This is a genomic window from Microbacterium sp. Y832, assembly GCF_057669765.1.
On sequence record NZ_JBYHFM010000002.1, the window covers coordinates 452,703 to 510,373 of the forward strand.

Sequence of the window (57,671 nt, forward strand, 5' to 3'; positions counted from 1 at the left end):
GCTCGCGGGCGAGGCCGAACAGCTCGGTCAGCGTGCGACCTGCCGAGGCGACCGCGTCACGCGGGGCGATCGACGGCTTGGCCTCGACGTCCAAGACGAGCTTGTCGAAGTCCGTGCGCTCCCCGGCACGCGTCGCGTCGACGCGGTACGAGACCTTCAGCACGGGCGAGTAGATCGAGTCGACCGGAATCTGGCCGGCCTCGGCGTACTCGTTGCGGTTCTGCGTCGCCGAAACGTATCCACGGCCGCGCTCGATCGTGAGCTCGAGCTCGAACTTGGCCGTGTCGTTGAGCGTCGCGATGACCAGCTCGGGGTTGTGCACCTCGACACCTGCAGGGGCGGAGATGTCGGCGGCCGTGACCTCACCGGCACCCGTCTTGCGCAGGTAAGCGGTGATGGGCTCGTCGCGCTCGCTCGAGACGACGAGCTGCTTGATGTTGAGGATGATCTCGGTGACATCCTCCTTGACCCCGGGGATGGTGCTGAACTCGTGCAGCACGCCGTCGATGCGGATCGACGTGACGGCGGCGCCGGGAATCGACGAGAGGAGGCTGCGACGCAGCGCGTTGCCGATCGTGTAACCGAAGCCGGGCTCCAACGGCTCGATGATGAAGCGGCTGCGGAACTCCCCGATCTTCTCCTCGGTCAGGGTGGGACGCTGTGCAATAAGCACTATGTGTTCCTTTCGATCACGTGCCCGCTATATGACACGTGCGGTGTGTGAGGTGTTGAGTTCTACTCTGGGGATGTCTGGGGCCCAGGCATCCGATGACTCGAAGCGGCCAACGCGCGGCCTACTCGACAACGGGCACGGTGCGAGCAGACCACGCGCGGGGCGCGAAGCTGATCAGACGCGGCGGCGCTTGGGCGGGCGGCAGCCGTTGTGCGCCTGGGGCGTGACGTCCTGAATCGAACCGACCTCGAGGCCTGCGGCGGTGAGCGAACGGATAGCCGTCTCGCGACCTGAGCCGGGGCCCTTCACGAAGACGTCGACCTTCTTGACGCCGTGCTCCTGCGCCTGGCGGGCAGCAGCCTCTGCGGCCATGCCGGCGGCGTAGGGGGTCGACTTGCGCGAGCCCTTGAAGCCCACGCCACCCGAGGACGCCCAGCTGATGACGGCGCCCGAGGGGTCGGTGATCGAGACGATCGTGTTGTTGAACGTCGACTTGATGTGGGCGTGGCCCAGCGCGATGTTCTTCTTCTCCTTGCGGCGCGGCTTGCGCGCGGCGGACTTGGCCTGTGCCATGTGCGTGTTCTCCTGAACCTAGGGGCCGCGCGCTTAGCGCGCCTTCTTCTTGCCGGCGACGGTGCGCTTGGGGCCCTTGCGGGTACGCGCGTTGGTCTTCGTGCGCTGACCGCGCACCGGGAGGCCGCGGCGGTGACGCAGACCCTCGTAGGAGCCGATCTCGACCTTGCGGCGGATGTCGGCGGCCACCTCACGGCGGAGGTCACCCTCGACCTTGTAGGTGCCCTCGATGTAGTCGCGGAGGGCGACGAGCTGCTCGTCACTCAGGTCCTTGACGCGGATGTTCTCGTCGATACCCGTCGCAGCGAGGATCTCGTTCGAGCGGGTACGGCCGACACCGTAGATGTATGTAAGGGCGATCACCACGCGCTTATCGCGCGGAATGTCAACGCCGGCAAGACGTGCCATGCGGCTCTCCTAAGGAGTAAGTGGAGGTGTGGAGCAGGATCGGTGCCCGGGCCTCCGCCCGAGGTGTCCCCCTTGCGGGTTCTGATCCTGCCGTTTGTGTGTTCCTGCGCTCGAGCAGCCGGCAGAGCGACGTCTCGGGACCAGGGGTCCTACGTATTGAGTTGTCAGCCCTGGCGCTGCTTGTGGCGCGGGTTGGACTTGCAGATGACCATGACGCGGCCGTGGCGACGGATGACCTTGCAGTGCTCGCAGATGGGCTTGACGGAGGGATTGACCTTCATGATTTCCTGTTTCGCTGTCTTCGAGACAGATGTGCGGCACAAAGCCGCGGCACCCGCTCGTTACTTCTCGACCGGTCTAGCGGTAGCGGTAGACGATCCGACCACGCGTGAGGTCGTAGGGCGAAAGCTCCACGACGACACGGTCCTCCGGGATGATGCGGATGTAGTTCTGCCGCATCTTGCCCGAGATCGTTGCGAGCACCTTGTGTCCGTTGCTCAGCTCAACGCGAAACATCGCATTGGGCAGGGCCTCGGAGATGACGCCCTCGATCTCGATGACACCGTCTTTCTTCGCCATACGCTCGCTAACACTCGCTGCAGACCGGTCGGTCTGCGGATGGATGGGATTGTGGTTACCGACACGCCAATGGCGGCGCAAGGCACCAACACTCAAGCATACGTGATAGAGGACCTCGCGGCAAACCCGGCGAGGCGACTCCGATCAACGCAGCGGTGCGACCAGGTCGGCCTCGGGGTCGCCAGACAGGGTGACGTAGTCGCCGTTGAGGACGACCGTCGGGGTACCGGCGCCGCCGGTCGGGCTCTCGGGGATCTCGTTCGTCTGCTCCGCGACGAAGTCGACGTACTCGCGCTCCTGGACGCACGTGTCGATGCCGGTCGCGCCGACCTTCTCGGCCGTCGCGATGAGCTCCTCGTCGGTGAGCCCGGCGCCCGAGGGCCGCGCGTCGAAGATGGCCTGCATGAACGGGTAGGACGCCTCGGGGGCGGCTTCTGCGACGCAGTACATCGCGTTGGCGGAGCGCTCCGAGAAGTCGGTGCCCGACGCAGCGTTGAGGTTCGGGAGGGCGACGGGGAAGAGGTTCGCGGTGATCGTGCCCTCTTCGAGCAGGTCGTCGATCGTCGATCCGTAGGCCTTCTCGAAGCTCTGGCAGTGCGAGCAGTAGAAGTCGAACCACACGTCGAGCTCGTCCGATCCGGAGCCGACCTGGATCGCACCGGTCTCGGAGTTGACTCCCGAGCTCTCGGGGCGGGGCCCGGGGGCGGTGGCGGTGTTGTTCATCCAGACCACGAGCACCGTCACGAGGATGAGCGCCACGACGACGCCGATGCTGATCCAGATCGCGAACGGGTTGACCTTGCGTGCCTGTGCCATGACTTCCTCTCCGGCCTCAGCCGATGGGTCGGGGGACGATGCCGAACGGCGCGAGACCCTCCGCGCCGCCGTCGGGTGCGGTGAGCACCCAGATGCCGCCATCGTGGACGGCGACGCTGTGTTCCCAGTGCGAGCCGGCGGTGCCGTCGCTTGTCGAAACGGTCCAGCCATCGTCTTCGATGAAGGTCTCCTGGTCGCCGATGACGACCATTGGTTCGATGGCGAGCACGAGCCCGGGGCGCACCTCGGGCCCGGGGTCGGCGACGCGGTAGTTGAAGACCGATGGCGACTCATGCATCTTTCGGCCGATTCCGTGACCGACGTAGTCGCGCAGGATCCCGTACCCGCCCTCGGGGGCGTTCGCCTCGATGTACTCCTCGATCGCTGCGCCGATCTCGGCGAGGTGCTTCGCCGTCGCCAGCGTGGCGATGCCGGCCCAGAGCGAGCCCTGCGTCACGTCGGACAGCCGCTGCCGTTCGGCGACGACGTCGGGTCGGGAGGGGTCGGGCAGCACGACGCTGAACGCCGAATCGCCGTTCCAGCCTCGGAACTGTGCGCCGGCGTCGACCGAGAGGATATCCCCCGGTTCGAGCACGCGCTCGCCCGGGATGCCGTGCACGACCTCTTCGTTGACCGAGGCGCAGATCGTGTGGCGGTAGCCGCGCACCATCTGGAAGTTCGATTCCGCGCCACGCTGCGTGATAACAGCGGATGCCGCGGCGTCGAGCTCTGCCGTCGTGACGCCGGGCGCAACCAGGCCGCGCACGGCCTCAAGCGCGGCAGCGGTGATGCGACCGGGCTCGATCATCGCCCGCAGCTGGGCGGGGGTCTTGTAAATGGAGCGGCGGAGCACGTCAGGAAGCAGCGGGGACGATACCGCGGGCGCGGAGCGCGCGGATGACGCGCTCGGTCACCTCGTCGAGAGAGCCGACGCCGTCGATCGAGTCGACGATCCCCCGGTCGCGGTAGACCTCGAGGATCGGCGCCGTCTCGCGCTCGTAGATCGCCAGACGGTTCTCGATGACCTCTTCGGTGTCGTCGGTGCGGCCCTGCTCGAGAGCGCGCCGGCGCAGGCGATCGACGCTCACCGCACGTGGCACACCGAGCTCGAGGACGGCGGTGAGGGGCTCATCGCGGGTCTCGAGGTACTCATCGAGCATGCCGAGCTGACCGAGGTTGCGCGGGAACCCGTCGAGCAGGAATCCGGTCGCGGCGTCGTGCTGGCCGAGCCGGTCGCGCACGACCTCGAAGGTGAGGGCGTCCGAGACCAGGTCGCCTGCCTCGATGACCGTCTTGACCTGACGACCCAGCTCGGTCTCATTCTTGATGTTCTCGCGGAAGACGTCGCCGGTCGAGATGGCGGCGATGCCGAACATCTCGGCGATGCGCGCGGCCTGCGTGCCTTTGCCGGAACCCTGCGGCCCGACCAGCACGAGGCGCGCGGGCTGGACCGGCGCCTCTTCGGCGGGGTCGTGCTGGCGGTGCTGCGTCGCGCCGCTCAACGGAGGAGCCCTTCGTAGTGCCGCTGCTGGAGCTGCGCGTCGATGTCCTTGACCGTAGCCAGACCCACACCGACGATGATGAGGATCGAGGCGCCGCCGAACGGGAAGTTCTGGTTCGCTCCGACCGTCGACAGCGCGACAAGCGGGATGAGCGCGATGAGACCCAGGTAGATCGAGCCCGGAGCAGTGATGCGGGTGAGCACGAAGTCGAGGTACTCGGCGGTGGGACGACCCGCGCGGATGCCCGGGATGAAGCCGCCGTACTTCTTCATGTTGTCGGCGACCTCGACGGGGTTGAACGTGATCGCGACGTAGAAGTAGGTGAACCCGACGATGAGCAGGAAGTACAGCGCCATGTAGAGCGGGTGGTCGCCCGTGACGAGGTACTGCTGGATCCAGGTGACCCACGCCGGAACGTCCTGGCCCGGCTGCGGCTGGTTGAACTGCGCGATGAGCGCAGGGATGTACAGCAGCGACGAGGCGAAGATGACGGGGACGACACCGGCCTGGTTGACCTTGATCGGGATGTACGTGTTGGTGCCGCCGTACGTGCGACGACCGACCATGCGCTTGGCGTACTGCACCGGGATGCGTCGCTGGGACTGCTCGACGTAGACGACGAGCGCCATGACGAGGATGCCGACGGCGAGTACGAGCAGGAAGACCTCGAAGCCGCGGGCCTGGGCGATGGCCCAGAGCGAGCCGGGGAAGGTCGCCGCGATCGAGACGAAGATCAGCAGCGACATGCCGTTGCCGATGCCTCGCTCGGTGACGAGCTCGGCGAACCACATGATGAGTCCGGTGCCGGCCGTCATCGTGATGATCATGAGCAGCTGTGCCCACCACACATCGTTCGTGAGCAGCTGCTCGCACTCGGGGATGCCGGTGAACCCGAACAGCTGACCGCTGCGGGCGACCGTGACCAGCGTCGTGGACTGCAGCAGTGCGAGCGCGATCGTGAGGTAGCGCGTGTACTGCGTCAGCTTCGTCTGGCCGGCCTGGCCCTCCTTGTGGAGAGCCTCGAAGTGCGGGATGACCACGCGCAGCAGCTGGGTGATGATCGTCGCGGTGATGTAGGGCATGACGCCCAGCGCGAAGATCGACAGCTGCAGCAGCGCACCGCCGGAGAAGAGGTTGACCAGCGAGAGGAGGCCCTCGGTCCCCGCCGAATCTCTCAGACATGACTGCACGTTCGGGAAGTCCACGAACGGCGTCGGCACATGCGCGCCGAGTCGATAGATGGCGATGATCATGAGCGTGAAGGCGATCTTCCGCCGCAGGTCGGGTGTACGGAAGATCCGCGCGATGGCGCTGAACAAGACGATGCCTCCAGGGGGGATGCCGATGCGCTCTCAGCGCATTCGAAATCCAGGTTAGCCCAGTGAGGGCCGGAGATTGTTCTCCGGCCCTCACTACGCGTGTTACTTGACGGTGCCGCCTGCTGCGACGATCTTCTGCTCGGCGGATCCCGAGACCTTGTCGACCGACACAGTGAGCTTCACCGAGATGTCTCCGGTGCCGAGCACCTTTACCTTCTCGTTCTTACGGACGGCGCCCTTTGCGACCAGGTCGCTCACGGTGACGTCACCACCCGACGGGTACAGCTCAGCGAGCTTGTCGAGGTTGACGACCTGGTACTCGACGCGGAACGGGTTCTTGAACCCGCGCAGCTTCGGCGTACGCATGTGCAGCGGCATCTGGCCGCCCTCGAACCCGATCCGGACCTTGTTGCGGGCCTTCGTGCCCTTCGTTCCGCGACCGGCGGTCTTACCCTTCGAGCCCTCACCGCGACCGACGCGGGTCTTGGCGGTGTGGGCACCCGGAACGGGACGCAGGTGGTGCACCTTGAGAACGCCCGGGCGCGAGGCCGGGGCATCCTTCTTCGGAGCAGCCTTGGTAGCCGACGACTTCTTCGCGGCAGCCTTCTTGGGCGCGACAGCCGTGGCGGTCTCGTCCTTCTTTTCGGCCTTGTCAGCCATTAGTCGATCTCCTCAACCTTCACGAGGTGTGCGACGGTCTTGACGTAGCCGCGCGTCTGCGCGTCGTCGGGACGGACGACCGAGTCGCCGATCCGCTTCAGACCGAGGGAACGCAGCGTGTCGCGCTGGTTCTGCTTCTCGCTCACCTTGGACTTGACCTGTGTGACCTTCAGACGGTCGGCCATCATGAACCTGCCTTCGCTGCCTCAGCGGCCTTGGCCTCGTTGCGGAGCAGGATCGCCGGTGCCACCTGGTCGTAGTCCAGGCCGCGACGAGCAGCAACCGCGCGGGGCTCCTCGAGCATCTTGAGCGCGGTGACCGTCGCGTGCACGATGTTGATCGTGTTCGACGAACCGAGCGACTTCGACAGAATGTCGTGGATACCAGCGCACTCGAGCACGGCGCGCACGGGGCCACCGGCGATAACACCGGTACCCGCGGCGGCGGGACGAAGCAGCACGACGCCTGCGGCGGTCTCACCCTGCACGGGGTGCGGGATGGTCTTGCCGACGCGGGGCACGCGGAAGAAGTTGCGCTTGGCCTCTTCGACACCCTTGGAGATGGCCAGGGGCACCTCGCGGGCCTTGCCGTAGCCGACGCCGACCATGCCGTTGCCGTCACCCACGACGACGAGCGCCGTGAAGCTGAAGCGACGGCCGCCCTTGACGACCTTCGACACGCGGTTGATCGTGACGACGCGCTCGAGGAACTGGCTCTCGTTGCGGTCGCGGCCACGGTCACGCTGGTTCTGGTTGCGCTCACGTCCGCCGCGGCGCGGTTCGCGCTCGGCGGGCGCCTCAGTGGCAGGCGCCTCGGTGGCCGCAGCCGGCTCAGCGGTCGTGGTCACTTCGTTCTCCTTGTTCTCACTCACAGGTTCAGACCTCCCTCGCGGGCGCCGTCGGCGATTGCCGCGACCCGGCCCGCGTAGCGGTTGCCACCGCGGTCGAACACGGCGTCTGCGACGCCGGCGGCCTTCGCGCGCTCGGCGACGAGCTCGCCGACCTTGCGCGCCTTGGCGGTCTTGTCACCTTCGAACGAACGCAGGTCAGTCTCGAGCGTCGAGGCCGAGGCGACGGTGTGTCCCTGGGCGTCGTCGACGAGCTGAACGAACACGTGACGCGACGAGCGCGTGACGACGAGGCGGGGACGCTCGGCGGTGCCGATGACCTTCTTGCGAAGGCGGGCGTGACGACGCGCGCGGGCGTCTGACTTCGACTTGACAGCCATGCTTACTTACCAGCCTTTCCGGCCTTGCGGCGGACGACCTCGCCCGCGTAACGCACACCCTTGCCCTTGTAAGGCTCGGGCTTGCGGATCTTGCGGATGTTCGCGGCAGCCTCACCGACGGCCTGCTTGTCGATGCCGGTCACGATGACCTTGTTGTTGCCCTCGACGGCGAAGGTGATCCCGGCGGGCGGGTCGACGTTCACGGGGTGCGAGAAGCCGAGAGCGAACTCGAGCGAGCTGCCCTTCTGCACGACACGGTAACCCGTGCCGACGACTTCGAGGCCCTTCGAGTAGCCCTGCGTGACACCGATGATGTTGTTGCTGATCAGGGTGCGGGTGAGACCGTGCAGCGAGCGCGATTCGCGCTCGTCGTCGGGACGGGTCACGATGACCTGGTTGTCCTCGACCTTGACCTCGAGCGGGCGGGCCACGGTGAGAGCGAGCTCACCCTTGGGGCCCGTGACGGTGACGTCCTGACCGGCGACCGAGATGGTCACGCCGGCGGGGATGTCGATGGGAAGGCGTCCAATACGCGACATGTCAGATCACCACACGTAGGCGAGAACTTCTCCGCCCACGCCCTTCTGCTCGGCCTGGCGGTCCGTGAGGAGACCGGAGGAGGTGGACAGGATCGCGACGCCGAGGCCACCGAGGACGGTGGGCAGCTCGGTCGAGCGTGCGTAGACGCGCAGACCGGGCTTGGACACGCGCTTGATGCCGGCGATCGACCGCTCGCGGTTGGGGCCGTACTTCAGCGAAATGGTGAGGGTCTGGCCGACGCGTGCGTCGCTGACCTCCCACCCCGCGATGTAGCCCTCTTTTGTGAGGATCTCGGCGATGTTCGTCTTGAGCTTCGAGTTGGGCATAGCCACGGAGTCGTGGTGTGCCGAGTTCGCGTTGCGCAGACGGGTCAGCATGTCTGCGACCGGGTCTGTCATCGTCATGGTTGTTTTCCTTTGTTCATGAGGTTTCGACACAGCGTTACACGCGGGCCGACCTTCGATGATTCAGCAGTATTCAGTTGTGGGAACGGATGCCGCGGGCAGGCGCGGCGCGCTAGCCCGCGGCATCCGATGATCAGACCTGGGCGTTCTCGGCGCGGAAGGGGAATCCGAGGTGGCGCAGGAGTGCGCGGCCCTCGTCGTCCGTCTTCGCGTCGGTGACGATCGTGATGTCGAAGCCCCGGACGCGATCGATCCGGTCCTGGTCGATCTCGTGGAACACGGACTGCTCCTGGAGACCGAACGTGTAGTTGCCGTGACCGTCGAACTGCTTGGGCGAAAGCCCGCGGAAGTCACGGATACGCGGAAGAGCGAGGTTCACGAGGCGGTCGAGGAACTCCCACGCGCGGTCACCACGAAGGGTGACGTGCGCGCCGATGGGCTGGCCCTCGCGCAGCTTGAACTGGGCGATCGACTTGCGTGCCTTCGTGACCAGCGGCTTCTGACCGGTGATCTTGACGAGGTCAGAGACCGCGCCATCGATCACCTTGCTGTCGCGTGCGGCCTCGCCGACACCCGTGTTCACGACGATCTTCACGAGACCGGGGATCTGCATGACGTTCGCGTAACCGAACTCTTCCTGCAGCTGCTTCTTGATCTCGTCCCGGTACTTCTGCTTCAGGCGGGGCTGGATCTTGCCAGCCTCCACGGCAGTGGCGTTGCTCATATTCAGAGGTCCTTGCCTGACTTCTTCGCGTAACGCACGCGGACGGTGCGCTTGACGCCATCCTTCGTCTGCTCCTCGACGCGGTGACCGACGCGGGTCGGCTTCTTGCTCGAGGGGTCGACGAGTGCGACGTTGGAGATATGGATCGGGGCTTCCATCGTTTCGATGCCGCCCGTCTTGGCTCCGCGCTGGGTCTGACCCACGCGCGTGTGCTTGGTGACGTAGTTCACGCCCTCGACGATGACGCGGTTCTGCTCGGTCAGGATCTCGAGGACCTTGCCCTGCTTGCCGCGGTCGCCGCCGCGCTCGGGCTTGGCGCCCGTGATGACCTGAACCAGGTCGCCCTTCTTGATGTTCGCCATGATCAAATGACCTCCGGGGCGAGCGAGACGATCTTCATGAACTTCTTGTCACGAAGCTCACGACCGACCGGTCCGAAGATGCGGGTGCCGCGGGGCTCCCCGTCGCTCTTCAGGATGACGGCGGCGTTCTCGTCGAACTTGATGTACGAACCGTCGGAACGACGGGTGGACTTGACGGTGCGAACGACGACAGCCTTGACGATATCGCCCTTCTTGACGTTGCCGCCGGGGATCGCGTCCTTGACCGTCGCGACGATGATGTCGCCCACACCGGCGTAGCGGCGGGCGGACCCGCCGAGCACGCGGATGGTGAGCAGCTCCTTCGCGCCGGTGTTGTCAGCGACCTTGATGCGGGATTCGTTCTGAATCACTTGGCCTTCTCCAGAATCTCCACGAGGCGCCAGCGCTTGGTGGCGCTCAGCGGGCGGGTCTCGTTGATGACGACCAGATCGCCGATGCCGGCGGTGTTGCCCTCATCGTGTGCCTTGACCTTGGACGTGCGACGGATGACCTTGCCGTAGAGAGGGTGCTTTACGCGGTCCTCGACCTCGACGACGATCGTCTTGTCCATCTTGTCGCTCACGACGTAGCCGCGGCGCGACTTGCGGTAACCGCGGGCGTCCGCGTCACGCACGTCGTGCTCGGCCGATTCGTGACCGGTCACGACGGCTTCTTCAGCCTTCTTGGTGGCCATCACTCAGCCTCTTCCTTCGTCGCCTCGTCAGCGGCATCCGCCTTCTTGGCCTTGGTCTTCTTCGCCTTCGTCGCCGTCTCCACGGGGGCGGGCGTGGCACGGATGCCCAGCTCGCGCTCACGGATGACGGTGTAGAGCCGCGCGATGTCGCGCTTTACCGCACGGATGCGGCCGTGGCTCTCGAGCTGGCCCGTGGCCGACTGGAAGCGCAGGTTGAACAGCTCTTCCTTGGCCTTGCGCAGCTCTTCGACCAGACGCTGGTCTTCGAACGTATCGAGCTCGCTAGGGGCGAGCGTCTTGGTGCCGATCGCCATTACGCGTCGCCCTCCTCGCGCTTGATGATGCGTGCCTTGAGCGGCAGTTTGTGGATTGCCCGGGTGAGCGCCTCGCGAGCGAGTTCTTCGCTGACACCGGCGACCTCGAAGAGGACGCGACCCGGCTTGACGTTCGCGACCCACCACTCGGGCGAGCCCTTACCCGAACCCATGCGGGTTTCGGCGGGCTTCTTGGTGAGCGGACGGTCGGGGTAGATGTTGATCCACACCTTTCCGCCACGCTTGATGTGACGCGTCATGGCGATACGAGCGGACTCGATCTGACGGTTCGTCACATATGCCGGCGTGATTGCCTGGATGCCGAACTCACCGAACGACACCTTGGTGCCACCGGTGGCCTGACCCGAGCGACCGGGGTGGTGCTGCTTGCGGTACTTGACCTTGCGGGGAATAAGCATCAGGCAGACGCTCCTTCTGCGACGGGGGCCTCGTTGCGGGGGCTACGGCGACGGTCGCCACCACGGTCGTCACGACCGCGGGGTGCCTTCGGCGCATTCGCCTGCTCACGCGCGAGTTCCTTGTTGGTGAGGTCGCCCTTGTAGATCCAGACCTTCACGCCGATGCGGCCGAAGGTGGTCTTGGCCTCGTAGAACCCGTAGTCGATGTTCGCGCGGAGCGTGTGCAGCGGCACACGGCCTTCGCGGTAGAACTCCGAACGGCTCATCTCAGCGCCGCCGAGACGGCCCGACACCTGGATGCGGACACCCTTGGCGCCGGCACGCTGTGCGCCCTGCAGACCCTTGCGCATCGCGCGGCGGAACGCCACACGAGCCGAGAGCTGCTCAGCGACACCCTGGGCGACCAGCTGCGCGTCGGCCTCGGGGTTCTTGACCTCGAGGATGTTGAGCTGGATCTGCTTGCCGGTGAGCTTCTCGAGGTCAGCGCGGATGCGCTCGGCCTCGGCGCCGCGGCGGCCGATCACGATGCCCGGGCGGGCGGTGTGGATGTCGACGCGGACGCGGTCACGCGTGCGCTCGATCTCGATGTTGCTGACGCCCGCGCGGTCGAGGTTCTTCTGCAGCAGCTTGCGGATCTTGATGTCCTCAGCCACGTAGTCCGCGTAACGCTGGCCGGGCTTCGTCGAGTCGGAAAACCAGCGCGACACGTGGTCGGTGGTGATGCCGAGGCGGAAGCCGTACGGGTTGACTTTCTGGCCCATTACTTGCTCGCCTTCTTCTTACCGGTCGTTGAGCTTGTCGACGCCGCCGGAGCCGCGTCAGCGACCTCGGGCGTGGAGAGCACGACCGTGATGTGGCTCGTGCGCTTCTTGATCTGGAAAGCGCGACCCTGAGCGCGGGGGCGGAAACGCTTGAGCGTCGAGCCCTCGTCGACGTACGCGTTGGCCACGTACAGGTCCTGCTCGTCCAGGAACTCGCCGTCCTTGTCTGCCTTCACGCGAGCATTCGCGATCGCTGCGGCGACGAGCTTGTAGATCGGCTCGCTGGCACTCTGGGGCGCGAACTTCAGGATGGCCAAGGCCTCCTGAGCCTGCTTGCCCTTGATGAGAGCGACGACACGGCGAGCCTTCTGAGGGGTCACGCGGATGTGCTTCACGCGTGCGATGGAATCCACCATTGCTTCTCCTCCTATCTCTGCTTCTCGAGGCGCCCCCGCGTCAGCGGCGGCGACCCTTCTTGTCGTCCTTCTCATGGCCGCGGAAGGTGCGGGTGGGCGCGAATTCGCCCAGCTTGTGGCCGACCATGGTCTCGGACACGAACACAGGGATGTGCTTGCGACCGTCGTGGACCGCGATCGTGTGACCCAGCATGGCCGGGATGATCATGGACCGACGTGACCAGGTCTTGATGACGTTCTTGGAACCGGCTTCGTTCTGTGAGACGACCTTGCGAAGCAGGTGCTCGTCGACGAAGGGGCCCTTCTTAAGGCTGCGAGGCATCCTCTACTCCTACTTGCGCTTCTTGCCGGCGTTGCGACGGCGGACGATGTACTTGTCGCTTTCCTTGTTGGGGCGGCGGGTGCGACCCTCTGCCTGACCCCAGGGGGAAACGGGGTGACGTCCACCGGACGTCTTGCCCTCGCCACCACCGTGCGGGTGGTCGACCGGGTTCATCGCGACACCACGGACGGTCGGGCGGACGCCCTTCCAGCGCATACGGCCGGCCTTGCCCCAGTTGATGTTCGACTGCTCGGCGTTGCCGACCTCGCCGATCGTGGCGCGGCAGCGTGCGTCGACGTTGCGGATCTCGCCCGACGGCAGCCGCAGCTGCGCGTAGGGACCGTCCTTGGCGACCAGACGCACCGAGACACCGGCCGAACGCGCCATCTTCGCGCCGCCACCGGGGCGGAGCTCGATCGCGTGGATCACGGTACCGGTGGGAATGTTGCGCAGCGGCAGGTTGTTGCCGGGCTTGATGTCGGCGCCGGCACCCGACTCGACGATGTCGCCCTGCTTCAGCTTGTTCGGCGCGATGATGTAGCGCTTCTCGCCGTCGAAGTAGTGCAGCAGCGCGATGCGCGCGGTGCGGTTGGGGTCGTACTCGATGTGAGCGACCTTGGCGTTGACGCCGTCCTTGTCGTTACGACGGAAGTCGATGACGCGGTACTGGCGCTTGTGACCGCCACCGATGTGACGCGTCGTGATGCGGCCCTGGTTGTTGCGGCCACCGGTCTTGCTCAGCGGGCGAAGGAGCGACTTCTCAGGCGTCGATCGGGTGATCTCGGCGAAGTCAGCCACCGACGAGCCGCGGCGACCCGGGGTCGTGGGCTTGTGCTTGCGAATAGCCATGTTCTCTAGTCCTCTATCCCGACCGTCAGCCGACTGCCGTGAAGATGTCGATGGTGCCCGACTTGAGCGTCACGATGGCGCGCTTGGTGTCCTTGCGCTTGCCCGTGCCGAAGCGGGTGCGGCGGGACTTGCCGACGCGATTGATCGTGTTGACCGCAGCGACCTTGACGCCGAAGATCTTCTCGATGGCGAGCTTGATCTCGGTCTTCGTCGAGCGGGGGTCCACGAGGAACGTGTACTTGCCCTCGTCGATGAGCCCGTAGCTCTTCTCGGAGACGACCGGCCGCAGGATGATGTCGCGCGGGTCCTTGTTCACGGTGCTCATGCCGAGACCTCCTCGGTGCTCGCGGTGCCGGACTTCGCAGCGACGAAAGCGTCGAAGGCGGCCTTGGTGAAGACGATGTCGTCAGAGACGATCACGTCGTAGGCGTTCAGCTGGTCGAAGGTCAGCACGTGCACGTACGCGAGGTTGCGCAGGCTGCGAATGCTCAGCTCGTCATCCCGGCCGATGACGACCAGGACGTTCTTCGCGGCGCCGAAGCCCGCAAGAACGGCGGCTGCGGCCTTCGTCGAGGGGGTTCCTTCGATGCCGAAGGACTCGACGATGTGCAGACGCTCGCCACGTGCACGGTCGCTCAGCGCACCGAGGAGCGCTGCGGCGATCATCTTCTTGGGCGTGCGCTGCGAGTAGTCGCGCGGCTGCGGGCCGTGGACGGTGCCACCGCCGCGGTGCTGCGGCATGCGCACCGAGCCCTGACGGGCGTTACCGGTGCCCTTCTGCTTGAACGGCTTGCGGCCCGAGCCCGAGACATCGCCTCGGGTCTTGGTCGCGTGCGTGCCCTGGCGAGCCGCCGCGCGCTGCGCGACGACGACCTGGTGGATCAGCGGGATGTTCGTCTTGACGTCGAAGATCGCGGCGGGCAGCTCCACGGAGCCGGCCTTCTTGCCGTCGGACTTGCGCACGTCGAGCGCGAGAGTCGAGTCAGCCATGAGTTCAGGCACCCTTCACTGCGTTGCGGACGTAGACGATGCGGCCACGTGCGCCGGGGACGGCGCCCTTGACGAGCAGCAGACCCTTCTCGGCGTCGATGGCGTGCACCGTGAGGTTGAGGACGGTCACGCGCTCGCCGCCCATGCGGCCAGCCATGCGCATGCCCTTGAAGACGCGGCTCGGGGTCGACGATGCGCCGATCGAACCGGGCTTGCGGTGGTTGCGGTGTGCACCGTGCGATGCCGAGACGCCCTTGAAGTTGTGACGCTTCATGACACCTGCGGTGCCCTTGCCCTTGCTCGTGCCGACGACGTCGACGAGCTGGCCGGCCTCGAACGTGCCCTCTGCCGTGAGCTCCTGACCGAGTGAGTAGTCAGCAGCATCCGCCGTGCGGATTTCGGTGAGGTGGCGACGCGGGGTCACACCGGCGGCCTCGAAGTGAGCCGACTGCGGCTTGTTGACCTTGCGGGGGTCAATCTGGCCGTAGGCGATCTGGATGGCCTTGTAGCCGTCCTTCTCGGGGGTGCGCACCTGGGTGACCACGTTGGGGGCCACTTCGATGACGGTGACGGGAACGAGCTTGCCGTTCTCGTCCCAGACCTGGGTCATGCCGAGCTTCGTGCCCAGCAGGCCCTTGGAAACCTTGGAGTTGATGTCAGCCATATCGACCTCAGAGCTTGATCTCGATGTTGACGTCGGCCGGGAGGTCGAGACGCATCAGCGAATCGACGGCCTTGGGCGTCGGGTCAATGATGTCGATGAGGCGCTTGTGGGTGCGCATCTCGAAGTGCTCGCGGCTGTCCTTGTACTTGTGGGGCGACCGGATGACGCACACGACGTTCTTCTCGGTCGGAAGGGGCACGGGGCCCACGACGGTCGCGCCTGCACGGGTCACGGTGTCGACGATCTTGCGGGCCGACGAATCGAGGCCGGCATGGTCGTACGACTTGAGGCGAATGCGGATCTTCTGTCCCGCCATTGTCTGCTCACTCTCTTTCCGCGTCTTACCTCTGGGGCATTGGACGCACGGGGGCGTGGGAGGGATCATCCCTCGCCCTTGGCACTTCGTTCACCGCGTTGCCGCGGCGCATGCTGCACCACTGTTCTGATGTCATCCCGGACGCCTCGGCATCCGGCCTCCCGCACGCATACGCATGGCACGGGGCCTGCATGATGAGGGCGGGATTGGTGTTCTGCTGCCCGCGGCCTAGGACCCTGCGCTTTCGCGCCGCCTATGCACTGCCCTGGCAGTGATCCATCGCGCGCCAACGGCACGCAGGAATGTGGAACCTCACTAGTGTACGTGCAGCCCGGGCGTGTCGCAAACTCGGGCGTGTCGCGCTTTCTCGCGTCGCGCGCGGGCGTGCCCGATGGGCGTTGCGGCGCGACAAGGGGTGAGAGACGCCCATTGTCTCTCACCCCTTGTCGCGCTCGCAGGTCAGCCTGCGGGGTACGCGGCGTATGGAGCCTTGGCTACATTGACGACGACCTCACCGCCGATCTCCGTCGTCGAGCTGATCGTGGCTTCTCCGGCCGGTACGGCGCTCAGGCGCGAGTTCATCGAGACCGCGACCGTTGCACCGGGCGCGACGTTCGTGAACGTCTTGCTCCCGTAGGAGGTGGTGATCTTGATGTCAGCAGGCACCCGCGCGAAGTTCGTCGCCGCCACGGACAGGTAGACCTTGCCACCGAGTGCGCGCACCGTCGTTTCGGCGGTCACTGCGTCAGGTGCACATTCGCCCATCTCGACATCGGCGATCTGCCCGAGGTCGACGTGCACCTCAACACTCTGCGTCGCGCCGTCTGGGGTGGTGCAGGTCAGCACCCACGGCTCATCGGTGACGAATGCCTCGTCAGCCGGAAGCTTCGAGACGTCCCGCACTCCTTCGGCCGTGTACGCGCCAGCGGGTCGCACCGACGGGTTCACCGCCCATGTGAAAGAGCCGTCCGCGCTGGTGACGACCATCTCGCTCGTGAGCGACTGATCGAAGCTCGTGGGAGCGACCGTGCCGTCAGCCTGGGCGTACGGCCGCGTGTACATCGGGAACGTCTTGCTCAGCTCCAGCGTCGTGCCGGGTACGGCGACACCGGTGATCTGCGAGTGCTGAGCCGGGTTCGCGGTCTCGCGCAGCGCGATGAGCACGGCGTTCTTGAACGTCGGATAGTAGTCGCCGACTTCGAGCTTGTAATTGTGGCGACTGTTGCTCACACCCGGGTGGCAGGTCTCGGTCGTCACCGACAGGGCGCGCGTCGCGTAGTAAGCCCAGTCGATCGCTTCACCGTTGGTCTCGTAGTCCCAGGCCGAGGCGAGGGCCTTGTAGGTCGGACCGAGGGCGGCGGCCATCTCCGCTGCGATGGCGTGCAGCCGGTCGTTGTCCTGGGCCAGTCCCGCAGCCTTGAGCAGGGGCGGATAGAGCACGACCTGGATGCACGTGTGCTGCGTGTTGAACACCGTCGCCTGCCTCGTCGACATCAGCCACTGGATGTTGCGGGTTTCGGGCTCTGACCAGGCGGCCGTACCGTTGCCGGAGCCCCGGGTGGCCGGGATCCAGCCGTAGCCGTAGTTGCGGTTCATGTCGACGCCCGTCTGCGTCGCGCGGGCGTGCGCCTCGAAGCCATCCGGATTCACGAGGGGAACGATCACGACGCGCGACTTGTCGAGAAGATCGGCGTACTCGGGAGAGTCGGCATTGAGGAGCAGATCCCACGCGAACTCCCACGTGAGTTCGGTACTCGTCCACTCGTTGCCGTGGTGGGTGCCGACCTGGACGAAGACGGGCTTGCCGTCGGGGACGTCGACGTCACGCGTTATCTCGAGTCCCCAGATCGGGGTGCCCTTCGTCGAGGGCTCGGGCAGTTCCACGACGCGAGCGAGATCCGGGTAGGTGGCCACGAGGTAATCGCGCTCGGCGACGTACTCTGCGACGGTGGTCTTGTAGTCGTCGTTCCCGCTCGGAACGTCCGCGAACGCGGGTGTGGCACCGACGGCGAGAAGGCTCGCCGCAAGCGCGAACACCCCCGCGACGCCGACGCCCCGCCTGATGTGGTTGGGCATTGCGCTCCTTGCATCGTCACTTCGCTGTGCCGACGGCCGAAGGACGAAACCATGTCATTCAGCTTCATTCAGTGGCCTAGGGCTTGAATGGCGCCAATCTAGGGGGAGAGCCCCGCGGCGCACAAGCTCCTCATTCGCCACCGCGCGCGAACCTGCGCCGGGGTCGAGCGTCGTCTGCGTCGGTGCGATCAGCCCGAAGGGGACTCCTTCTTGTCGTTGCCGACGGCTCCGTCGATCGTGGCGCGCACGCCGTCGACGCGCTCGTGGGCACCTTCAGGCGCGACCTTCTTGACGAAGGCCGCCGCAGCGTTCAGGACGTCGTCGCTGACCTTTTCGGCCTGATCGCTCTTGAGCGCCTCGTCGATCTTTTCCTTGTTCTGCTCCAGGAAGCCCTTGCCCTGGTTCACGAGATCTTCAATGCCCATGTCCGCTCCTCCGGTCGCCCCGCAGGGCCGTCGGTATCATTCTCGATCCCGCGGGACCGGCGGTCAACGGCCCGGGCGCCCCGCCCTCCGGCGGGCCACCATCAGCGCCAGGATCCCTGCCAGCAGCACGCCCATGCCGACGTTCGCCAACCCGCCCGGGCTGCTCCCGCCGGTGCCAGCGAGGCCTGGACCGTGGTCCGGGCGGGGAGGCGTCACCGGGGGCGCGGCACACCCCGTGTCCGAGACCGTCCCGCGCAGATGCACGGCGGTTGCGGTGTTGAAGAAGCCCCCGCCGTCCGCGGTGCAGATGAGCGCCGAGGGGGGAAGCGGACTCGTGGAGGATGTGGCATCCACGCGGTACGTGTAGACGTCGACGCCGCCGGGCTCGATTTCGACATCGGCGACGTTCGGCGACCCCACCCAACCCTGCGCGACGATGGTGAACGCAGAATCGAACTGCGGCGCGTCGGTGAGGGTGTAGGTGGTGGAGGCGAGACCGGGGTTGGTCACCGCGACGGTGTAATCGATGCGCCAGCGGCCTTCACCGAGGACACTCACCGTGCCATCGGACTTCTCGAGCTCGACCGGTGCCACGATGATCTCGCTGCAGTCCTGATCGGTCTCTTCGAAGACGCCGTTGTCGACGCGGGAAACGTTCCACACGCCACCCTGGTCCTCAGGCGTCTCGCCGCAGACCAGGTCGTCGGGGTCGGCCGCCACGATGCTGACCTGGGCGCTGACGGTGTACGTGTGAGTCGCACCATCGGGCAGAAGGCCGGTCCCCGCTTGGGGCTGCAGCGCGCCGTCCCAGCCTGGCGTGAGCGCGCCCGACCCTCCTCCGGCGGGTCGGACGACGGGGCCCTCCACGGCCCACGGCGTCACGAGTGCGATGCCACCGGTCGTCGGCTGGGGGCGGTCTTCCAGCGTGTAGGCGACGGTGACTCCGCTGCTGTTGGACACCTCGACCGCGTAGGACACGATCCAGATGCCTGCACCCAGCGGCGTGGGGGGCTGCGCCGTCTTGAGCACCGACGGCCCACCGGGTTCGGCGCAGCCGTCATCGGTGTCGCTTCCGCCGGGGAAGGCCACCTCGACGGTGTTGAAGAAGCCTCCTCCTTCGCCGGGCTCACACACGAGCGCCGGCTCGGCGGCCTCCGGATCTATCGAGGCGACGATGCGGTAGGTGTATTCAGCGGATGCCCCGGCCGCCAGCGGACTGTCGGGGGCAGGTGCCGTCCCCACCCACGTGCTCGACACGAGGTCGATGCCGCTGCCCAGGTCGGGGACGTCGGTGAGGGTGTACACGGTGGCCACGGTCTCGCTGGAGTTGGTCACCGTCACGACGTAGTCGATCTGCCAGTCCCCGTCGGGGAGCTGCTGCGCCGCACCGTCGGACTTCACGACCGTCACGGGAGCCACACGGACCGTCACGCAGCCCTCCGCGTCCACCACGATCTCGCCCGAGGTCACCCCGGCCGTGTTGATGATGCCGCCTCCCGCGGCGCAATCGCCGGGCGCGACCGCCTCGACGGTGGGTGAGAGCACGCCCGTCACGGTGTACGAGAGGGACGCCTCCGGATCCAGCGCGCCGGTCCACACATCAGCCGTCGCCCCCGGTGCTGCGGTGGGGGTCGTCGGAGCGGGGGCGTCGCCGACCGCTGTGATCGTCCAGACTCCCCCTCCGAGCACCCAACCCGTGGGCACGGTCGGAAGCGTCTCGGTGAGCGCAGCCTGCACGGCGACCTCACCGGGATTGCTCACCGTGAGCGTGTACGTGACGTTCCACGACGCATCCGGGTTCTGAGTGGCCGGATCGGCTCCGGTCTTCACGAGCTCGGGGAACGCCGGCTCGGCGCAGCCGAACACCGTCTGGTCGTCCTCGCCCGTCGCCGACAGCGTCGCGGCGTTGAGGAAACCACCGGCCGAGGGCGTACCCGAGGTCGTGTCGCATCGCCATGTCTCGCCGTCCTGAGTGCCGTTCGCGATCGTCGCGGTCACGGTCACCGTGTAGACGTGCGTCGCCCGCTCGGCAGGATCGCCGGACGTGGGGAGCGCGGCCCCGGTGGCCAGAGTGGCGGTGCCGTCCGGGAGAGGGAAGGTGCCCGATGTGCTGTTCGGCCCCGTCCAGCTCGCCGCGGTCGGGGTGATCCCTGCGCCGTAGTCCAGCGCGTCGGACAGGCTGTAGATGAATGTCGAGGTGTCCGAGTTGTTCGTCACGACGATGTCGTACGAGATGGTCCACGTGCCGTCGGCGTTCTGCACCGGTGAGCCGTCTGCCACGCGCTTGTCGATCGTGCCCACGGCGCGGATCGCCGTATTGACGATCTCGCAGGTCACGTCGACGCCGAGGCTGAGCCGCACGACTCCGGCCGCGGCGAGTGGGTAGGACGCTCCGCCCGAGGTCTCGACGCAGGCCCATTCACCGGCGGTGTATCCAGACGGACCGAATGTCTCCGACAGCCTGTAGTCGACATCGGCGGCGACCTGCCCGGAGACCGCGGCGGTCGTCGTCCCCGTTCGTGTGCCTTCACCCGTCAGGAGGGGATCGTTCTCGCCGGCGACGGCGTTGAGGGTCCATTGCTCCGGCTCGGCGGTGCCGACGCCGTCCTGGTTGTCGACGTTCTTCACGAGTGTGAGCGTCGGGGGGATCGCGGCGTTGGAGAACGTGCAGGTGACGGCCTGGCCGTTGGCGATGGTGACCACCGGCGAGGCGAGGGTCACGCCTCCGGTCGTGCACGACAACGCCCTCCACGCGTAGTTGGCGAGCTGGTCGACCTCGGCCAGCGTGTAGTCGCCGGCTGGGACCTGCTGGGTCTGGGCGTGGTCGAAGACCAGCGTGTCTCCGGTCGCGGGCTGGGCTGTCAGCCGCTGATCCCAATCGGCGGGCACAGCCGAACCACCGAGCGTGTTGTCGACGTCTTTGACCAGGGTGAGGGATCCCGGCAGATCGGTGTTGCCGAACGTGCATGTGACGTTCTCCGCCAGACCCAGCGTCAGAGTCGGCGCCTGGGGACTGATGGTGGCACCGTCGTCGCAGACGAGCGTCGACCATTCATAACCGTCTGGGCCGTCGGACTCGGCGAGGGTGTACTCGACGCCTGCGGGCACCGTCACCGAGGTCACTGCAGGCGTGCCGGTCTGCCCGGTGAGGTTCGGCCCATTCGGTGTCGTGGCAGAGAGCGTCCAATCGGCGGGCGCCGCGGATCCGCCGTTGGCGTTGGTCACGGTCTTCACGAGAGTCAGGGTGGGCGCGACATCGTCGTTGGTGAACGTGCAGGTCACCGCGGCACCGTTGGGAACGGTGACGGTGGGCGCGGTCAGGCTCGTGTCACCCGTGCTGCAGGACAGAGCCGTCCACTCGTAGCCCGCCGGGCCGGCGCCTTCGGCGAGCGTGTACTCGCCCGCTGCGACCTGCTGCGAGACGTCGTGGTCGAAGGCGATCGCTGCTCCCCCGGTGAGCTGGGCGCTGAGCAACTGGTTCCAGTCGGTCGGCACAGCGGTTCCACCGCTGTCGTTGACGACCTGCTTGAGCAGGGTGAGGGTGCCGGGCACGTCGTTGTTCACAAAGGTGCAGGTGACATCCTCGTCGAGTGCCAGCGTCAGTGTCGGGTCCGTCACCGACGTGTCGGAGCCGTTGTCGCATGACAGCGACTCCCAGCCATAGCCCTCTGGACCACCGCTCTCGCCGAGGGTGTACTCCGTGTTCGCCCGAACGGTGACGGAGGTGACCTCGGGCGCCCCACTTGCCCCCGACAGGTCGGGGCCTCCGTCAGTGGTCGCCGAGATGGTCCAATCGGTCGGCGCCGCAGAGCCGCCGGAGTCATTGACGACCGTCTTGACGAGCGTGAGGGTGGGAGCGATGTCGTCGTTGACGAAGGTGCAGGTCACGTTCTCGCCGTTGGGCACCGTTACCGTCGGCGCTGCCAGCGACGTGCCGTCGACGGTGCAGGAGAGGTCCGTCCAGGTATAGCCCGCGAGTTGGTCGACCTCGGCCAGCGTGTACGTCCCGCCCGGAACGGGGATGGTCTCGTTGTTGTCGAAGACGAGGGTCTCTCCGGTGGCAGGCTGCGCTGTGAGCCGCTGGTCCCAGTCCGCCGGAACGGCGGTGCCACCGCCGTCGTTGACGACCTGCTTGACCATCGTGAGACTGCCCGCCAGGTCGGTGTTCGCGAAGGTGCAGGTGACGTCTTCGTCCAGCGCGAGGGTGAGAGTGGGGCTCTCGGGCGAGATCTCCGCGCCGTTGTCGCACGAGAGCGAGACCCATTGGTAACCGGAGGGTCCGTTGGCCTCCGCGAGGGTGTAGGAAGCCCCCGCCGTCACGGCGACGCCGGTCACCTCGGGTGTTCCCGTCACTCCGCTCAGATTGGGACCGCCGGGAGTGGTCGCCGACAGCGTCCAATCCGCTGGCACCGCAGTGCCGCCTTGCGAGTTCGTGACGGTCTTGACCAGGGTGAGCGTCGGGGCGATGTCGTTGTTGACGAACGTGCAGGTGACATCCTCGCCCACCGCGAGCGTCAGCGTGGGACTGGACGGTGACACATTCGCGCCGTTGTCGCACGAAAGCGATGTCCACGAGTAGCCATCCGGCCCTGTCTCCCCGAGCGTGTAGGGAACGCCGCCGAAGGCGGGCACGGAGGTCACCTCCGGGGTACCGGTCGCTCCGGACAGGCTGGGCTCACCGGGACTTGTCGCCGTCAGAGTCCAGTCGGTGTCGGCGGCGGTTCCCCCGTTGTCGTTCGTGACGGTTTTCACAAGCGTCAACAACGGCGCGATATCGACGTTGACGAAGCGATACGTGTTGGTGTCCAGGGCCGGAACGCTGACGGCCGGATCCACCGAGACCCACTCCCCGTTGACCAGCTGTTCAAGCGCGAACTGCCGATATCCGGGTCCGCCACCCTCTTCGGAGAGGTTATAGGTCTGACCCGGCCTCACGGCGAACGTGTTCGCTGTCGTCGCGCTCGGCGCTCCGGTCACTGTGGTCGGCTCCAGGCCGAACTCGGTCTGACCGGGATCAGCGGTCAGTTCCCAGGCGTCCGATGTCAGGGTTCCACCCTCGTCGTTGACGACCTGCTTGAGGAGCACCATCGTGGCCGTCTGGTTGGTGGCCGTACAGGTGACCTCCTGTCCCAGAGAAAGGGTGACACCGCCGTCAGCCCCGTCGAAGTCCGTCCCACCGGCGACGCAGTCCCAGCTGCCGGTGGCCCCCTCGATCAACGTGGCCCCTTCTTCGACGGTCTGCACGTAGGTGCCCGGACCGGTTTCCGTGAGCAGATAGCGCACGCCGGGTGTCACAGGCGCCGAGACTCCGCTTACGCCGGTCGGCCCGGGCTGCCCCGTGCCGCCGATCGGCGTGGCCGTGAGTTCGAACTCGGTCACAGCAGCACTGCCGTTCGCGACAGTTTTGGCCAGAGTGAGGGTCGTCACACAGGTGACCGTGTTGGTGATGATGACGACGTTGGGGTCGTCCGCGGTGATCTCGTGGTCACCCGCACCCGTGGCGGTGTTCGTGCATCCGGGCGGAAGGTCGGTCACCTGTTCCGTTATCGCGACGGTGTCACCGACGGTGTACTGCGGGTAGGTGGTGCCGAAGTTCCTGGGCGCCCCGTCGAGGAACAGCTGGGAGGAACCCACAGGCTGCGCTCCGTTGTCATAGGGCACCCCATCGACGATCCACTGCTTCTCCACACGGAGCGAGACAGTCGGGTCCGGGGCCCGGTTGTAGACGGTGCATGAGACGATGCCGCCCTGTTGCGCGGTCGTGGTGAAGCCGAGCACTCCGCTGTTGGTGACCGGCACCGCAGCGCCGGTGTTGTCCTGGCACGAGGCGTTAGCGGTGCCCTGAGGCACCAGTTCGTACCCCGCCTGCTGCGTCTCGGTGACCGTCACCGACGCGCTGCCGGTCGCCGGGATGTCTTGCGCCGCGAAGCTCACGGCACCGGTGTCGTTCGTCTGGCCGGACGTCGGCTCGATGGTGACCCCCGCTGTGTCGGTCGTCGCGCCGAAGGTCCACCCCGCAGTGGGCACCGCGTCGGCGATCTCACCCCCGGCCGGGATCACGAGCTTGGTGACGTTGACGGTTCCGGCGCACTCGCCGAGTGCGCGCTGCTCGAGGAACTCCTGGAGGGCCTCGTAGTCCTCGACCAGGAAATAGTCCTGACCAGAGGTGGGGCCGGAGATCGCCTGAAGGTTCTGCTCGCCCGCTGCTGAAGCAGCGCCGATACCCACCCCGACGACGGTCGTGCCTCGTTCGATCTTGAGCGTGTTGGCAGAGAAGACGGCGTTCTCCATCTCTGCGAAGCGCGTGCGATTGCCGGGGCCGGCAGGCGCACCGTCGTCCCCCGCTCCGGGAGGACCGTAGAAGGTCGGGCTGCCGTCCGTGAGCACCAGCACCACGTCCAGCGTGTCTGCGGTGCTGGTCTGGGAGACCTGCCACAGCCCTTGATCCCAGTTCGTGCCCTGCTCCCACCCGCCGGTGTTGACCACCGTCAGCCCGTTCACCTTGTTGCGCACCGTCGCCGCGCCGGCGCTGGTGGACACGGGGGTGAGGTGCAGGGTCGTATTAGCCGCTCCCAGCGCCGGAGCACTGCCGGCGAACGTCCATACGCCGATCGAGGATGGCGTGCCTTCCAGGACGTCGACGAAACCAGCGGCAGCATTGCGCAGGTCCTGCTGCGAACTCGCCAAAGAATTCGACAGGTCTACGAGCAGCCCGACGCGCAACCCGCACGTCTGCGCCAGCGGCGGGTTCACCGCGGCATTCGCCCACTGCCCGCCGCGGGCCTGCAGGTTCGTGCCGCCGCCCGTCTGCTGCGGGTACACCACTGTCTCACCCGGGGGGACGACGGCTGTGCGCAGACGGTATGGCTGCGCGGACACGTTCGTGCCCACGTCGAAGCTTTCGAGAATGCGGTATCCCGGCGCCGGCGCCGTCTCGATGACCCAGTACTGTGCGCCCGACGGCACCACGACGTCGCACTGGCCGTCGGCCTCGGTCACGCAGGTGCCGACCAGGTTCGCGGGCGACGTGTCGGGTTCCGTGTCCGTGCCGCCGCTGTAGACGGAGAATGTCGCCCCGGCGAGGGCGCCCACACTCTGCGGCGAGGTGCGCTCTCCGCCTTTCGTCAGCGTCAGGGTGCCGGGCGCCGTGGACGTGTGCGTGAACGTGCACGCTGCCACCAGCGACGTGTTCCCGGTGCCGATGTACTGCAGCAGTGCGGTCGCCGAGGTGAACTGCAGACGTGTCAGCCCGGTGGTGTCGTTGAGGAAGCAGCTGACGGTGGTGGTGTACTCGTCGGTGACTCCGGGGGTGCCGGTTGCTTCAAGCGTGTACGAGCCGGGCTTCGTGACCCGGCGGGACTGACCGCTCGTGAAGTCATACCAGTTATCCGACCCGACGATGAGGGCTCGCAGCGCCCAGTCGGCCGGTGTCGCATCGCCGCCCACCACCACGTTGACCATGCTCAGGGTGCCGCATGGCCCGTTTCCACCTACGCAGTCCGGCACATTGTCGAGGAGGAGGCTGACGCCGGCGCCTTCGGCCGAACCCTCGATCTGGGCGCGGGCGGCCTGTGCAGCGGACTCCCCGCTACCGGTCGCCGGCTCAGGGGACGCAGGCTCGGTCGCCGCCGGTCCGGTGGGCACGGGCGGGGGCACGGCCGGGGAATCCTCCAGCTGGGGCCCCTCGATCCCCGGGTCCGGGGATGCCGCCGGCTCAGGGGGTGCGACGTCGGCACCCGCGCCCGCGACGCTCGCGTCGTCGGCAGACGTCGTGTCGGCGACGGGCGTAGTCTCCTGCGTCGGCGAGAATGCTGCAGCGCCTGCGGTCGTGCCGCCGGCGAACACCAGAGCCGCGACCAGCAGCGAGGCAAGCGTCGCGCCCGAGCCTCGCCGGACCGCTGTGCGCCGCGATGTGGGGGCGCTTCCGTGCCGCTTCATCGGCCCGTCTCGATTGCGTCCACGCTGCTCTCCTTCACACCTACGTCAGGTGAGGGCCGCACCCGGATCGTCCGGGCCGGACCTTGCGCCGCGCGTTCATCTGCCGGTGTGTTCCTCGCCGAACCACGTGCAACGAGCCGCCGGGCAAACGCTAACCCTGGCCTTGAAGGACGTGAAGTGACCTTGGTCCCGCCTTCGCAGGCGGCCCGCTGGCGGCGCGGAAGAGTCGCTCCGCCGCCCGCGTGGTGATGGCGCCCGAACGCACGAAACCCCCCGGATTTCTCCGGGGGGTTTCGTGAACAGCGACGAAGTGTTACTTCAGGATCTTCGTGACCGTGCCGGCGCCGACGGTGCGGCCACCCTCACGGATCGCGAAGCCGAGGCCCTCTTCCATGGCGATCGGCTGGATCAGCTCGACCGACATGTCGGTGGTGTCGCCGGGCATGACCATCTCGGTGCCCTCGGGCAGCGTGATGACGCCGGTGACGTCGGTGGTGCGGAAGTAGAACTGCGGGCGGTAGTTCGTGAAGAACGGGTTGTGACGGCCGCCCTCGTCCTTGGCGAGGATGTACGCCGTGCCCTCGAAGTCCGTGTGCGGGGTGACCGAACCGGGCTTCACGACGACCTGGCCGCGCTCGACGTCGTCACGCTTGGTGCCGCGCAGGAGCAGACCACAGTTCTCGCCGGCCCAGGCCTCGTCGAGCTGCTTGTGGAACATCTCGATACCCGTGACGATCGTCTTCTGCGTCGGACGCAGACCGACGATCTCGACCTCGGAGTTGATCGCGAGCGTGCCACGCTCGGCGCGACCCGTGACGACCGTTCCACGACCGGTGATCGTGAAGACGTCCTCGATGGGCATGAGGAAGGGCTTGTCGCGGTCACGCACCGGGTCGGGCACGTTCTCGTCGACGGCGTCCATGAGCTCGACGATGGCCTCGGACCACTTCTCGTCGCCCTCGAGCGCCTTGAGTGCCGAGACGCGCACGACCGGCGCGTTGTCGCCGTCGAAGCCCTGGCTCGAGAGGAGCTCACGGACCTCGAGCTCGACGAGCTCGAGGATCTCTTCGTCATCGACTGCGTCGGACTTGTTCAGCGCGACGAGCAGGTACGGCACGCCGACCTGCTTGGCCAGCAGCACGTGCTCGCGCGTCTGAGCCATGGGACCGTCGGTTGCGGCGACCACGAGGATCGCGCCGTCCATCTGAGCGGCACCCGTGATCATGTTCTTGATGTAGTCGGCGTGACCGGGCGCATCGACGTGCGCGTAGTGACGCTTCGGGGTCTCGTACTCGATGTGCGAGATGTTGATCGTGATTCCACGCTGACGCTCTTCGGGAGCCGAGTCGATCGTGGCGAAGTCGCGCTGCACGTTGGTGGACGACGGGTACTTGTCGGCGAGCACCTTCGAGATCGCCGCCGAGAGCGTGGTCTTGCCGTGGTCGACGTGCCCGATGGTTCCGATGTTGACGTGCGGCTTGGTCCGCTCGAACTTGGCCTTGGCCACTGGGTCCTCCTCAGGACTGTCATGTAGAGCGTCCGGGCACTGGTTTGCGACCGGTCGTCTACGGGGATGGTTGTCAGTCTAATGACTGGTGCGATATGAAGTTGTGCGGATGCCGCGAGCCGGGGCCCGCGGCATCCCTGTCTGATACGCAGCCTGCGGCTGCGCGGGGATTACTCGCCCTTGGTCTTCTGGACGATCTCGTCCATGACGTTGCGCGGCACCTCGGCGTAGCTGTCGAACTCCATGGAGTAGACGGCACGGCCCGACGTCTTCGAACGCAGGTCGCCGATATAGCCGAACATCTCGGACAGCGGCACCTGAGCGCGCACGACCTTGACGCCTGCGGCATCCTCCATCGACTGGATCTGGCCGCGACGCGAGTTCAGGTCGCCGATGACGTCACCCATGTACTCCTCGGGAGTACGCACCTCGACGGCCATGATCGGCTCGAGGATGACGGGGTTCGCCTTGCGGACGGCCTCCTTGAAGCCCATCGAGCCGGCGATCTTGAACGCCATTTCGGACGAGTCGACGTCGTGCGCCGCACCGTCCATGAGCGTCGCCTTGACGCCGACCATCGGGTAGCCCGCGAGCACGCCGACGTTCATGGCGTCCTGGAAGCCCTGGTCGACCGAGGGGATGTACTCGCGAGGGATGCGACCACCGGTGACCTTGTTGACGAACTCGTAGGTCTTGTCCGCCGTGACCTCGAGAGGCTCGATCGCGAACTGGATCTTGGCGAACTGACCCGATCCACCCGTCTGCTTCTTGTGGGTGTAGTCGTGACGCTCGACGGCCTTGCGGATCGTCTCGCGGTAAGCCACCTGGGGCTTTCCGACGTTGGCCTCGACCTTGAACTCCCGCTTCATGCGGTCGACCAGGATGTCGAGGTGCAGCTCGCCCATGCCCTTGATGACGGTCTGGCCGGTCTCGGAGTTCTGCTCGACACGGAACGTGGGGTCCTCTTCAGCGAGCTTCTGGATCGCAAGACCCAGCTTCTCCTGGTCGGCCTTCGTCTTCGGCTCGATCGCGACCTCGAGCACGGGCTCGGGGAAGGTCATCGACTCGAGGACGACCGGGTTCGCGGCATCCGAGAGCGTGTCACCGGTCGTGGTGTCCTTGAGGCCGATGACGGCGTAGATGTGACCGGCGGTGACCGAGTCGACCGGCATCTCCTTGTTGGCGTGCATCTGGAAGATCTTCCCGATGCGCTCCTTCTTGCCCTTGGTCGAGTTCACGACCGCAGCGCCGGAGTCGATCGCGCCCGAGTACACGCGGATGTACGTCAGTCGACCGAAGAACGGGTGCACGGCGATCTTGAAGGCCAGCGCCGTGAACGGCTCGTCCTTGTCGGCGTGACGCTCGATGATGATTTCTTCGTCCTTGGGGTCGCGCGCCTCGATGGCGGGCACGTCCAGGGGCGAAGGGAGGTAGTCCACGACCGCGTCGAGCATCGGCTGCACGCCGCGGTTCTTGAACGCCGAGCCACACAGCACGGGGTAGATGTCGCCCGCAACGGTCAGCTTGCGGATCGCGGCCTTGACCTCGGCCACCGTGAGCTCTTCGCCACCGAAGTACTTCTCGAGCAGCGCGTCGTCCGTCTCGGCGACGGTCTCGAGGAGCTTCTTGCGGTACTCCTCGACCTTGTCGGCGAGCTCGGCGGGGATCTCCTGGACCTCGTACTTGGCGCCCATGGTGACATCACCCTTGGAGTCACCAGGCCACACGAGTGCGCGCATCTCGACGAGGTCGACGACCCCGACGAACTCGCTCTCCGAGCCGATCGGCAGCTGAAGCACGAGCGGCTTGGCCTTCAGGCGGTTGATGATCGTGTCGACCGTGAAGTAGAAGTCGGCGCCCAGCTTGTCCATCTTGTTGACGAAGCAGATACGCGGGACGTCGTACTTGTCGGCCTGGCGCCACACCGTCTCGGACTGGGGCTCGACGCCCTCCTTGCCGTCGAAGACAGCGACTGCGCCGTCGAGGACGCGCAGCGAGCGCTCGACCTCGACCGTGAAGTCGACGTGTCCGGGGGTGTCGATGATGTTGATCTGGTTCTTGTTCCAGAAGCAGGTGACAGCGGCAGAGGTGATCGTGATGCCACGCTCCTGCTCCTGCTCCATCCAGTCGGTGGTCGCACCGCCATCGTGCGTCTCACCCATCTTGTGGTTGACGCCCGTGTAGAACAGGATGCGCTCGGTGGTGGTCGTCTTGCCAGCATCGATGTGCGCCATGATGCCGATGTTGCGGACCTTGTTCAGGTCGGTGAGCACTTCTTGTGCCACGGGGTGTCCTTATCTTGTGGATCGATCGGGTTTCGTGGAGTCCGACCCTTCGATGGGTCCAGGGCCGGGCGGGTTGCGCCCGGCTCCTGAACCTGTCGACGGGTTTACCAGCGGTAGTGCGCGAACGCCCGGTTCGACTCGGCCATCTTGTGGGTGTCTTCGCGGCGCTTGACCGCGGCACCCAGGCCGTTCGAGGCGTCGAGGATCTCGTTCTGCAGACGCTCGGTCATCGTCTTCTCACGACGACCCTTCGCGTAGCTGACGAGCCAGCGCAGAGCCAGCGTGTTGGCGCGGTGAGGCTTGACCTCGATCGGCACCTGGTAGGTCGAGCCACCGACGCGGCGCGACTTGACCTCGAGGGTCGGGCGCACGTTGTCGAGGGCCTTCTTGAGCGTTGCGACGGCGTCCTGGCTGTTCTTCGCCTCGACACCGCGGAGGGCGTCGTAGACGATCGACTCGGCCAGCGACTTCTTGCCGTCGACGAGGATCTTGTTGACGAGCTGCGTGACGATCGGCGCACCGTAGACCGGATCGTTGACGACAGGGCGCTTCGGGGCGGGTCCCTTACGAGGCATCTAACTCAACCCTTCTTCGCACCGTAGCGGCTGCGAGCCTGCTTACGGTTCTTGACGGCCTGGGTGTCCAGGGCACCACGGACGATCTTGTAACGGACACCCGGAAGGTCCTTCACACGACCGCCGCGCACGAGCACGAGGGAGTGCTCCTGCAGGTTGTGTCCTTCACCCGGGATGTATGCCGTGACCTCGGCACCGTTGCGAAGCTTCACACGAGCGACCTTGCGCATCGCGGAGTTCGGCTTCTTCGGCGTCGTGGTGTACACGCGGGTGCAGACGCCCGCCTGCTGGGGGTTCGACTTCAGAGCGGGAGCCTTGGTCTTCGAGACCTTCGGCGTCCGCCCCTTGCGAACCAACTGCTGAATGGTTGGCACGTTCTCTCCTTGTTGTGCTGCACGGTGACAGCGTCGTGGTCTCACCCGCAGCATCCGGATCTTTCGATTCATGACGCTGCAGACTCACGCGAACCCACCGCGCGCCAGAATGGTCTGAACGCGAGTCGTTGGTGGATATGCCGTGGGGGCGACCTGTTCGCAGGCCGATCCCTGAGATGCGGCACCTCGCACACCGGCATCCGCGCCGAGGCACGGTGGACGGCGCGCAATGCGCACACCCGATCTATGATAGGCCGGATTGCAGAGGTCGGTCAACCGCAGGGTCCAGACGCCGCCTCTGGCGGAGCGGCGAGAGGGCGCCGCGCTCCCCCGCGCCCGGTGGCACAAAGACGCGACCACCGACACAGGGCCGGTGGTCGCGTGAAGGAAGGTCAGTTGCCGGCGAGTGCCTGGTCGGTGTCCTTGATGGCCTGCATCATCTTGCGCAGCGACTCGCCCATGTCGCTGATGCCCTCGATGGCCTTCTCGAGACCCGTCGTGAGCTCGTTGTAGCCCTCGCCGAACTTGCCCGAGGCGTGCTCGGTCTTGAAGTCGTCGCCCAGCAGGCGATCGACGTCGGCCTTGAGGCGACGAAGCACGTCACCGATCTCTTCGCGACCGGTCTCGAGCTTGCCCGCCATCGCGTCCATCTCGCCATAGGAAGCCTTGAAGTCAGCCATCATCCACCCTCTCGGTCACCGGACCGAGTACCCCCGGTCGTTGATCAGGCTAACCGAGGCGCCTCAGGCGCCCTATGGGGAGGATTCCCCATCCCCTTCGCCCACGAGCGGCAGCTGCACCGTGATGAAGCGTCCATTCTCCACGAAGAGCCCTCGTCCGGGGGGGAACTCGTGACGCTGCACCTTGGGGAAGCCCACCTTGAACAGCGACTCGCCGTCGTACGTCTCCGGGCGGAGGGCGATGCCGTGTCGCCCGGCCTTGAGCTCGCCGATGAGGCCGTAGCCGCTGCTGAGCTGCGAGACGTCGCCGTCGGCCACGAGGAAGTGGTCGCTGCGGTTGATCGCCTGGAAGAGCTCCTTGAGGGGCCGTTCGGCATCGGTGTCGCCGAACTCGGTGACGTTCTCGACGATGATCGCGATCCGCGTCGGGATCGTCTCGTCTGCCACGACGTCTTTGAGCTCTTTGGCGAGGGCCCGCACGTCCTCGATTGCGCTCGCCTCTCCGCGCCACGGGCGGAAGGAGCGCAGGGCCGCGCGGCGACCGCCGATGTGGAAGAGCTCGACCGCCGGGTCGAAGCGCTCCAGTGCCGCGACGATGCCGCGCAGAGCCGTCGTCTTGCCGCTCTGGGGCGGACCTGCCACGACGAACGTGCCGACGGGCTCGAAGCCCGTGGGGCCGAGGGTGTCGTCGCCGATGCCGAGAGTGGGCATCTCGCCGACGCGTTCGGGAAGCTCAGCCAGGTCGAGCTCGGTGGGAAGCGCCCCGATGTTCTGCGCCTCGGCAGCGCCCGCCCGCCGCAGCGACGCGGCGAAGGCCTCGGCTGCGGCGTTCTGCTCGGCGACGTTGGATGTGCCGCCGATGACGGCGACCTGCGTCTCGAGGCCGTCGACGATCGCGCGGCCGGGCGCGCTGCGCTCGTTCAGGACGTCTTTCGCGACGCCGAGGATCGCATACGCGCTCTCGTCCGACATGCGCAGCACGATGCGCTTGGTGACGTTGGCGCTCACAGCCGTCGGCACGGCACCGTAGCGGTCGGCCGTCGCAACGACGTGCACGCCGAGCGGGCGACCCTCGCCGAGCATCCGCATGAAGATGGCGTAGAAGGGCGCACGGGCCGACGTCGTCTCCCAGTCCTGCTTGAAGACGCCGAAGCCGTCCAGCAGCAGCAGGATGCGCGGCTCGGTGACATCACCCGTGATCTGGCGGTACTCCGTGATCGTCGCGGCGTTGACGGCCGAGTAGCGCTTGGCGCGATTGTCGAGGATGCCACGCAGCGTGCGGAACAGCCGCTGCACGCGCTCGGCGTCATCACCAGAGACGATCGAGCCGACGTGCGGCATGATCTCGAGCGAGCGCAGCGCCCCGGTGCCGAAGTCGATGCCGTACACGGCCGTGCGGGCGAGGTCGGGCCGCGCTCCTGCGGCGATGGCGACCGTGCGCAGCGCGGCGCTCTTGCCCGCGCCGCTCGTGCCGTACACGAGCATGTGCCCGTCGGTGTCGGGCGAGAAGAAGACCGCCTCCTGCAGCTGGCGCTGCGGGATGTCGGCGAGCCCGAGGGGGATGTGCCCATCTCCGTCGAGCGGCAGGTCGCGCAGGTCGATCGTCGTCGTGAGGTCGTCGAGCCACGGCCGCCGCGGAACCGGGATGCCCGCTTCGGCAGCCCCGCGCACGAGATTCGCGACGAGTCGCTTCTGATCGTTGGGACCGAGATCTTCGTCGTGCGTGTCGGATTCGCCCTCTGCGCCTGACTCCCACAGGGTCACCGAGCCGAAGCGCAGGTCGGCGACACGCACCTCTGCCCGGTCGGGCTCGTCGGTCGTCCACCCGCCGGCGTAGCCCGACTGGAACGGCACGAGCCGCCCCGGGCCGGTCTTGGCGATGCCGCGACCGGGGATCGAGGGGTCGAAGGTCGAGGCGACGACATCGCCGACGACATCGTTCGAGTCCGCAGCGTCAGCCATCCGCAGCGCAACGCGCAGGTTGGTGTTGGCACGCAGGTTGTCTTTGATGACACCGGCGGGCCGCTGTGTCGCCATGATCAGGTGGATGCCGAGGGAGCGACCCCGCTGCGCGATGTCGACGACGCCGTCGACGAACTCGGGCACTTCGGTCGCGAGCGCGGCGAACTCGTCGATGACGAGCACGAGGGCGGGCGGCGTCTCGGGGTCCTGGCGCTTCTCCAGCTCAAGCAGGTCTTTGGCCTTCTTGCGGTTGAACAGGTGCTCGCGGTGGTGCAGTTCGGCGCGCAGGCTCGTGAGCGCCCGTCGCACGAGGTGGGGGCTCAGGTCGGTGACCAGGCCCACCGTGTGCGGCAGCTCGACGCAGTCGGCGAAGGCCGACCCGCCCTTGTAGTCGACGAAGAGGAACGTCACGCGGTCGGGGCTGTATTCGGCCGCCATGCCGAGCACCCACGCCTGCAGGAACTCGGACTTTCCCGAACCGGTCGTGCCGCCCACGAGCGCGTGCGGGCCCTGTGTTCGCAGGTCCAGCGTCATGGCGTCAGGACTGCCCTGACCGACGTAGGCCTTGAGCGTTCCGGCGCGTTTCAACCGGGGCCGCGGCCCTCGCGCGCGGTCGATGATCGAGTTGTTCTGCCGCCAGCGCTCGACGACAGCCTGCGGCTCCTGCGCGAGGTCGCTGCCGATCAGTCGCAGCAGCGAGACGCTCGCGGGCAGGTCCGACGAGTCGGCCGCGACCGAGCTCGAGTCGACGACGGGAGCAAGTCGCTTGGCGAAGATCTCGGCATAGTCGCGCGAGACGCCCTCGATCTCGACATCGACGGCTCGTTCACCGGCGCGCACCCAGCCCACGTGCGCGTTTTCGAGGCCGTCGGTCACGTCGATGAAGGTGCGGCACGCGGCGGGGAGGGATTCCACGGTCGGTGCGACGAAGATCGTGTAGACCCCCGCATCGGGGCCGCGTTCGATCACCTGCGTCAGGCGAGGCCGGTCGACGGGCGCGTCATGGGTCACGAAGAGCACGAGCGACACGTCGCCGATCTTTCCCTCAGACCCCCCGGACTGCTCGCCGACGTGCTGACCGAGAGCCATCGATGTGTCTTTCGCAGCGAGCGGCCCCCGCCGGGTGGCCGATCCCGAGAGGCGCTCCAGAATCGCCTCTTCGAGACCGTTGAGCAGCGCCGTGCCGGCGGACTGACTGTCGGCGAGCGCCATCTCGGCAAAGGGCGACCGCGGGCTCGTCGTGTGAGGCAGCCACTTCATCCACTCCATGTCCGCCGTCCAGCCGGGGTCGACGATCGCGGCCGTCACGACCTCGTTCGGAGCGTGCAGACCGAACAGCTGAACGCCGAGTCCGCGCACGACGTCGGCTGCGAGCTCGCGCGTGCCGGCGATGCCGATCGCGCCGGCCGAGGGCAGCAGCTCGATCACGGGCACGTCCTCGATGCGCGCGTAGCGCTGCCGCACCGCCTCGACCTGGTGCGAGTACTCGGCGATGCCGCGCTGGTCGTTCGGCTGTGCGACGGTGTTGCGGCTCTTAGCCGTTCCCACGCCGAGGCGCAGCCCCAGGAAGTTCCAGTGCTCGGGGCGCCGCGTCCACAGCATGGGGCCCAACGAGATCGCGTCCTCGTAGACCGCCGCCGTCGCGGGGGCTTCGGCTCGGCGACGCTCGCGCTCGACGAGTTCTTCGTTGGCGAGGTTCTCGTCGAGCTCGTCGAGTTGCGACTCGAACGTCTCGATCTCGAGCTTGAGCTTCTTGCCCTGCTGCGTGCGCTGGCCGATGAAGTTGCCGAGCATCATCAGCGGCGCCATGGCGACGATGAGCAGCGACGTGGGGCGCTGCGTCAAGGCGTACATCGCGAGGCCGAGCAGCACGGGCGCCATGATCATGGGCCACGGGAACATCCGCGGGTCGGCTTCGTTCGGGATGATCGGATGCCGGAACTCTTCGCCGGCGTAGCGGTCTTCGACGCGCGGCGATCGGTTGAACATGAGCGCGCCGCCGCGCTCGAGAACGAGGGCGTCATCGGTCGCGACGCGTTCGGCGAGCGTGAACGACACGTCGGTCGCGCCGATCGTGATGCGCTGACCGGGAATCACCCGCACGCGCTGCACGAGTCCGCCGTCGACCACGAGGCCGTTGGCCGAGTTGAGGTCGACGAGTTCGATGCCCTGGTCGACGTCGAGCCTCGCATGCCGCTTCGATACGAGCGGATCGTCGATCAGCACTTCGGACGGGGCGGCGCGGCCGATGACGGTGCTGCCCGCCGCGATCGGCACGGTGCGGCCGGCGTCGGGGCCGTTCAGGATGTGCATGACCGCCGCCGTCGCGGCGCCTCCGTCCGCCGCGGTGGCCGCCGGGACGACCGACGCGGCGAAGCCGGAGCCGATCGGGGCGTCGCCGATGGGCGTCGCGGGGTCGAGGTGCACGGGCTCACCGGCAGGCGGAGCGACGAGCAGTGTCGGAACGGCGCTCGCATTGACTGCACCACCCTGCGCGAGGGCGTCGCCGTCGGCGAGCTCGCGCGCGACATCCTGCACGGTCGCGGTGGAATCCGCCGTGACGAGCACGTCGACCGACGTGCCCACTCCCCGACGCAGGCTCAGCTTGAGCTTCACGAATCAGCTCCTCTCGCGACGACTTCGAATGAGCGCCCGCCCACGTGCACGGTCCACCCCAGGGGCACCCGCATCGCCTCGGCCGTCGGAACCGCGACCGTGTCGCCCCCGGGGGAGCGCAGATGTGTGCCGTTGCGCGATCCTCGATCGGTGATCCACACGCCCTCGGCGTCCTGGCCGAACGCCGCGTGGGTCTTCGACATGAGCCGCTCGGGGTCGTCGAGCTGCACGAGCGCGTCGACCTGCTCGCCGTCGGCGGCTTCAGGATCGCGACCGATCAGCGCGAAGGCGGGGACCCGCATCGTCGATCCGTCGTCGAATCGTACGGTCGGCCGTGCGCGGCGGCTTGCGCCGGCGTCGGTCGGCGCGGCCGCAGCGGGGGGTGAGACCTCGACGACCCCGCGGGACGGGACGGGTGCCTCACGGATAGGCGCAGGCACCTGCACCCCGGCCGCGGTGGGGACGGCGTCGATGAGCGCAGCGGGCGCGGGGGTTCTTCCCGACCACTGCGCGCCGGTGCTGCCCGAGCCCACGACGCCGGCGCGCGAACGCGCACCGAGGATCCGCAGCGCGTCGGCTGCGCCGACTCCGGTCGCCATGGACGGCAGGTCCTCGCTGTCATCGGGGCGACCGCGCAGCGTGCGGCGGGCATGACGCATGGCCTTGGCATCGAACGGGTCGATGCCCGCGCGGGTGTCGACCACCCAGCACCCGCCGATTCGATCCAGGATGCTGCGCCCTCGGGCCTGCGGGTCCCACAGCCCCGAGGCGAAGAGCACGCCGGGGCCGATGAGCGGCACGATGTTGCTCGCCGAGAGCACGAGAGCGCGCCCCACGACCCGCCAGAACCCGGGCCGGCTGAAGTCGACGGCCGAGACCGAGCGCAAGCGCAGCATGGCCTTGCCGGCGGTGACACCACGACGCCCGTGCACGATGAGCTGGATGAGGACGAAGAGCGTCGCGAGAAACCCGCCGGCGGCGATCAGGATGATCGGCACGAGTGGCGGCGTTCCGTTCACCAGCAGCACGGCGCCCGTGATGGGGATCGCGGCGAGGATCATCCACAGCGCGACGTCGATCGCGAAGGCCAGCGAGCGGATGCCGGCGCCCGCGGGCACGAGCCCGAGAGCAGCCGCGACGGCAGGATCGGAGTCGTCGAATTCGCCCGTGGGCACGTCAGCCTGTGTCATCGTCTTCCTCGCGTCACGGCAGCAGGTTTCGGTCCGCACGGTGCGGGCGCACGGACCGCCCCACACTCTCACGAAGGGCACCGTGTTCGGAAAACCGGCGGGCGGTCATCCGGCGCTCGTCAACAGGACGACCCACAGCGTGGCCCCCGCCACGAGAACGATCACCGCCGCAGCGGCGACGGTCACGATGAGTCGTCGACGCGCGACACGGCGGCGGCGCGCGGCCAGCGCATCCGTGTCGACGGCCTGCTGGGCGGGGCGTTGGGGCGGCGCGGTCCGGGGCACGCGAGCGGGCTCGGATGTGCGCGGGCCGTACGTCACGGGGGGCGTCGGCAGGTCACGCCGCGGTGCCGGTCGCGCGCTGCCCTCACCCGAAGACGGCCCGTGTCCGCGGGTGAGCACGGTGTCCTCGACGGGCTTGTCCCCTGCCGCGGCGAGATCGGCGCGGCGGCGGGACTCGCGGCGCACGACGACGGTCGAGCCATCGTCGGGGTCGACCTCGGCCGGGGCCCCGGCCGAGGCGCGCCGAGGGCCGGCGGCGCCGATGTCGGCCGGGTGCGCGGCATCCGGTCGGCCGCGGGCGGCGCGACGCGTCAGGTCGTCGACGCCCGGCGCGCGGTCGCGCGCTTCTCCCTGAGAGCGTCGGGAGAGCAGCGTGGCATCCTCCGGATCGTCGTCGGCGGGCACCGTCGTCTCTGCAGCGGCCGCTCTCGCACCTCGCGGTGCGCTCACCCGGGTGCGTTCGAGATCGTCGTCGGACGGCCGAGAACCACGTCGCCGTACGACCCGGGTCTCGTCGTCGGGCTCGTCGGTCACTCCGCGCTCCGGGTGAGTCGGATCTCGGCGTCGCCGAGCAGGAAGCGGTCACCCGCCTCGATCGCGACGCCCGGCGTCGCCTCGATCTCGGTGCCCATGAGCGTCGCGAAGACGACGCCGTTCGTGGAGTTGAGGTCGGTCACCCACCACGTGTCGCCGCGCAGTTCGAGCCGCGCGTGGGTCTTGGAGACTGTGCCGTCGTCGATCGAGACGAGCTGCGCACCGGGATGCGCGGACTCGAGCTTCGGGCGCCGACCGAGCAGCACGACGTCGGAGCCGATCGGAACAAAGGTGCCGCCCGGCGTGATGATCGACCAGTCGGTGCGCCGGCGACGCGCGATGATCGTCTCGTCGAACGCGCCGTCGGGGATCTGCGAACGCCTGGTCTGCGCCGAGACCGACGAGACCGCCGACCGGGGAGAACCCGCAGCGGGAGCCCCGGCGATCGCCGAGACGGGTCCGGAGGTGTCCGGAAACGCTTCGGACTCGATCAGCGGCGCCCGTGTGGGCACCCAGGGCTCGGGCTCGGCCAGCGGTTCGGGGTCCGGCTGCACGGGCGGGCTCGCGGGAAGCACCCAGGGATCGGCCGACGGCGGTACATCCGGAGCCACCTCGCCGCCGCCCTGCGGAGCATCCGGTGCGCGCAGCGCATCGAGCTCCTCACGGCTGCGGGTGAGGCCGTCGTCGTCCTCGGTCAACGGCGCCCAGCCACCGGGCGGCGCCGAAACGGGCGACTCGGCACGGCTCGTCGCGGGGGGGACCGGCCCCTCGTCGACGGGTGCCGGTTCTGCCGATGGGGCGAACGGCGTCGGGCGGCCCGGTGCGGGCGCGGGAGGCGCGACAGCATCGGCCGACATCGACAGGAGGGGATCCTCGCCCGCGACGAGCGTCGAGCGCCCGTGGATGGACCCACCCGCGCCGGGCATGGGCGGAATCGGACCCGTCTGAGGAAACCCCGGCGCCGGGCCGAAGGGACCGTCGGCGATGGGAGCCGGGAAGCCCGTGCGGCGCGGACCCACTTCTTCTTCTTCGCCCACCCAGCGCGCGCTGCCGAAGCCCAGGACGGTCGCCCACACGGGAAACAGCACAGCTGCCAGCAGGGTCATCCCCGTGCCGAGCGTGAACGCCGCATTGATGCGATGGCACGCGATGATCTGGAAGACCCAGACCGCGACCGCACCGGCGATCGGCACGAGATAGAGCAGGAGCACGAAGGGTGTGACCGCGCCGAGGCGGAAGAGCACGACCTGGTTGTACACCGGCACCCACGCCGCCCACGCCTCCTGACCGGACTTGCGGAACACCGCGGCGAGCGCGATCGCCGTCCAGACGTAGATCACGAGGGCGACGAGCAACCAGATCGGGCCGGCAGATGCAACGATGTTCATGGCGTGGGACGCAGGAGCCGAAGCCCCGAACGCCTCCCCCTCTCGGCGATGAGCGTGCGAGCACCGTTCGCAGGTGCCAGCGGGCGGATGATCGATCTCAACGATACGGTCGCAGCGACTCTGCGCCAGACGCCATCCGCCCCGAGCATCGCGTGTCGCTGCGCATCGACGGTCTTCCAGTACACGTGGACGGCCTCCTCCGAGGGCGCCGCGTCCTCCCCCGCGAAGACCGCTTCATCCGCGGATGCCGCAAGCTCGGCCCCCGCCGGGGTGCCCAGCGCCGCCGCCGCCTCGGTACGAGTCGCACTGCGCGGCACGTCGCGACGCGCGTCGATCGCGGCATCCACGTATTCATCCCATCCCCCCGCGATGCGCTCGGCCGGGGTCCCCGTCGTGCGGCGAGCGCGGCGGCGCAGGCGCTTGGCCGTGATCACCGCGAGGGACGGGCCGAGCACGAGCAGCAGCACGAGCAGCACGATCCCCGTAGTGCGCAGCACGGGCCACAGCCACGCCAGATCGGGGCCGGTCGCCTCGTCGGGCGGGTCGCCCGCGGCGGCATCCTGCTGCATGGGTTCGGCCGGGATGATCTCCTCGACGGAGTCGGGGTGCACTTCGGTGACGACCTCGGGGTCGCGCTGCTGCGTGACCTCGAGACTGGGCGACTGCGTGTGCTGCGGCGTCGTGTCGATCGGGATCCACTCGCCCCCGACGGCCTGGACTTCGACCCACGCCGCGAGATCCCGCGCGCGACATACCCCCTCGTCGCAGACGCTCAGATCCGCTTCGTCGGACACGAGACGCGTGCCCACCACGACCCGCGACGGGAAGCCGAGTTCGCGGGCGATGAGGGCGACGGCCGTCGCGAACTGCTCGTCGTCGCCGATCGCGGCGACGAAGTTGTCGGATGCCGCGGCACGCGGATCGGCTTCGCGTTCGAGCAGGCGCGTGAACAGGGCATCCACGCGGCCGAGCGAGTGACCCGAAGCGCTCGGCTGGAACCGGTAGCCGGTCAGAGCGTCCGCCCACACGGCTCGGCCGTCCGCGCCGAGCGACAGGGCATGGCTGAGGTAGCCGCGCTCGCGCAGCAGGTCGACCGCCGCCTGGAGCGCCGCACCGCCCGACCCGGATGCGTGTGCGTCGGCCCACGCCCGAAGGCTCAGCGGGGTGGCAACGAGGGTCTGCGCACCGGGCGCCTGGGCTTCGGCGAGCGGGATCCGCGGCGGTTCGACGCCCGTCAGGCGATAAGCATCGCCGGACTGCAGGCCGGCGCGAGCGGTCTGCAGCCCGGCGGCGGCACCCGCGCTGTAGTAGAAGCCGTCGGCCAGCGCGACCGCCCGTGGCCCGTCGAAGTCGACACGTGTCAGCTGACCGGCCGTCGGCATCCACAGCTCGTTCCAGCCGTCGATGGTCACGCGCAGATCGATGGGCTCGCCGTCTCCGGCCTCGAGGGCGGAGGCGACGCGAACGAAGCGGCCCTCACCGGTCCCCTCGCTCGTGCGGAACACCTCGCCGTCGTAGTCGTCCAGTGTCGCGAGACGCACGCGGTCAGGCATGCGCTCGGTCTGCTCGACCGTGAACAGCACCTCATCAGCGCGCTCGTCGCCGAAGAAGGCGCGGTACTGCGAGAGCGGGCTGAGCTCGGTCGCGAGGTCGATCTCGGGCCCGACGGACGCGCGCAGCACATCGCGGTCGACCCCCCGCGCCGCGAACGGCACGACGGCGACCGCGACAGCGACGGCCGCGGCGATCATCCCGACCCCGAGCGCCGCGCGACGGCGGTCGGCGGGCGAGGCGTGCCGTGCGGCACGCACTCCGCTCGCGACGGCCGCGCGCTGAACGGCGCGCACACGCTCGTCGTGCGCGCGCCACGCGAGCCAGAGCAGGCATCCGAGCAAGCCCGCGATGCCGAGCGCCGTCTCGACCGGGGCGTACAGCGTCAGCGCGCCGAGCGTCACGGGCGGGCTCACCTCGGCGCGACCGAACACGAGGCCGAACGAGACCATGGCCAGGGCCACGGGGATCGCGACGTACGCGCGGCGCCCCTCGCGCCACGAGAGACGCAGCAGTGCGGTCGTGCCGATCAGGAAGACGACGAGCGCGGGCACGAGCAGGTTGCGGTACGAGCCGACCGGCAGGTCGACGGTGAGCAGGTCCTTCCACCCCACGACCGCGCCCGCCGCGAGCTCGCCGAGTCCGCGCAGGATCTCGTCCGGCCCGCCGAAGCGCGAGGGTACGGCGAGCGGCACCCCCAGCACGAGGAACGCCGCGACGACGATGCCCGTCACGACCCAGCCGCTCCAGTGTCGTCGCGTCGCGACGACCGCGATGCCGAGCGCGACGGCCACCGACACGGCCACGAGGAGGAGGAACGCCGGCTCGCGGTAGATCGGCCACGCCGCGACGGCCGCCGTCGCGACGACCGCAGCGGTGAACACCGAGCCCGTGACGATGCGCGGCTCGACGCGGCGGGTCGAGCCGGCTTCCCGGCGTCGCTCGGCCCGAGTCATCGGGAGGCCCCCCTCAGCAGCAGCCCGGCCAGATCGTCCAGAGTGCCGATCGTGAGGACGGTGAGGCTCGAGATCGTCTGCATGCGAGGGTGTGCGAGCTCGTTGCACACGACGGCGATGACGGCGGTGTCGGGGGGGAACGCAAGCGCCGCCTGCCGCAGGCGCGTCAGCGTCACAGCCGAGCCCACCACGAGGACGGCGACCGAGAGCTGCTCACGGGACTCGGCGGTGAGCCGGCAGACGTCGCCGATCGCCATCGTGTTCTCGAACGTGCGCACGGCGCTGAAGCCGTCGAGCATGGGCCGGGGCGACCCCGCCGGCAGCTGGTGGATCGTGCGCAGACGTCCGCGCACGACCCGTGGGATCTCGGAGCCCGTCACGATGACGACATCGCGCGCGTCGCGCACGGCGCGCAGGCCGAGGGATGCCGCCGCCGAGACGGCGAGCTCGAACTCGTCGGCGTCGCGGAACTCGTGCTCGGCGACGGCGAGCACGATCGCCATCCGCGAGCGCCGGGACTCCTCGTACTGCCGCACCATGAGCTGTCCGGTCTTGGCCGTCGACTTCCAATGGATGTGGCGCCGGCCATCGCCGGCGGTGTAGGGGCGGATCGCGTGGAAGTTGATGTCGGCGTCGACCGTGCGCCGCGTCGGCGCACCCTCGAGGTCGCGGATGAGACCCGCGCTCGTGGACGGGATCGATGTCGTGCGGGGGTGCACGTACACCTCGTTCACGTCGGCGAAGGCGTGCTCGCGGCGCAGCATGCCCACGGGGTCGCTGCGCACCGTCGTGGCGGGACCGACGCGCACGATGCCGCGTCGCGGTTGCGGGATGTGGAGCGGCTGGGTGACCGCGTGGCCGGGGCGCAGCATCGGCACGCTGAACTCGACGATGCCCGGCCCGACCGGGATGTCGATGCGACCCGGCAGCGCCAGACGACCACCCGTGTTGCGCACGACGACGTCGCCCGACAGCCCGTCGCCTGCGACGATGCGCTCGCGCGCCAGCGACAAATCGACCTCGTACGAACGCGATCCGAACAGAAACGGGATGCTGGCCAGCAGGAGCAGCAGCGCGGCGACACCGGCGACCATCCATTCGATCCAGCCGAAGGCGAAGCCGAGGCCGAGGCCCCCAGTCGCCGCGAGCAGCACGAGAGCGCCCGCCGGCCGCACGGTGCGGGAGGCCCAGACCGTGCTCGCCTGCGCCGCCGCGACGACGGCGCGCCACGCTCGCGCAGCCCGGACGACGATTCCGACCATGCGCCCCGACGAGATCGACGTCGAGGTGACCGAGGTCGCGTGGGTGCGCCCGGCCGTCCCTTCGGTCGAGGTTCGCGTCCGGCGCGTGTCGGTGAGGCTCATACGGCCTCTCGACGGGACGGCGGCGCGATGTCGAGAAGCACCTGGCCGATGACGGCCTCTTGCGTCACGCCGTCGAACTCCGCCTCGGCGTGCAGGATCAGCCGGTGCGAGAGCACCGAGACGGCGAGCGCCTTGACGTCGTCGGGGGTCACGTAGGTGCGCGCCTGCGAGACGGCACGCGTGCGTGCGGCGCGGGTGAGAGCGAGCGCCCCGCGGATGCTGACCCCGAGGCGCACTTCGTCGGCGGACCGGGTCGCGTCGATGATGCGCGCGATGTAGTCGAGCACGAGGGCGTCGACGTAGGCCTGCGCCGCGAGGTCGGCCATGCCCACGAGCGCGTCGGGGGTGATGACGGGCGCGAGATCGGCGGTCGGCGTCGCGGCGCCGTCGAGGATGCGCACGGTCGCCGCGTGGTCGGGGTACCCGAGCGACGTGCGCATCATGAACCGGTCGAGCTGCGCTTCGGGCAGCCGGTAGGTGCCGGCCTGCTCGATGGGGTTCTGCGTCGCGAGCACGATGAAGGGGTCGCCGACGGGGCGCGAGACGCCGTCGATCGTGACGCTGCCCTCTTCCATGACCTCCAGCAGCGCGGACTGCGTCTTGGGCGACGCACGGTTGATCTCGTCGGCGAGCACGATGTTCGCGAAGATGGGGCCGGCGTGGAACTCGAAGACGCCCTCCTTCTGGTCGTACACGCTGATGCCCGTGATGTCACCGGGGAGCAGGTCGGGGGTGAACTGGATGCGGGTGTTCGTGCCCTGCACCGACTGAGCCATGGCGCGCGCAAGTGAGGTCTTTCCGGTTCCGGGGACATCCTCGAGCAGCACATGCCCGTCGCTCAGCATGGCCGTCAGGACGAGCTCGACCGCGTGGCGCTTGCCCAGGACGGCACGCTCGACGTTGTCGGCGAGCTGGGCGAACGTCTGGGCGAACCAGGTCGCCTGCTCTGTGGAGATGGTCATCGCGGATTCCTCGATCGATCTGTCGTCAACATGGCTCAGGGTGCTTCCTCGGGCTCGGGCGGCAGGTTCGGGTTGCACGTCGAGCCGAAGGTCGCCGAGGCGGGGCTGAGTCCCCACTGCGACCAGCTCGCCGTGACGGCTATGCCCTCGACGCGCGCAGCTCCGACGGGCACGACCCACGTGCCGACCTGATGGGGCACGACAGCGCCCGCGGAGTCGTAGTACATGAGACCGGAGGGGTCGAACCGGAACGTCGCCACCGTGCCGCCGGGTCCATTCGACGACGAGCCCGTCGGCGCGAGCGCGCCGCCGCCGACGCATACCGAGGCGAGTCCCCACGATGCCTGCATCTGGTAGGGCGCGCTGCCGGCAGCGGGTGTCACCGCCGACCACTCGGTCGGGTTACCCCACACCTGGTGCACGTAGCGCACGCGGATGCCGGGATTCTGGCCGAACGTGCCGTTGCCGGGGAACCGGTCGAACTCGACGCGGTTGCGGTTGGGGACCGGCTCGTTCGACCGCGGCTCCTCGCGAATGACCCACTGCGCGCGGTTCTGCGCCGTCAGGACGTCGGGGGTGGCATCCACCCGGAAGGTGTAGCCGGAGGGGGCGCGTCCGGACTGCGCGGCGCGCACTGCGCTCGACGTCTCGACGCGGGCGAAGGATGCATCGCCCCAGAAGGACTCGACGCACAGGATGAACCGGTACTCCTCGCCGTCGGCCAGGCCCGGGAAGGTCGCGGACTGCCCGTCGGCCGTCACCCGACACTGCTGACCGTCGCGCACGATGCCGTAGCGCAGGGTCGAGCCCGTGCCGTTGAGCTGCGCCGAGGCGTTCGCCGTCACAGTCGAGGTGCCGTCGCCGCCGGACACGGAGGAGAGCACGAGATCGGGCACGAGCGGTGCCCCGACACCGTTGCCCCACCCGATCGTCGAGGTGCCCGTCGGGCTGCCGCCGATCCCGGGCGGCAAGTCGAAGCGCGAGTACGGGGTCACGGTGATGGGCGACCGTGTGTTCGTGCTGACCCGGTACGTCGGCACGTCGAGCGTGCCCGAGCCCCGGCCGACCGGCACGCGGACGGTGTCGCCTGTCGCGCTCGTGATCTCGACCGAGCCGGTGTCGGCGGTCAGGCCGCTGATCGTGAGTGCGACGACGCCGCCCCCGGCACCGGCCGCCACAGGGCGGGCGGTGACGGATGCCGGCGCTGCCGGTGCGTCGTAGGCCCACGCGACGGTGCGCACGGCCGCTGCGGACAGGCCGACGGAGTTCGTCGCGAACGCTTCGTAGGTGCGCTGTTCGCCGTTCGGCGCCGCGATCTCGGGGCATACCCCGTCGACCGAGCAGCGGGCGACGTCGCGGCCGTCCGACCTGACGACGAAGCCCGAGAGCTCGGGATAGGCCATGCGGGCGGGGCCGGGATCGATGCGCAGCGTGACCGAGCCGTCGGCGTAGCCGGTCTGCGCGATCGAGGCAGGCGCCTTCGGGTACCCGAGCAGATCGAACGCGATCCGGCCATCGCGGTCGCCGTTCGTGCCGCGGCCCTGCGCATCCCGCACCGAGAAGGCAGCGGCACACGTCGTTCCGGCCGTGTCGGAAGTCCATGATGCCGAGACGGTGGTGGTCGATACGCGGGCGAACGTCACTCCCGCGCACGCACCGGCGTCGCGGACCGACGTCACCTCGAGCGGTGTGCGCGGCAGCGGGTTGACCTCGCCCGCGGCGCCGACGACGGTGAAGGTGCACGACGATCCGGCGGCCTGCGAGCACTGCTGGGTGACGGAGCCGCCGCGCGGCAGGGTCGAGGGCGCCGCCCCGACGCGCAGGATGAGCCGCGCCGGCGTCACCTCGGCGTGGCTCGTGACCGACACGACAGCGGCATCGTCCACGCCGGGGACGGCGCGATCGGCACCTGTCACCGTGACGATCGACCCGTCGAGCGAGACCGCGAACGAGGTGCCGGTGTAGTCGAGGTCGTAGGCGATGCCGGCCCAGTCATCGCGCAGCTGCCACGTCGTCATCGAACGAAGGTCGAACGTCGTCGTCTCCCCCGGTCCGACGGTCACCGAGCCGGCCCTCAATTCGGGCTGCGGGTCGCGCGCGAGGACGGTGATCGGCACGGACAGCTGCGTCCATTCGGCCTGCCCTTCGAGACGCACCGCCACGCGGCACGCGTCGCTCCAGGGTGCGCCGACGCCGGCGTCGTAGCGCACACGCGTTCCCTCTTCGACGCTGCACGACGAGTCGGCGCGCGCACCTGACGAGGCAACGTCCGCGCCCACTTCGAGCCGTGTTCCGCGAGGCTTGGCAACGAGGTCGGTCATGTCGAAGACGACCGATTCCAGCTCCACCGCCTCCGGAGCGACGAATCCCGTTCGCAACGCGAGCGTGACGTCGTTCTCGCCGGGGACGCGCAGGAACGCGTACGTCGTGACCTCGCCCGCAGCACCCTCGCCTGTCACGGCGAACGGGATCAGCTGTGTGCGGGCGCCGAGCTGGCCGCGGATCCGTGACCCCGCGGCAGAAACGTCGCCGGGATCACCCCACAGCGATACGTCGAGGTCCTGGACGGATCCGCCCGACCACGCGACCTTGCCGTCCAGGACATCCACGCCCGCGGGAAATTTCTCGCGGGTCTCGGCGGTCAGGATCGTGTCGCTCACGAGAGGGTAGTCGGGCACGCTCTCGCGGACGACCCTGACCACGATGAGCCCGCGCGCCGTGTTGCCCGACGTCGACGCGACGTCGTAGAGGAACGACATCGTGCCGGGTTCCTCGCCGGCTTCGACGACGACCTCCTGATCGTCGACGGACAGCAGCCTGTCCGCGAGCCGGTCGAACTCGGGGTTGGGTTCGCCCTCGAGCGTCTGCGGCAGGTCGGGTCGCACATCGGTCAGCGTGAGCACGCCGCCGACGGGGTCGACGTCGTTCGCGAGCGGGCGGACCCGCAGCGACTTGCCCTCACCCGCCTGCACCTGCACGTAATCGGTGTACGTCACAGGACTCGGGTTCGATTGGGCATCGAGCACGCCGATGCGCACGCGGGCGTCGCCGGTCTCCCCCGACGGATCGACGACGCGGTACGTGAACGAGACTTGTCCGCGGTCGCCCGCGACGCTGGTGTAGACGATCGACGCACCGTCGGCGGACAGCGCCGCCGAGCCGCGCTCGGGCTGCGTCACGATGCTGTCGAGCGACACGGTATCGCCGTCGGGATCCATCTCGAACGGCGTGAAGTCGATCACCGTGGACTGTCCGCTGAGCACCCGCCCCTCGAGCCGCTCGGGCAGCGGCGCTCGGTTGGTCTCGTCGCCCAGCACATGCACGCGGACGGTCGCGACGTCGGCGAGCGAGGGCGACCCGGCCGTGAAGACGGCGTAGTCCACCGTGTAGTCGCCGGGGTCGGTCGGCGCGAGATAGCGCAGTAGGTCGCCCGAGGCGAAGGCCAGCGCGTCATCGGTCGACGAGACGACCCGTGACGGGTCGAGGACGGGCCGTTCGCCGGCAGGGGCGATGTCGTTCTCGAGCACCGGGATGTCGACCTGCGCGCCGGCGCGCACGACGACACGATCGTCGACGGCGATGGGGGCGACCTCGGGAGCCGGCGGGAGCAGGTAGACGGTGGCCTCGCCCTCGACGCGGGCGCCTTCATCCTCGGTGCCGTCGCTCACGACATAACGCACCGTGCCCAACGGCCCGGGTGCTCCGGTCGCGGTGGCGCCCGAGACGCGCAGGTGACGCTGGCCGACGGCGTCGACCGAGAGGCTCGCGCCCGGCTCGGGCATGGGCTCGATGTCGCTGAGCAGCAGCACGCGACGGGTCGGGTTGTACACCGCCTCGAGGACGTCGATCGTGGCGTCCTTCTGCGGATGCACGAAAGCGACGACGGGCGCCGTGGCGAGCTGCGGCGGGGCTCCTTCGGGAAGGACCGTGATGCGGGCCGTGCCTCTGGCCTCTGCGACGCCGTCGGTCACCGTGAAATCCACGCGGAACGTGCCGGGGGCGCGCGCCGAGAAGTCGAACTCGGTCGTGCCGCCGACGATCGTCGCCGATGCCGGCGCATCGTCGAGCACGCGGACGGACGAGAGCGAGAGCATCCCCGTCGTGCCCGTCACGTGGGTCGCGACGTCAACCGTCGTTCCGGGGCCGAGCACATCGACGAGCGCGAACGAGCGCACGTCGAGCGCGGGCTGCGGCGTGACCCGGACGTTCAGCACCTCGACCGTCGTGGCGCCCCGCGTGTCGGCGAAGGTCAGCGCGAGCTCGACGAGCTGTTCGCCGCCGGACCCGTCGTCACTGTGCTGATAGACGACCTCGCCGCCGGGGGTCGCGGCGACACTGCCTATCTGCGAGGCGTTGTCGACCGACAGCAGCATGACGGGGTCGCCTTCGGGATCGACCCAGCCGTGCAGCACAGGAACCGTCACGGTGCCGCCGCGGGCCACGTCGGGCTCGGGCCACTCGAGCAGGCAGCCGTCGACACCGCACCACTGCGGGGCCGTGTTGATCGATTCGGGTTCGACCGTGATCGTCACGGTCGAGGGCTCTGAGACGAGGCCGTCGGCAGACGTGCCGTCGGTCACCGCGTACGAGAACGTCGCTGATCCCGTCGCCCCCGGGGCGACCCGCACGGCGAGCCGCTGCGCGTCATCGGTGAGCGACACCGTGCCGAAGGCGGGATCGAGCCCCGTGACCGACGACCCCACGATGCTGAGCACGTCTTCGTTGGGGTCGTGGTCGTTCATGAGCACGGGAAGCGCCGCGATGCCGCCCGCGCGTACGCCGAAGACGTCGGGTTCGGCGACAGGAGGCTTGGGGTCGAGCATGACCGGCAGCTCTTCGTCGCTCACAACCGACTCGGCCTCGACGCGCTCATCGAGCGACCAATCCTGACTCGACGGCACGAGGTCGCCCGCGGGCGCGGTCCATACCCAGCCCGATCGTGCTTCATTGAGCAGCAGGGCATCGCGTCCTTCGACGAAGACCGGCCGGCGCTGGTCGGGCAGCACATCGCCGCCGTAGTCCAGCGGCACGCCGACATCGTCGCGCGAGTTCCACATCACGCCGGCCGCGCCGCCTTGGCCGAGCCACGCGGCATAGATGTCGCCGTCGTACACGACCGGCGCCGCGGGAACCCCGAGGACCGTGTCGCCGATGCCGCCGAATGCGCGCTCGACAGCGCCGTCGACGGGGACCCGCACGATCGACGTCTCGTCGGCGAGATACACCCCGTCGCCGTCGGCATCGGGCTCGCTCACGACGACGGGTCCGGCCAGGGGTGCCTGCTCGGCGGCATCCGCCCCTCGCCGCCACAGCGCTCCCGTCTCGGTGTCCACGATCGTCCACGTATCGCCGGCTGCCGTGATCGCGAGCGCTTCGGAGGCACCGACCGCGACGGCGTCGCGACCGCGGACCACCGACGCCGCGATGTCGTATCGCAGCACCGAGCGATCGGCGCGGGAGTACGCGAAGAGGATGCCGCGCTCGTCGACGGCGATCGCGTCGGCGGTGTACCGCGGATTGTCGTCACCGTCGGTGAACGGCGCGAGCTGCGCGGCGTCGCCGAGCGACAGCCGCCCCGCGAAGACCGTGCCGGCGTCGGTGAGGTAGGCGACGAAGTCAGCGGCGGTCGCGACGTCGATCGTGCCCTGCGGCGTCGGGGTGGACGTGTCGAGCGTCTCGTCGTCGAGGTGGGCGGGCAGGGCCTCGTCGATGCGGGTCAGCGTGCTGAGACTGTCGCTGAAAAGATAGGCCGCCTCGGGCGTCTGAACGACGAGGTCGGGGTTGCTGACGCTGCGGACCGTATCCAGCTCGCCGACCGTGGTGTTGACACGCGCGTAGCGACTGCCGTCGCCCGTCTGCAGCGCCCACACCGATGCGTCGACTGCCGGAGTCTCCTTCGCATCGAGGCCGGGCCACACGATGCTCGCCGTCGTCACGAGCGTGACAGCGGCGGCAGCCGCGGCGAGTCCGGCCAGCGTACGCCGGCGCATCACAGCATCCCCGTCGCGTAGAGCACCGCGACGACCGCCGACGACGCGACCACGACGGTCGCACCGATGATGCCCACGACGAGCCCGGCGCGCCGCGGACGACCGCTGCCGGGCGCGGAGAAGGCGGTCTCCTCATCGCGCGCGAGCCGCGCGACACCCGGATCCGTCGGCGCCTTGCGGCGGCGGACGTGGTCGACGCTGGAGCGGACGGGACCGCGCAGACCGGCATCCGAGAAGTCGACGCGCTCCGAGGCGGGGGCCCACTCGGTCTCGGGCACATCGATCGGCGTCGGCGACGAGCCCTGCTCGATCTGCACCTGCTGCAGAGCCTCGGCGAACGCCCACGCCGACGGGTACCGCTTGGCGGGATCGCGGCTCATCGCCCGGGAGAGCACCGCCTGTAGGGATGCGGGGACATCGGCGCGCGAGATGTCGGTGTACGACGCCCGGGCGATCCGGCGGCGCAGCAGCTCTTTCGTGTTCTGGCCGCGCTCGCGCCGCTCGAAAGGACTCTGCCCCGCGAGCAGCGAGTACACCGTCGCGCCCAGGCTCCACACTTCGCTCGCGACGGTGCCGGCCGTCTGCTCGGCGACCACTTCGGGCGCACTCCACGGGACCGACATCGCGAGCACCTCGTCGGCTGTCTCGCGCAGCAGAGACGACGAGATGCCGAAGTCGGCGAGCACGGGCGTGCCGAAGGTCGTGATGAGGATGTTGCTGGGCTTCACGTCGCGGTGGAGCACGCCGGCACGGTGCGCCGACTCGAGCGCGCCCGCCATGCGCACCCCGGTTGCGAGCACCTCGTCGACCGGGATCCGCTCGATGCGGTACCGGCGCGCGAGCGACCCGGGGCAGTTCTCCATGACGATATAGGGGCGCCCGTCAGCCGAGATGCCCGCCTGGTACACCGTGACGATCGCGGGATGCGCCGACAAGCGGGCGAGCACATCGGCCTCGGCGTTGAACATGCGCCGAAGATCCGGATCGCGCACGTCGCTCGGCAGCACCTTGACGGCGACGTTGCGCCGAGGCATGTCCTGTTCGTACAGGAAGACGTCGGCGAACCCACCCGAGCCGAGGGGCCGGATGTAGGCGAGCCCGGGAAGCAGCGGAGGTGCCGAGGGCAGGCGTGCGGCCACCGATCCCTCCCCCAGGATGATTGCGCCGAGTGATCAGCATCAAGTGCGCAACGGTGCGCAGAAGTGGGGCAATGCTAACAAAACCCGCTCCGGGGACCTGGGCAATCGCCCGGGCCGTGTGCACAACCTCAGTCGCCGGGTGCCTGCGGGTCGAACGGTGCGTCGAGGGTGCGCGCCAGATCATCGAGAAGGGCCGCGATCTGCGGCTCGACGTGCTGTGTCACGGCGGCCTGGATCCGCAGGCGGTGCGGCAGCAGCACGGCGCACACTTCGCGGCCCACCATGTTCGCGTAGTCGTCGGCGAGCGCGACCTCTTGGCGCAGCGCCGCCTTGGCCTCCTCCGTGAGCGGTGGGAGGTCGGGCACCTGCGCTTCGGCCTCTTCGGCCATCCCCGACAGAGTGAACAGGAACGGAGCACCCGGCTGGGGCTCAGGGTCCAGCGGCATCCCCTCGAACTCCGGCTCGAGACCCTCGGCGGGGCGGTAGGCGCGCGCACGGTTGCGCGCAGCCTGCTGGTCGAGCTCGGCCTGCAGCATGGGGAGGTTGCGCGACGTGTAGTCGGCGACGGAGCGGTCGACGATCGCCTTGATGCGGATGGACAGCCCGTGCTGCACGCCGTGGGGGACGTCGGAGCCCAGACCCGCCGCCGACAGGATCGGAGATCCGAAACAGCGACGGCAGGGAGCGACGCGCCCGCGGTGAGTCGCGGGTTGCCAGCGCGGCAGCCACACGAGCCAGGCGTCCACCGCCTGGCTGACCTGCGTCTCGAGCGAGCGCTCCACGCGACAACGCTATCCTCTCGGCGCGCCGGATCCCGGCTTTTGCGCCGTCACAGCGTCTCTTCGTCGTCGGATTCCCAGGGCCAACGGGGGCGGCGAGCCCGCGTGCGGACGAGAGCGATCCCCGACCAGCCGGCGACGAGGGCGGCCGCGGCGATCACCACACCGAACCCCGTCGTCGCGATTCGGCCCGCGACACCCGTGGCGACTCCGACCGAGGTCCCCGTGGCGACGGCCATGATCCACAGCCCCGCGAGATACGCCAGGAAGGTCGTCGCCACGATCCACGCCGCGTTCCAGAACGACGGCTGCGCGTGCCGCACGGTGCCCCACAGGCTCGCCCCGAAGACGACGACCGACAGGGTCGTCGCGGCGACCCCGGGAAGCGGGCCCAGGCCCGGCGCCTCGATGACGCTCTCATCGAGGGCGAGCGACAGCATCCCCAGCCCGAAGATGAGGAGAGCGACGTATCCGATCGTCGCGAAGACGACCGCGAGCGCGGGTGCGACGGGACCGCGATCGGTCCCCCCACCCGCGCCGCCGGTCGTCATGGCCGGACGAGCTGCGGACCGGCCTCGAGCGTGCGCTCGTACTCGCGCTGCGCTTCGACGTTGAGCTCGGTCACGCGCTTGCCGCGCGCGGCGGCCCATGCTCCGAACCAGATGGTGAGCTCGCGACCCAGCACGAATGCGACGATCGCGAGCGGTGCGAGCAGCTGTGCTTCGACGAGCGCGGCTCCCTCGGACGCCGTGAGCATCCAGAACGGCGCCTGGAAGAGCTGGCCGAGAAGGTGGCCGCCGTAGGCGGCGGCGCCCACGAGCACGCCCATGATCACCCACGCCGCCCAGCGGCCTCGGTTGATGATCGCGCCGAGCAGCCAGAAGGCGATGAAGAAGACGACGGTCGGCACCCACAGAGCCCACGTCGTGAGCGCGGCGACGGCATCGGTGGCGAAGGTCTCTGCCGTGACGTCGCCCTGGATCGCGCCGAAGCCGAGGGTCGCGCCGAGGTAGAGGACGGCGAAGGCGAGCGCGGCGAGCAGGCCGATCGCGCCGGCGGCGCCACGGTTGCCACGCAGGCGCGGCGCCTCGGGTGCCTGCACGAAGATGGGCTGCGGAGACGCGGCGGGCGGCACCATGACGGTTTCGGCGACGGGCTCGGGGGCGGCGACGGGCTCGTAGGCGACGGTCGAGTCGTCGGCCACGGTGGGCTTGTCGATGGTCCTTTCGACGACGACGACCTCTTCTGCCGCTGCGACGGGCTCGTCGTCCATCGGTGCATCGACGGCCCACGAGGGGGGCTCAGCGGCCCACTCGTTCGCAGCCGACGGCGTGTCGGCGACGACGATCTCCTCTTCGACGACGATCTCTTCGACCTCGGGGGTCGCGGACGGGTCGACGGCGTCGCGGCGGGCCGCCTCTGCGTCGGCGAGACCTTCGTGAGCACGGCCGACGACATCGTCGACCGCTGTGGGTTCCTCGACCGGCTCGCCGTAGGACGACTTGGGGTCACTCATCGGACGCACTCCTCACGCGGGGCCGCTCCCCACATGTGCGAGGGTAACCCCGTCCGTGCCCGCATGTGCGTAGCCATGCCGGTCGAGGCGCGAGAGAGACGGACGGAATTCGCCTCCGCAGCCCGGGGTCACGGCCAGATGTGTGCCGTGAGGCGTGCCAAGTAGTCGTCCGGGCGCCATCCCGTGCCAACACTCACGAGCCACACCGTGTCGCGTATGACGTGCTCTTCGCGCACGCCGTCCCGCACCCGCGCGCACTCGAGCCCCGCGTCGCCTGTCGTGCACGCGAACCCCTGCGCCGAGAGCGCCGCCTGCGCGATGCCGACGGCGTCGGGGGAGATGACCGAGATCGTCGATGAGATCGACTCCCCGCCCCCGAGGGCCCAGCTGCAGTTGACGGAGACGGTCGGCGCGAGCGCCTCGACGAGGTCGCCCGCTGCGATGGCGGGACGTGCCATCGTCTGGCTCAGCAGCACATCGCCGTGCCAGATGAGCTCTGCCCACAGGTGGTCGGGATAGAGATCACGGCAGTCCACGGTCTCGCCGGCCGCGATCCGCTCGATCGGGGCGGGCTTGCTCTCTGCCTCTTCCTGGGCGTCGGCCCTGGCCCGAAGCGTGTCGCCGAACCAGTCGACGGCGACCGGAACCATCGGCGCCGCAAGCCACACGAGTGCGCCGATGACAGCGAGGCACGCGAGCACCGAGGGTACGGCGAACCAGAGGTTACGTCCCTCCGTGCGCGCCATGCCGTCCTCCCCCTCAACGGTAGGCACGGGATGTCAGCGAGCACGCCCGGCGCGCGGGGCGGAACTTTTTCCGTCGCCTCGGAACGACGAAGGCCCCCGGCGCGTGCCGGGGGCCTTCGTTCAGCTGGTCGTCAGTTGTACGACGTGAAGTCGCCGTCCGTCGAGAAGCTGTCGAAATCGACGTAGCTCAGGTCGGCGTCCGAGAACGCCCCGTCCGAGGCGAAGATGCGGTTGGGGTACCGCTCGCTCTTGGCCTCTTCCGTCGCCTCGACCACGACGTTGCGGTACTTCGCAAGGCCGGTTCCGGCGGGGATGAGCTTTCCGATGATGACGTTCTCCTTGAGGCCGAGGAGCGGGTCGCTCTTGCCCTCCATGGCCGCCTGCGTCAGGACGCGGGTGGTCTCCTGGAACGACGCGGCCGACAGCCACGACTCCGTCGCGAGCGACGCCTTCGTGATACCCATCAGCTCGGGACGTCCCGACGCGGGGCGCTTGCCCTCGGCGACCGTCTCGCGGTTGATGCGCTGGTAGCGCTTGAAGTCCACCAGTTCACCCGGGAGCAGCTTCGTGTCGGCGTGGTCGACGACGGTGACCTTGCGCAGCATCTGGCGCACGATGACCTCGATGTGCTTGTCGTGGATCGGCACACCCTGCGAGCGGTACACACCCTGGACGCCGTTCACGAGGTACTTCTGCACCTCGCGAGCACCCATGACACGCATGACCTCCTTGGGGTCGAGCGTTCCGACCTGCATCTGCTGGCCGACCGTGACGTGCTGGCCGTCCTCGACCAGCAGCGTCGCGCGCTTGAGCACGGGGTAGACATGCGGCTCGTCGCCCGAGTCGGGCGTCAGGATGATCTTCTTCGCCTTATCGGTCTCGTCGATCGTGATGCGACCGTCAGACTCTGCGATCGGCGACGCACCCTTGGGGGTACGCGCTTCGAACAGCTCCTGCACGCGGGGAAGACCCTGCGTGATGTCATCGGCCGAGGCAGATCCACCGGTGTGGAAGGTACGCATCGTCAGCTGCGTACCGGGCTCACCGATCGACTGGGCGGCGATGATGCCGACCGCCTCGCCGATGTCGACGATCTTGCCCGTCGCGAGCGAACGGCCGTAGCACTGCGCGCAGACGCCGACAGCCGAGTCGCACGTGAGCACGGAGCGGACCTTGATGGTCTCGACACCGGCCTCGACGAGCGCGTTGATGAGCACGTCGCCGACGTCGTCACCCGCGGCGGCGAGCACCTCGCCCGAGGGCGACGTGACCTGCTCGGCGAGGGTGCGCGCGAAGACCGAGTTCTCGACGTTGGCGTCCTTGATGAGCGCACCGTCGGCGCCGGGCGCCGCGATCGTGAACTCGAGACCCTTGGACGTTCCGCAGTCCTCTTCACGGATGATGACATCCTGCGAGACGTCGACGAGGCGACGGGTGAGGTAACCCGAGTCGGCCGTACGCAGAGCCGTGTCGGCGAGACCCTTACGGGCACCGTGCGTGGCGATGAAGTACTCCGCAACCGACAGCCCCTCGCGGTACGAGGAGATGATCGGGCGAGGGATGATCTCACCCTTCGGGTTGTTCACGAGACCGCGCATACCCGCGATGTTGCGGATCTGCAGCCAGTTACCACGGGCGCCCGAAGACACCATGCGGTTGATCGTGTTGTCGGCGGGGAAGTTGTCCCGCATCGCCTTCTGGACCTCGTCGGTCGCCTCGGTCCAGATCTTGATGAGCTCCTGACGACGCTCGGCGTCGGTCGTGAGGCCCTTCTCGAACTGCGCCTGCACCTTGGCGGCCTGCTTCTCGTAGCCCGCGACGATCTCCGCCTTGTTGGGCGGCGTGAGGACATCCGAGAGCGCGACGGTGACACCCGAACGCGTGGCCCAGTAGAAGCCGGCGTCCTTGATCCGGTCCAGCGATGCAGCGACCTCGACCTTGGGGTATTCCTCGGCGAGCTTGTTGACGATCTGCGACAGCTTGCCCTTGTCGGCCTGCTCCCGCACGAACGGGTAGCCCTTGGGCAGCGTGTCGTTGAAGATCGCCTGGCCGAGCGAGGCATCGACGATTCCGTGACGCTCGTAGCCGTCGGGGGCGTCACCCTCGAGGAACGTCAGACCCGGAATGCGGATGCGCACCTTGGCCTGCAGATCGAGCGTGCCTTCGTCGCGAGCGAGAATCGCCTCGCTGACCGAGCCGAACACACGGCCCTCGCCCTGAGCACCCTCGATGACCGTGGTCAGGTGGTGCAGGCCGATGATCATGTCCTGCGAAGGCAGCGTGACGGGGCGGCCGTCAGACGGCTTCAGGATGTTGTTCGACGCGAGCATCAGAATGCGGGCCTCGGCCTGGGCCTCGACCGACAGCGGCAGGTGGACGGCCATCTGGTCACCGTCGAAGTCCGCGTTGAACGCGGCGCAGACGAGCGGGTGCAGCTGGATCGCCTTGCCCTCGACGAGCTGAGGCTCGAAGGCCTGGATGCCCAGGCGGTGCAGCGTGGGCGCACGGTTGAGCAGCACAGGACGCTCGCGGATGATCTCCTCGAGCACGTCCCACACCTCGGGACGCGTGCGCTCGACGGCACGCTTGGCCGCCTTGATGTTCTGCGAGTGACCCAGATCGATCAGGCGCTTGATGACGAACGGCTTGAACAGCTCGAGCGCCATCTGCTTCGGAAGACCACACTGGTGCAGCTTCAGCTGCGGGCCCACGATGATGACCGAACGGCCCGAGTAGTCGACGCGCTTGCCGAGGAGGTTCTGACGGAACCGGCCCTGCTTGCCCTTGAGCATGTCCGAGAGCGACTTGAGCGCACGGTTGCCGGTGCCCGTGACGGGACGACCACGACGACCGTTGTCGAACAGTGCGTCGACGGCTTCCTGCAGCATCCGCTTCTCGTTGTTGACGATGATCTCGGGGGCACCGAGGTCGAGCAGTCGACGAAGACGGTTGTTGCGGTTGATCACGCGACGGTACAGATCGTTGAGGTCGGAGGTCGCGAAGCGGCCACCGTCGAGCTGGACCATGGGACGCAGCTCCGGCGGGATCACCGGAACGACATCCAGCACCATCGCGGCGGGCGACATGCCCGTCTGCAGGAACGAGTTGACGACCTTCAGACGCTTGATCGCGCGGATCTTGCGCTGCCCCTTACCCTCGGAGATCTGCAGGTGCAGGCTCTCGGCCTCGGCGGCCAGGTCGAACGCCTGCAGGCGGCGCTGGATCGACTCGGCGCCCATGTAGGCCTCGAAGTACTGACCGAAGCGGTCCTGCAGCTCGTGGAAGATCTCGTCTTCGCCCTTGA

The 57,671-nt window shown here is 68.4% G+C and carries 51 protein-coding genes (2 of these 51 cut by a window edge); all 51 read right to left on the reverse strand.

Annotation, left to right across the window (positions count from 1 at the left end):
* Positions 1-673, reverse strand: the 5' portion of a protein-coding gene (locus tag AC25YV_RS04970) for a DNA-directed RNA polymerase subunit alpha (RefSeq protein WP_488122724.1). It extends 317 nt beyond the left edge of the window; the window shows 673 of its 990 coding nt (coding positions 1-673); its start codon is at positions 671-673; its stop codon lies off the left edge, out of view.
* A gap of 174 nt (positions 674-847) precedes the next feature.
* Positions 848-1,246, reverse strand: coding sequence for a 30S ribosomal protein S11 (gene rpsK, locus AC25YV_RS04975; RefSeq protein WP_376129457.1), 399 nt, complete (start codon positions 1,244-1,246; stop codon positions 848-850).
* A 33-nt stretch (positions 1,247-1,279) separates the two neighbouring features.
* Positions 1,280-1,654: a 30S ribosomal protein S13 gene (rpsM, locus tag AC25YV_RS04980; RefSeq protein ID WP_488122725.1), complete on the reverse strand. Its 375-nt coding sequence runs from the start codon at positions 1,652-1,654 to the stop codon at positions 1,280-1,282.
* Positions 1,655-1,818: 164 nt separating this feature from the next.
* Positions 1,819-1,935: a 50S ribosomal protein L36 gene (rpmJ, locus tag AC25YV_RS04985; protein WP_292815000.1), complete on the reverse strand. Its 117-nt coding sequence runs from the start codon at positions 1,933-1,935 to the stop codon at positions 1,819-1,821.
* A gap of 76 nt (positions 1,936-2,011) precedes the next feature.
* Complete coding sequence (gene infA, locus AC25YV_RS04990; RefSeq protein WP_017201569.1) at positions 2,012-2,233, reverse strand: translation initiation factor IF-1; 222 nt, start codon at positions 2,231-2,233, stop codon at positions 2,012-2,014.
* Between the two features lie 144 nt (positions 2,234-2,377).
* Complete coding sequence (locus AC25YV_RS04995; protein ID WP_488122726.1) at positions 2,378-3,049, reverse strand: DsbA family protein; 672 nt, start codon at positions 3,047-3,049, stop codon at positions 2,378-2,380.
* A 16-nt stretch (positions 3,050-3,065) separates the two neighbouring features.
* Complete coding sequence (map, locus tag AC25YV_RS05000) at positions 3,066-3,902, reverse strand: type I methionyl aminopeptidase (RefSeq protein ID WP_488122727.1); 837 nt, start codon at positions 3,900-3,902, stop codon at positions 3,066-3,068.
* Position 3,903: 1 nt separating this feature from the next.
* Positions 3,904-4,551, reverse strand: a complete 648-nt coding sequence (locus AC25YV_RS05005; RefSeq protein ID WP_488122728.1) for an adenylate kinase — start codon at positions 4,549-4,551, stop codon at positions 3,904-3,906.
* On the reverse strand, positions 4,548-5,870 hold the full coding sequence (gene secY / locus AC25YV_RS05010) for a preprotein translocase subunit SecY (RefSeq protein WP_488122729.1): 1,323 nt from the start codon (positions 5,868-5,870) through the stop codon (positions 4,548-4,550). The genes AC25YV_RS05005 and secY overlap by 4 nt, the downstream gene beginning before the upstream one ends.
* Positions 5,871-5,972: 102 nt before the next feature.
* Positions 5,973-6,530 (reverse strand): 50S ribosomal protein L15, encoded by a 558-nt coding sequence (rplO, locus tag AC25YV_RS05015; protein WP_488122730.1) that lies wholly within the window; start codon positions 6,528-6,530, stop codon positions 5,973-5,975.
* On the reverse strand, positions 6,530-6,715 hold the full coding sequence (rpmD, locus tag AC25YV_RS05020) for a 50S ribosomal protein L30 (protein WP_488122877.1): 186 nt from the start codon (positions 6,713-6,715) through the stop codon (positions 6,530-6,532). The genes rplO and rpmD overlap by 1 nt, the downstream gene beginning before the upstream one ends.
* Positions 6,715-7,401, reverse strand: coding sequence for a 30S ribosomal protein S5 (gene rpsE, locus AC25YV_RS05025; RefSeq protein WP_488122731.1), 687 nt, complete (start codon positions 7,399-7,401; stop codon positions 6,715-6,717). The genes rpmD and rpsE overlap by 1 nt, the downstream gene beginning before the upstream one ends.
* Positions 7,398-7,757: a 50S ribosomal protein L18 gene (gene rplR / locus AC25YV_RS05030; protein ID WP_488122732.1), complete on the reverse strand. Its 360-nt coding sequence runs from the start codon at positions 7,755-7,757 to the stop codon at positions 7,398-7,400. The genes rpsE and rplR overlap by 4 nt, the downstream gene beginning before the upstream one ends.
* Positions 7,758-7,759: 2 nt before the next feature.
* Complete coding sequence (gene rplF / locus AC25YV_RS05035) at positions 7,760-8,296, reverse strand: 50S ribosomal protein L6 (RefSeq protein WP_488122733.1); 537 nt, start codon at positions 8,294-8,296, stop codon at positions 7,760-7,762.
* Positions 8,297-8,302: 6 nt separating this feature from the next.
* The gene (gene rpsH / locus AC25YV_RS05040; RefSeq protein ID WP_488122734.1) at positions 8,303-8,701 is read right to left on the reverse strand and encodes a 30S ribosomal protein S8; all 399 of its coding nucleotides are present in this window, start codon (positions 8,699-8,701) and stop codon (positions 8,303-8,305) included.
* 133 nt (positions 8,702-8,834) lie between these two features.
* Positions 8,835-9,425 carry a 50S ribosomal protein L5 gene (rplE, locus tag AC25YV_RS05045; RefSeq protein ID WP_488122735.1) on the reverse strand — a complete coding sequence of 197 codons (591 nt, stop codon included), beginning with the start codon at positions 9,423-9,425 and terminating at the stop codon, positions 8,835-8,837.
* Positions 9,426-9,427: 2 nt separating this feature from the next.
* On the reverse strand, positions 9,428-9,787 hold the full coding sequence (rplX, locus tag AC25YV_RS05050) for a 50S ribosomal protein L24 (RefSeq protein ID WP_488122736.1): 360 nt from the start codon (positions 9,785-9,787) through the stop codon (positions 9,428-9,430).
* Between the two features lie 2 nt (positions 9,788-9,789).
* Positions 9,790-10,158: a 50S ribosomal protein L14 gene (gene rplN, locus AC25YV_RS05055; protein WP_488122737.1), complete on the reverse strand. Its 369-nt coding sequence runs from the start codon at positions 10,156-10,158 to the stop codon at positions 9,790-9,792.
* Positions 10,155-10,481: a 30S ribosomal protein S17 gene (gene rpsQ / locus AC25YV_RS05060; protein ID WP_488122738.1), complete on the reverse strand. Its 327-nt coding sequence runs from the start codon at positions 10,479-10,481 to the stop codon at positions 10,155-10,157. The genes rplN and rpsQ overlap by 4 nt, the downstream gene beginning before the upstream one ends.
* Positions 10,481-10,795, reverse strand: coding sequence for a 50S ribosomal protein L29 (rpmC, locus tag AC25YV_RS05065; RefSeq protein ID WP_019181721.1), 315 nt, complete (start codon positions 10,793-10,795; stop codon positions 10,481-10,483). Before rpmC ends, rpsQ begins: the two co-directional genes overlap by 1 nt.
* Positions 10,795-11,214: a 50S ribosomal protein L16 gene (rplP, locus tag AC25YV_RS05070; RefSeq protein ID WP_488122739.1), complete on the reverse strand. Its 420-nt coding sequence runs from the start codon at positions 11,212-11,214 to the stop codon at positions 10,795-10,797. The genes rpmC and rplP overlap by 1 nt, the downstream gene beginning before the upstream one ends.
* Positions 11,214-11,975, reverse strand: coding sequence for a 30S ribosomal protein S3 (gene rpsC, locus AC25YV_RS05075; RefSeq protein WP_488122740.1), 762 nt, complete (start codon positions 11,973-11,975; stop codon positions 11,214-11,216). The genes rplP and rpsC overlap by 1 nt, the downstream gene beginning before the upstream one ends.
* Positions 11,975-12,391, reverse strand: a complete 417-nt coding sequence (gene rplV, locus AC25YV_RS05080; protein ID WP_488122741.1) for a 50S ribosomal protein L22 — start codon at positions 12,389-12,391, stop codon at positions 11,975-11,977. Before rplV ends, rpsC begins: the two co-directional genes overlap by 1 nt.
* Positions 12,392-12,431: 40 nt before the next feature.
* Positions 12,432-12,713 (reverse strand): 30S ribosomal protein S19, encoded by a 282-nt coding sequence (gene rpsS, locus AC25YV_RS05085; RefSeq protein ID WP_248170013.1) that lies wholly within the window; start codon positions 12,711-12,713, stop codon positions 12,432-12,434.
* A gap of 9 nt (positions 12,714-12,722) precedes the next feature.
* Positions 12,723-13,562, reverse strand: coding sequence for a 50S ribosomal protein L2 (gene rplB / locus AC25YV_RS05090; RefSeq protein ID WP_488122742.1), 840 nt, complete (start codon positions 13,560-13,562; stop codon positions 12,723-12,725).
* Positions 13,563-13,587: 25 nt separating this feature from the next.
* On the reverse strand, positions 13,588-13,887 hold the full coding sequence (rplW, locus tag AC25YV_RS05095; protein WP_488122743.1) for a 50S ribosomal protein L23: 300 nt from the start codon (positions 13,885-13,887) through the stop codon (positions 13,588-13,590).
* Positions 13,884-14,552: a 50S ribosomal protein L4 gene (rplD, locus tag AC25YV_RS05100; RefSeq protein ID WP_488122744.1), complete on the reverse strand. Its 669-nt coding sequence runs from the start codon at positions 14,550-14,552 to the stop codon at positions 13,884-13,886. The genes rplW and rplD overlap by 4 nt, the downstream gene beginning before the upstream one ends.
* A gap of 4 nt (positions 14,553-14,556) precedes the next feature.
* Positions 14,557-15,216: a 50S ribosomal protein L3 gene (rplC, locus tag AC25YV_RS05105; RefSeq protein ID WP_488122745.1), complete on the reverse strand. Its 660-nt coding sequence runs from the start codon at positions 15,214-15,216 to the stop codon at positions 14,557-14,559.
* Positions 15,217-15,223: 7 nt separating this feature from the next.
* Positions 15,224-15,532 (reverse strand): 30S ribosomal protein S10, encoded by a 309-nt coding sequence (gene rpsJ / locus AC25YV_RS05110; protein ID WP_013584016.1) that lies wholly within the window; start codon positions 15,530-15,532, stop codon positions 15,224-15,226.
* A 459-nt stretch (positions 15,533-15,991) separates the two neighbouring features.
* Positions 15,992-17,608 (reverse strand): M14 family zinc carboxypeptidase, encoded by a 1,617-nt coding sequence (locus tag AC25YV_RS05115; RefSeq protein WP_488122746.1) that lies wholly within the window; start codon positions 17,606-17,608, stop codon positions 15,992-15,994.
* Between the two features lie 188 nt (positions 17,609-17,796).
* Positions 17,797-18,033, reverse strand: a complete 237-nt coding sequence (locus tag AC25YV_RS05120; RefSeq protein ID WP_488122747.1) for a hypothetical protein — start codon at positions 18,031-18,033, stop codon at positions 17,797-17,799.
* A 63-nt stretch (positions 18,034-18,096) separates the two neighbouring features.
* The gene (locus AC25YV_RS05125) at positions 18,097-25,971 is read right to left on the reverse strand and encodes a prealbumin-like fold domain-containing protein (RefSeq protein WP_488122748.1); all 7,875 of its coding nucleotides are present in this window, start codon (positions 25,969-25,971) and stop codon (positions 18,097-18,099) included.
* Between the two features lie 313 nt (positions 25,972-26,284).
* Complete coding sequence (gene tuf, locus AC25YV_RS05130; RefSeq protein WP_488122749.1) at positions 26,285-27,478, reverse strand: elongation factor Tu; 1,194 nt, start codon at positions 27,476-27,478, stop codon at positions 26,285-26,287.
* A 170-nt stretch (positions 27,479-27,648) separates the two neighbouring features.
* Positions 27,649-29,763: an elongation factor G gene (fusA, locus tag AC25YV_RS05135; RefSeq protein WP_488122750.1), complete on the reverse strand. Its 2,115-nt coding sequence runs from the start codon at positions 29,761-29,763 to the stop codon at positions 27,649-27,651.
* A 104-nt stretch (positions 29,764-29,867) separates the two neighbouring features.
* Positions 29,868-30,338, reverse strand: a complete 471-nt coding sequence (gene rpsG, locus AC25YV_RS05140; RefSeq protein WP_488122751.1) for a 30S ribosomal protein S7 — start codon at positions 30,336-30,338, stop codon at positions 29,868-29,870.
* A 5-nt stretch (positions 30,339-30,343) separates the two neighbouring features.
* Positions 30,344-30,712: a 30S ribosomal protein S12 gene (gene rpsL / locus AC25YV_RS05145; protein ID WP_488122752.1), complete on the reverse strand. Its 369-nt coding sequence runs from the start codon at positions 30,710-30,712 to the stop codon at positions 30,344-30,346.
* 392 nt (positions 30,713-31,104) lie between these two features.
* Entirely contained in the window at positions 31,105-31,392 is a 288-nt protein-coding gene (locus AC25YV_RS05150) for a WXG100 family type VII secretion target (RefSeq protein ID WP_488122753.1), read from the reverse strand.
* A gap of 72 nt (positions 31,393-31,464) precedes the next feature.
* The gene (locus AC25YV_RS05155) at positions 31,465-35,970 is read right to left on the reverse strand and encodes a type VII secretion EssC family protein (RefSeq protein ID WP_488122754.1); all 4,506 of its coding nucleotides are present in this window, start codon (positions 35,968-35,970) and stop codon (positions 31,465-31,467) included.
* On the reverse strand, positions 35,967-37,160 hold the full coding sequence (locus tag AC25YV_RS05160) for an RDD family protein (protein ID WP_488122755.1): 1,194 nt from the start codon (positions 37,158-37,160) through the stop codon (positions 35,967-35,969). The genes AC25YV_RS05155 and AC25YV_RS05160 overlap by 4 nt, the downstream gene beginning before the upstream one ends.
* 105 nt (positions 37,161-37,265) lie before the next feature.
* Positions 37,266-37,976 carry a hypothetical protein gene (locus AC25YV_RS05165; RefSeq protein WP_488122756.1) on the reverse strand — a complete coding sequence of 237 codons (711 nt, stop codon included), beginning with the start codon at positions 37,974-37,976 and terminating at the stop codon, positions 37,266-37,268.
* The gene (locus tag AC25YV_RS05170) at positions 37,973-39,364 is read right to left on the reverse strand and encodes a DUF5684 domain-containing protein (RefSeq protein WP_488122757.1); all 1,392 of its coding nucleotides are present in this window, start codon (positions 39,362-39,364) and stop codon (positions 37,973-37,975) included. The genes AC25YV_RS05165 and AC25YV_RS05170 overlap by 4 nt, the downstream gene beginning before the upstream one ends.
* The gene (locus AC25YV_RS05175; protein ID WP_488122758.1) at positions 39,361-41,871 is read right to left on the reverse strand and encodes a transglutaminaseTgpA domain-containing protein; all 2,511 of its coding nucleotides are present in this window, start codon (positions 41,869-41,871) and stop codon (positions 39,361-39,363) included. Before AC25YV_RS05175 ends, AC25YV_RS05170 begins: the two co-directional genes overlap by 4 nt.
* The gene (locus AC25YV_RS05180; RefSeq protein ID WP_488122759.1) at positions 41,868-43,235 is read right to left on the reverse strand and encodes a DUF58 domain-containing protein; all 1,368 of its coding nucleotides are present in this window, start codon (positions 43,233-43,235) and stop codon (positions 41,868-41,870) included. The genes AC25YV_RS05175 and AC25YV_RS05180 overlap by 4 nt, the downstream gene beginning before the upstream one ends.
* Positions 43,232-44,197, reverse strand: coding sequence for an AAA family ATPase (locus AC25YV_RS05185; protein ID WP_488122760.1), 966 nt, complete (start codon positions 44,195-44,197; stop codon positions 43,232-43,234). Before AC25YV_RS05185 ends, AC25YV_RS05180 begins: the two co-directional genes overlap by 4 nt.
* A 35-nt stretch (positions 44,198-44,232) precedes the next feature.
* Entirely contained in the window at positions 44,233-50,187 is a 5,955-nt protein-coding gene (locus AC25YV_RS05190) for an Ig-like domain-containing protein (RefSeq protein WP_488122761.1), read from the reverse strand.
* A complete protein-coding gene (locus tag AC25YV_RS05195; protein WP_488122762.1) occupies positions 50,187-51,326 on the reverse strand; it encodes a serine/threonine-protein kinase in 1,140 nt (379 codons plus the stop codon). The genes AC25YV_RS05190 and AC25YV_RS05195 overlap by 1 nt, the downstream gene beginning before the upstream one ends.
* Before the next feature lie 128 nt (positions 51,327-51,454).
* On the reverse strand, positions 51,455-52,108 hold the full coding sequence (locus tag AC25YV_RS05200) for a spermidine/putrescine ABC transporter substrate-binding protein (RefSeq protein WP_488122763.1): 654 nt from the start codon (positions 52,106-52,108) through the stop codon (positions 51,455-51,457).
* A 47-nt stretch (positions 52,109-52,155) separates the two neighbouring features.
* Entirely contained in the window at positions 52,156-52,656 is a 501-nt protein-coding gene (locus AC25YV_RS05205; protein ID WP_488122764.1) for a DUF6121 family protein, read from the reverse strand.
* Entirely contained in the window at positions 52,653-53,621 is a 969-nt protein-coding gene (locus tag AC25YV_RS05210; protein ID WP_488122765.1) for an ABC transporter, read from the reverse strand. Before AC25YV_RS05210 ends, AC25YV_RS05205 begins: the two co-directional genes overlap by 4 nt.
* A 128-nt stretch (positions 53,622-53,749) precedes the next feature.
* On the reverse strand, positions 53,750-54,367 hold the full coding sequence (locus AC25YV_RS05215; RefSeq protein ID WP_488122766.1) for a hypothetical protein: 618 nt from the start codon (positions 54,365-54,367) through the stop codon (positions 53,750-53,752).
* A 131-nt stretch (positions 54,368-54,498) separates the two neighbouring features.
* A protein-coding gene (gene rpoC / locus AC25YV_RS05220; protein ID WP_488122767.1) for a DNA-directed RNA polymerase subunit beta' crosses the window boundary here: on the reverse strand, positions 54,499-57,671 show its 3' portion. Its footprint extends 700 nt past the window's final position; only the last 3,173 of its 3,873 coding nucleotides appear in the window; the start codon falls outside the window, past its right edge; the stop codon is at positions 54,499-54,501.

Coding starts and splice junctions, on each gene's coding strand:
- rpsK (WP_376129457.1), bottom strand. CDS start 1,246: ATGGCACAGGCCAAGTCCGCCGCGCGCAAGCCGCGCCGCAAGGAGAAG.
- infA (WP_017201569.1), bottom strand. CDS start 2,233: ATGGCGAAGAAAGACGGTGTCATCGAGATCGAGGGCGTCATCTCCGAG.
- rpsQ (WP_488122738.1), bottom strand. CDS start 10,481: ATGGCCACCAAGAAGGCTGAAGAAGCCGTCGTGACCGGTCACGAATCG.
- rplO (WP_488122730.1), bottom strand. CDS start 6,530: ATGGCTGACAAGGCCGAAAAGAAGGACGAGACCGCCACGGCTGTCGCG.
- rpmD (WP_488122877.1), bottom strand. CDS start 6,715: ATGGCCGACCGTCTGAAGGTCACACAGGTCAAGTCCAAGGTGAGCGAG.
- AC25YV_RS05185 (WP_488122760.1), bottom strand. CDS start 44,197: ATGACCATCTCCACAGAGCAGGCGACCTGGTTCGCCCAGACGTTCGCC.
- AC25YV_RS05150 (WP_488122753.1), bottom strand. CDS start 31,392: ATGGCTGACTTCAAGGCTTCCTATGGCGAGATGGACGCGATGGCGGGC.
- rpsS (WP_248170013.1), bottom strand. CDS start 12,713: ATGCCTCGCAGCCTTAAGAAGGGCCCCTTCGTCGACGAGCACCTGCTT.
- AC25YV_RS05170 (WP_488122757.1), bottom strand. CDS start 39,364: ATGAACATCGTTGCATCTGCCGGCCCGATCTGGTTGCTCGTCGCCCTC.
- rplB (WP_488122742.1), bottom strand. CDS start 13,562: ATGGCTATTCGCAAGCACAAGCCCACGACCCCGGGTCGCCGCGGCTCG.
- rpsC (WP_488122740.1), bottom strand. CDS start 11,975: ATGGGCCAGAAAGTCAACCCGTACGGCTTCCGCCTCGGCATCACCACC.
- rplE (WP_488122735.1), bottom strand. CDS start 9,425: ATGAGCAACGCCACTGCCGTGGAGGCTGGCAAGATCCAGCCCCGCCTG.
- rpmJ (WP_292815000.1), bottom strand. CDS start 1,935: ATGAAGGTCAATCCCTCCGTCAAGCCCATCTGCGAGCACTGCAAGGTC.
- rpsH (WP_488122734.1), bottom strand. CDS start 8,701: ATGACGATGACAGACCCGGTCGCAGACATGCTGACCCGTCTGCGCAAC.
- rplW (WP_488122743.1), bottom strand. CDS start 13,887: ATGAGCACCGTGAACAAGGACCCGCGCGACATCATCCTGCGGCCGGTC.
- AC25YV_RS05210 (WP_488122765.1), bottom strand. CDS start 53,621: ATGAGTGACCCCAAGTCGTCCTACGGCGAGCCGGTCGAGGAACCCACA.
- rplD (WP_488122744.1), bottom strand. CDS start 14,552: ATGGCTGACTCGACTCTCGCGCTCGACGTGCGCAAGTCCGACGGCAAG.
- rpsM (WP_488122725.1), bottom strand. CDS start 1,654: ATGGCACGTCTTGCCGGCGTTGACATTCCGCGCGATAAGCGCGTGGTG.
- AC25YV_RS05215 (WP_488122766.1), bottom strand. CDS start 54,367: ATGGCGCGCACGGAGGGACGTAACCTCTGGTTCGCCGTACCCTCGGTG.
- AC25YV_RS05120 (WP_488122747.1), bottom strand. CDS start 18,033: ATGGGCATTGAAGATCTCGTGAACCAGGGCAAGGGCTTCCTGGAGCAG.
- rplC (WP_488122745.1), bottom strand. CDS start 15,216: ATGGCTGACATCAACTCCAAGGTTTCCAAGGGCCTGCTGGGCACGAAG.
- rplF (WP_488122733.1), bottom strand. CDS start 8,296: ATGTCGCGTATTGGACGCCTTCCCATCGACATCCCCGCCGGCGTGACC.
- rpmC (WP_019181721.1), bottom strand. CDS start 10,795: ATGGCGATCGGCACCAAGACGCTCGCCCCTAGCGAGCTCGATACGTTC.
- AC25YV_RS05160 (WP_488122755.1), bottom strand. CDS start 37,160: ATGACACAGGCTGACGTGCCCACGGGCGAATTCGACGACTCCGATCCT.
- AC25YV_RS05175 (WP_488122758.1), bottom strand. CDS start 41,871: ATGACTCGGGCCGAGCGACGCCGGGAAGCCGGCTCGACCCGCCGCGTC.
- AC25YV_RS05205 (WP_488122764.1), bottom strand. CDS start 52,656: ATGACGACCGGCGGCGCGGGTGGGGGGACCGATCGCGGTCCCGTCGCA.
- AC25YV_RS04995 (WP_488122726.1), bottom strand. CDS start 3,049: ATGGCACAGGCACGCAAGGTCAACCCGTTCGCGATCTGGATCAGCATC.
- rplP (WP_488122739.1), bottom strand. CDS start 11,214: ATGCTTATTCCCCGCAAGGTCAAGTACCGCAAGCAGCACCACCCCGGT.
- rpsG (WP_488122751.1), bottom strand. CDS start 30,338: ATGCCTCGTAAGGGACCCGCCCCGAAGCGCCCTGTCGTCAACGATCCG.
- rplV (WP_488122741.1), bottom strand. CDS start 12,391: ATGGTGGATTCCATCGCACGCGTGAAGCACATCCGCGTGACCCCTCAG.
- AC25YV_RS05125 (WP_488122748.1), bottom strand. CDS start 25,971: ATGAAGCGGCACGGAAGCGCCCCCACATCGCGGCGCACAGCGGTCCGG.
- rplR (WP_488122732.1), bottom strand. CDS start 7,757: ATGGCTGTCAAGTCGAAGTCAGACGCCCGCGCGCGTCGTCACGCCCGC.
- AC25YV_RS05115 (WP_488122746.1), bottom strand. CDS start 17,608: ATGCCCAACCACATCAGGCGGGGCGTCGGCGTCGCGGGGGTGTTCGCG.
- rpsJ (WP_013584016.1), bottom strand. CDS start 15,532: ATGGCGGGACAGAAGATCCGCATTCGCCTCAAGTCGTACGACCATGCC.
- rplX (WP_488122736.1), bottom strand. CDS start 9,787: ATGGCGAACATCAAGAAGGGCGACCTGGTTCAGGTCATCACGGGCGCC.
- AC25YV_RS05190 (WP_488122761.1), bottom strand. CDS start 50,187: ATGCGCCGGCGTACGCTGGCCGGACTCGCCGCGGCTGCCGCCGCTGTC.
- AC25YV_RS05180 (WP_488122759.1), bottom strand. CDS start 43,235: ATGAGCCTCACCGACACGCGCCGGACGCGAACCTCGACCGAAGGGACG.